This is a genomic window from Amycolatopsis sp. NBC_00438, assembly GCF_036026695.1.
Taxonomy (GTDB): domain Bacteria; phylum Actinomycetota; class Actinomycetes; order Mycobacteriales; family Pseudonocardiaceae; genus Amycolatopsis.
Map to the genome: position 1 here is coordinate 10,067,851 of NZ_CP107923.1, position 55,877 is coordinate 10,123,727.

53 protein-coding genes and 1 pseudogene (1 of these 54 running past the window's edge) are annotated in these 55,877 nt (G+C 72.2%); 25 read left to right on the forward strand and 29 right to left on the reverse strand.

From position 1 onward, the window contains the following. The first annotated feature begins 73 nt into the window (after positions 1-73). A complete protein-coding gene (locus OG494_RS46630; RefSeq protein WP_328450001.1) occupies positions 74-655 on the forward strand; it encodes a YdeI/OmpD-associated family protein in 582 nt (193 codons plus the stop codon). 10 nt (positions 656-665) lie between these two features. Beyond that, complete coding sequence (locus OG494_RS46635; RefSeq protein ID WP_328450003.1) at positions 666-2,030, forward strand: pyridoxal phosphate-dependent decarboxylase family protein; 1,365 nt, start codon at positions 666-668, stop codon at positions 2,028-2,030. Between the two features lie 6 nt (positions 2,031-2,036). Here the strand turns inward: OG494_RS46635 and OG494_RS46640 are convergent, their stop codons facing one another. Beyond that, on the reverse strand, positions 2,037-2,429 hold the full coding sequence (locus OG494_RS46640) for a hypothetical protein (RefSeq protein WP_328450005.1): 393 nt from the start codon (positions 2,427-2,429) through the stop codon (positions 2,037-2,039). Positions 2,430-2,601: 172 nt separating this feature from the next. Between OG494_RS46640 and OG494_RS46645 the strand changes: the two genes are divergently transcribed. Beyond that, positions 2,602-3,813, forward strand: a complete 1,212-nt coding sequence (locus tag OG494_RS46645) for a glycoside hydrolase family 18 protein (protein ID WP_328450007.1) — start codon at positions 2,602-2,604, stop codon at positions 3,811-3,813. A 47-nt stretch (positions 3,814-3,860) separates the two neighbouring features. Here the strand turns inward: OG494_RS46645 and OG494_RS46650 are convergent, their stop codons facing one another. Continuing rightward, positions 3,861-5,000 (reverse strand): MFS transporter, encoded by a 1,140-nt coding sequence (locus OG494_RS46650; RefSeq protein ID WP_328450009.1) that lies wholly within the window; start codon positions 4,998-5,000, stop codon positions 3,861-3,863. A gap of 64 nt (positions 5,001-5,064) precedes the next feature. Here OG494_RS46650 and OG494_RS46655 point away from each other — a divergent pair, with 64 nt between their 5' ends. Beyond that, positions 5,065-5,433 carry a MerR family transcriptional regulator gene (locus tag OG494_RS46655; RefSeq protein ID WP_328450011.1) on the forward strand — a complete coding sequence of 123 codons (369 nt, stop codon included), beginning with the start codon at positions 5,065-5,067 and terminating at the stop codon, positions 5,431-5,433. Between the two features lie 66 nt (positions 5,434-5,499). Here the strand turns inward: OG494_RS46655 and OG494_RS46660 are convergent, their stop codons facing one another. Beyond that, positions 5,500-5,652 carry a hypothetical protein gene (locus OG494_RS46660; RefSeq protein WP_328450013.1) on the reverse strand — a complete coding sequence of 51 codons (153 nt, stop codon included), beginning with the start codon at positions 5,650-5,652 and terminating at the stop codon, positions 5,500-5,502. A 174-nt stretch (positions 5,653-5,826) separates the two neighbouring features. On the opposite strand from OG494_RS46660, the gene OG494_RS46665 reads away from it, so the two are divergent. Further along, a complete protein-coding gene (locus tag OG494_RS46665) occupies positions 5,827-6,006 on the forward strand; it encodes a hypothetical protein (RefSeq protein WP_328450015.1) in 180 nt (59 codons plus the stop codon). A 15-nt stretch (positions 6,007-6,021) separates the two neighbouring features. Here OG494_RS46665 and OG494_RS46670 read toward each other — a convergent pair whose 3' ends face one another. Continuing rightward, positions 6,022-6,972 carry a helix-turn-helix transcriptional regulator gene (locus OG494_RS46670; RefSeq protein WP_328450017.1) on the reverse strand — a complete coding sequence of 317 codons (951 nt, stop codon included), beginning with the start codon at positions 6,970-6,972 and terminating at the stop codon, positions 6,022-6,024. Between the two features lie 338 nt (positions 6,973-7,310). Beyond that, positions 7,311-7,736 (reverse strand): DUF5709 domain-containing protein, encoded by a 426-nt coding sequence (locus OG494_RS46675; RefSeq protein ID WP_328450019.1) that lies wholly within the window; start codon positions 7,734-7,736, stop codon positions 7,311-7,313. A 99-nt stretch (positions 7,737-7,835) separates the two neighbouring features. Here OG494_RS46675 and OG494_RS46680 point away from each other — a divergent pair, with 99 nt between their 5' ends. After that, positions 7,836-8,660 (forward strand): cyclase family protein, encoded by an 825-nt coding sequence (locus OG494_RS46680; RefSeq protein WP_328450021.1) that lies wholly within the window; start codon positions 7,836-7,838, stop codon positions 8,658-8,660. A gap of 74 nt (positions 8,661-8,734) precedes the next feature. Here OG494_RS46680 and OG494_RS46685 read toward each other — a convergent pair whose 3' ends face one another. The 7 genes from OG494_RS46685 to OG494_RS46715 all read right to left on the reverse strand — a co-directional run bounded on the left by OG494_RS46685 (position 8,735) and on the right by OG494_RS46715 (position 19,292). Next, positions 8,735-11,053: a putative bifunctional diguanylate cyclase/phosphodiesterase gene (locus OG494_RS46685; protein ID WP_328450023.1), complete on the reverse strand. Its 2,319-nt coding sequence runs from the start codon at positions 11,051-11,053 to the stop codon at positions 8,735-8,737. Positions 11,054-11,140: 87 nt separating this feature from the next. Continuing rightward, positions 11,141-11,962, reverse strand: a complete 822-nt coding sequence (locus tag OG494_RS46690) for an ABC transporter permease (protein WP_328450025.1) — start codon at positions 11,960-11,962, stop codon at positions 11,141-11,143. Then, complete coding sequence (locus tag OG494_RS46695) at positions 11,952-12,863, reverse strand: ABC transporter ATP-binding protein (RefSeq protein ID WP_328450027.1); 912 nt, start codon at positions 12,861-12,863, stop codon at positions 11,952-11,954. Before OG494_RS46695 ends, OG494_RS46690 begins: the two co-directional genes overlap by 11 nt. Beyond that, the gene (locus tag OG494_RS46700; protein ID WP_328450028.1) at positions 12,772-13,359 is read right to left on the reverse strand and encodes a hypothetical protein; all 588 of its coding nucleotides are present in this window, start codon (positions 13,357-13,359) and stop codon (positions 12,772-12,774) included. Before OG494_RS46700 ends, OG494_RS46695 begins: the two co-directional genes overlap by 92 nt. Before the next feature lie 1,251 nt (positions 13,360-14,610). Then, positions 14,611-15,807, reverse strand: coding sequence for a DUF222 domain-containing protein (locus OG494_RS46705; protein WP_442874360.1), 1,197 nt, complete (start codon positions 15,805-15,807; stop codon positions 14,611-14,613). A gap of 277 nt (positions 15,808-16,084) precedes the next feature. Continuing rightward, entirely contained in the window at positions 16,085-17,083 is a 999-nt protein-coding gene (locus OG494_RS46710; protein ID WP_328450029.1) for an SEFIR domain-containing protein, read from the reverse strand. A 31-nt stretch (positions 17,084-17,114) separates the two neighbouring features. Next, complete coding sequence (locus OG494_RS46715) at positions 17,115-19,292, reverse strand: ATP-binding protein (protein WP_328450031.1); 2,178 nt, start codon at positions 19,290-19,292, stop codon at positions 17,115-17,117. 508 nt (positions 19,293-19,800) lie between these two features. Between OG494_RS46715 and OG494_RS46720 the strand changes: the two genes are divergently transcribed. After that, entirely contained in the window at positions 19,801-20,766 is a 966-nt protein-coding gene (locus OG494_RS46720) for a hypothetical protein (RefSeq protein WP_328450033.1), read from the forward strand. On the opposite strand, the gene OG494_RS46725 is transcribed toward OG494_RS46720, so the two are convergent. Further along, positions 20,759-23,437 (reverse strand): hypothetical protein, encoded by a 2,679-nt coding sequence (locus OG494_RS46725; protein WP_328450035.1) that lies wholly within the window; start codon positions 23,435-23,437, stop codon positions 20,759-20,761. The two genes, OG494_RS46720 and OG494_RS46725, sit on opposite strands and share 8 nt — an antisense overlap. A 337-nt stretch (positions 23,438-23,774) precedes the next feature. Between OG494_RS46725 and shbA the strand changes: the two genes are divergently transcribed. Further along, positions 23,775-24,416: an RNA polymerase sigma factor ShbA gene (gene shbA / locus OG494_RS46730; RefSeq protein ID WP_442874536.1), complete on the forward strand. Its 642-nt coding sequence runs from the start codon at positions 23,775-23,777 to the stop codon at positions 24,414-24,416. Positions 24,417-24,425: 9 nt separating this feature from the next. Here the strand turns inward: shbA and OG494_RS46735 are convergent, their stop codons facing one another. Next, a complete protein-coding gene (locus OG494_RS46735; RefSeq protein ID WP_328450039.1) occupies positions 24,426-24,728 on the reverse strand; it encodes a cupin domain-containing protein in 303 nt (100 codons plus the stop codon). A 57-nt stretch (positions 24,729-24,785) separates the two neighbouring features. Then, a complete protein-coding gene (locus OG494_RS46740; protein ID WP_328450041.1) occupies positions 24,786-27,791 on the reverse strand; it encodes a BTAD domain-containing putative transcriptional regulator in 3,006 nt (1,001 codons plus the stop codon). An 89-nt stretch (positions 27,792-27,880) separates the two neighbouring features. Here OG494_RS46740 and OG494_RS46745 point away from each other — a divergent pair, with 89 nt between their 5' ends. Further along, positions 27,881-28,750: an alpha/beta fold hydrolase gene (locus tag OG494_RS46745; protein WP_328450042.1), complete on the forward strand. Its 870-nt coding sequence runs from the start codon at positions 27,881-27,883 to the stop codon at positions 28,748-28,750. A 4-nt stretch (positions 28,751-28,754) separates the two neighbouring features. Beyond that, positions 28,755-29,156, forward strand: a complete 402-nt coding sequence (locus tag OG494_RS46750) for a glyoxalase (protein ID WP_328450043.1) — start codon at positions 28,755-28,757, stop codon at positions 29,154-29,156. A gap of 77 nt (positions 29,157-29,233) precedes the next feature. On the opposite strand, the gene OG494_RS46755 is transcribed toward OG494_RS46750, so the two are convergent. Further along, the gene (locus OG494_RS46755) at positions 29,234-29,599 is read right to left on the reverse strand and encodes an RNA-binding S4 domain-containing protein (RefSeq protein WP_328450045.1); all 366 of its coding nucleotides are present in this window, start codon (positions 29,597-29,599) and stop codon (positions 29,234-29,236) included. Positions 29,600-29,806: 207 nt separating this feature from the next. On the opposite strand from OG494_RS46755, the gene OG494_RS46760 reads away from it, so the two are divergent. Continuing rightward, on the forward strand, positions 29,807-31,363 hold the full coding sequence (locus OG494_RS46760) for a GMC oxidoreductase (protein ID WP_328450047.1): 1,557 nt from the start codon (positions 29,807-29,809) through the stop codon (positions 31,361-31,363). A 54-nt stretch (positions 31,364-31,417) separates the two neighbouring features. Here OG494_RS46760 and OG494_RS46765 read toward each other — a convergent pair whose 3' ends face one another. After that, a complete protein-coding gene (locus tag OG494_RS46765) occupies positions 31,418-31,903 on the reverse strand; it encodes a carboxymuconolactone decarboxylase family protein (RefSeq protein WP_328450049.1) in 486 nt (161 codons plus the stop codon). After that, positions 31,900-32,976 carry an NAD(P)H-dependent amine dehydrogenase family protein gene (locus OG494_RS46770; RefSeq protein ID WP_328459234.1) on the reverse strand — a complete coding sequence of 359 codons (1,077 nt, stop codon included), beginning with the start codon at positions 32,974-32,976 and terminating at the stop codon, positions 31,900-31,902. The genes OG494_RS46765 and OG494_RS46770 overlap by 4 nt, the downstream gene beginning before the upstream one ends. Positions 32,977-33,106: 130 nt before the next feature. On the opposite strand from OG494_RS46770, the gene ilvD reads away from it, so the two are divergent. After that, positions 33,107-34,798, forward strand: coding sequence for a dihydroxy-acid dehydratase (gene ilvD / locus OG494_RS46775; RefSeq protein WP_328450051.1), 1,692 nt, complete (start codon positions 33,107-33,109; stop codon positions 34,796-34,798). Here ilvD and OG494_RS46780 read toward each other — a convergent pair. Next, positions 34,777-36,150 (reverse strand): class I adenylate-forming enzyme family protein, encoded by a 1,374-nt coding sequence (locus OG494_RS46780; RefSeq protein ID WP_328450053.1) that lies wholly within the window; start codon positions 36,148-36,150, stop codon positions 34,777-34,779. The genes ilvD and OG494_RS46780 overlap by 22 nt on opposite strands. 14 nt (positions 36,151-36,164) lie before the next feature. Then, the gene (locus OG494_RS46785; RefSeq protein ID WP_328450055.1) at positions 36,165-36,578 is read right to left on the reverse strand and encodes an SsgA family sporulation/cell division regulator; all 414 of its coding nucleotides are present in this window, start codon (positions 36,576-36,578) and stop codon (positions 36,165-36,167) included. A 391-nt stretch (positions 36,579-36,969) separates the two neighbouring features. Between OG494_RS46785 and sigK the strand changes: the two genes are divergently transcribed. The 3 genes from sigK (at position 36,970) to OG494_RS46800 (ending at position 39,164) form a co-directional block, all read left to right on the forward strand. Continuing rightward, positions 36,970-37,566 (forward strand): ECF RNA polymerase sigma factor SigK, encoded by a 597-nt coding sequence (gene sigK, locus OG494_RS46790; RefSeq protein ID WP_328450057.1) that lies wholly within the window; start codon positions 36,970-36,972, stop codon positions 37,564-37,566. Continuing rightward, positions 37,563-38,288, forward strand: coding sequence for an anti-sigma factor (locus OG494_RS46795; protein ID WP_328450059.1), 726 nt, complete (start codon positions 37,563-37,565; stop codon positions 38,286-38,288). The genes sigK and OG494_RS46795 overlap by 4 nt, the downstream gene beginning before the upstream one ends. A 198-nt stretch (positions 38,289-38,486) precedes the next feature. Beyond that, a complete protein-coding gene (locus OG494_RS46800; protein ID WP_328450061.1) occupies positions 38,487-39,164 on the forward strand; it encodes a fasciclin domain-containing protein in 678 nt (225 codons plus the stop codon). Between the two features lie 60 nt (positions 39,165-39,224). Here OG494_RS46800 and OG494_RS46805 read toward each other — a convergent pair whose 3' ends face one another. Beyond that, a complete protein-coding gene (locus OG494_RS46805) occupies positions 39,225-40,229 on the reverse strand; it encodes an LLM class flavin-dependent oxidoreductase (RefSeq protein WP_328450063.1) in 1,005 nt (334 codons plus the stop codon). A gap of 470 nt (positions 40,230-40,699) precedes the next feature. Here OG494_RS46805 and OG494_RS46810 point away from each other — a divergent pair. Then, a pseudogene (locus tag OG494_RS46810) lies at positions 40,700-40,885 on the forward strand (TetR/AcrR family transcriptional regulator C-terminal domain-containing protein); the annotation flags it as partial. 200 nt (positions 40,886-41,085) lie between these two features. Here OG494_RS46810 and OG494_RS46815 read toward each other — a convergent pair. Beyond that, positions 41,086-41,757 (reverse strand): TetR/AcrR family transcriptional regulator C-terminal domain-containing protein, encoded by a 672-nt coding sequence (locus OG494_RS46815; protein WP_328450065.1) that lies wholly within the window; start codon positions 41,755-41,757, stop codon positions 41,086-41,088. 98 nt (positions 41,758-41,855) lie between these two features. Between OG494_RS46815 and OG494_RS46820 the strand changes: the two genes are divergently transcribed. After that, a complete protein-coding gene (locus OG494_RS46820; RefSeq protein WP_328450067.1) occupies positions 41,856-42,827 on the forward strand; it encodes an NAD(P)-dependent alcohol dehydrogenase in 972 nt (323 codons plus the stop codon). Here OG494_RS46820 and OG494_RS48550 read toward each other — a convergent pair. Next, positions 42,814-42,990, reverse strand: a complete 177-nt coding sequence (locus OG494_RS48550; RefSeq protein WP_442874537.1) for an aldo/keto reductase — start codon at positions 42,988-42,990, stop codon at positions 42,814-42,816. The genes OG494_RS46820 and OG494_RS48550 overlap by 14 nt on opposite strands. On the opposite strand from OG494_RS48550, the gene OG494_RS46830 reads away from it, so the two are divergent. Next, positions 42,976-43,389 carry an MmyB family transcriptional regulator gene (locus OG494_RS46830; protein ID WP_442874361.1) on the forward strand — a complete coding sequence of 138 codons (414 nt, stop codon included), beginning with the start codon at positions 42,976-42,978 and terminating at the stop codon, positions 43,387-43,389. The genes OG494_RS48550 and OG494_RS46830 overlap by 15 nt on opposite strands. On the opposite strand, the gene bdeA is transcribed toward OG494_RS46830, so the two are convergent. Both bdeA and OG494_RS46840 read right to left on the reverse strand, forming a co-directional pair. Beyond that, positions 43,359-44,285 (reverse strand): bis(hydroxyethyl) terephthalate hydrolase, encoded by a 927-nt coding sequence (gene bdeA, locus OG494_RS46835; protein ID WP_328450073.1) that lies wholly within the window; start codon positions 44,283-44,285, stop codon positions 43,359-43,361. The genes OG494_RS46830 and bdeA overlap by 31 nt on opposite strands. A gap of 260 nt (positions 44,286-44,545) precedes the next feature. Next, entirely contained in the window at positions 44,546-45,133 is a 588-nt protein-coding gene (locus tag OG494_RS46840) for a QsdR family transcriptional regulator (protein WP_328450075.1), read from the reverse strand. Between the two features lie 131 nt (positions 45,134-45,264). Here OG494_RS46840 and OG494_RS46845 point away from each other — a divergent pair, with 131 nt between their 5' ends. Beyond that, entirely contained in the window at positions 45,265-45,900 is a 636-nt protein-coding gene (locus OG494_RS46845) for a DsbA family oxidoreductase (protein WP_442874362.1), read from the forward strand. Here OG494_RS46845 and OG494_RS46850 read toward each other — a convergent pair. Together OG494_RS46850 and OG494_RS46855 are read right to left on the reverse strand one after the other, a co-directional pair. Then, a complete protein-coding gene (locus OG494_RS46850; protein WP_328450077.1) occupies positions 45,897-46,082 on the reverse strand; it encodes a hypothetical protein in 186 nt (61 codons plus the stop codon). The two genes, OG494_RS46845 and OG494_RS46850, sit on opposite strands and share 4 nt — an antisense overlap. A gap of 149 nt (positions 46,083-46,231) precedes the next feature. Further along, entirely contained in the window at positions 46,232-47,218 is a 987-nt protein-coding gene (locus tag OG494_RS46855; RefSeq protein WP_328450079.1) for a LacI family DNA-binding transcriptional regulator, read from the reverse strand. A gap of 169 nt (positions 47,219-47,387) precedes the next feature. Here OG494_RS46855 and OG494_RS46860 point away from each other — a divergent pair, with 169 nt between their 5' ends. The 5 genes from OG494_RS46860 to OG494_RS46880 are packed head-to-tail and all read left to right on the forward strand — an operon-like array spanning position 47,388 to position 53,742. Then, complete coding sequence (locus OG494_RS46860) at positions 47,388-48,284, forward strand: carbohydrate ABC transporter permease (protein WP_442874363.1); 897 nt, start codon at positions 47,388-47,390, stop codon at positions 48,282-48,284. After that, positions 48,284-49,147 carry a carbohydrate ABC transporter permease gene (locus OG494_RS46865; protein WP_328450082.1) on the forward strand — a complete coding sequence of 288 codons (864 nt, stop codon included), beginning with the start codon at positions 48,284-48,286 and terminating at the stop codon, positions 49,145-49,147. The genes OG494_RS46860 and OG494_RS46865 overlap by 1 nt, the downstream gene beginning before the upstream one ends. A gap of 50 nt (positions 49,148-49,197) precedes the next feature. Further along, entirely contained in the window at positions 49,198-50,535 is a 1,338-nt protein-coding gene (locus OG494_RS46870; protein WP_328450084.1) for an ABC transporter substrate-binding protein, read from the forward strand. Next, positions 50,532-51,992 (forward strand): alpha-N-arabinofuranosidase, encoded by a 1,461-nt coding sequence (locus OG494_RS46875; protein ID WP_328450086.1) that lies wholly within the window; start codon positions 50,532-50,534, stop codon positions 51,990-51,992. Before OG494_RS46870 ends, OG494_RS46875 begins: the two co-directional genes overlap by 4 nt. After that, entirely contained in the window at positions 51,985-53,742 is a 1,758-nt protein-coding gene (locus tag OG494_RS46880) for a glycoside hydrolase family 35 protein (RefSeq protein ID WP_328450087.1), read from the forward strand. Before OG494_RS46875 ends, OG494_RS46880 begins: the two co-directional genes overlap by 8 nt. 73 nt (positions 53,743-53,815) lie before the next feature. Here the strand turns inward: OG494_RS46880 and OG494_RS46885 are convergent, their stop codons facing one another. After that, complete coding sequence (locus OG494_RS46885; RefSeq protein ID WP_328450088.1) at positions 53,816-54,778, reverse strand: sigma-70 family RNA polymerase sigma factor; 963 nt, start codon at positions 54,776-54,778, stop codon at positions 53,816-53,818. Positions 54,779-54,791: 13 nt separating this feature from the next. Continuing rightward, on the reverse strand, positions 54,792-55,529 hold the full coding sequence (locus OG494_RS46890; RefSeq protein ID WP_328450090.1) for an SDR family oxidoreductase: 738 nt from the start codon (positions 55,527-55,529) through the stop codon (positions 54,792-54,794). Positions 55,530-55,656: 127 nt separating this feature from the next. On the opposite strand from OG494_RS46890, the gene OG494_RS46895 reads away from it, so the two are divergent. Next, positions 55,657-55,877, forward strand: the beginning of a protein-coding gene (locus tag OG494_RS46895; RefSeq protein ID WP_328450092.1) for a metal-dependent hydrolase family protein. 985 nt of this gene lie beyond the right edge of the window; 221 of the gene's 1,206 nt are visible here — the first part of the coding sequence; the start codon lies at positions 55,657-55,659; its stop codon lies off the right edge, out of view.

Consider the following 55,877-nt stretch of genomic DNA (forward strand, 5'->3'; position numbering starts at 1 on the left):
CGCCGCGGGGCCCCCGATTGTTCCCCCGCGAAAGTGCTCAGAAGGTGAACACTTCACCCCCGATGATGTGGGCATGGAGACTTTGGAAGGCATCGCGGTGGTGCAGGTCACGTCGGTCGCGCAGTGGCGGGAGTGGCTCGCGTCGCGCGGCACCGCGACGTCGGTGTGGCTGGTGATCCGGCGCAAGCACAGCGGCGCGCCGGGGGTGCTGGTGCACGAGGCGATGGAGCAGGCCCTGTGTTTCGGCTGGATCGACAGCAAAGCGCTCAGGCGCGACGCGGAAAGCACGTACCTCTGCTTCACGCCGCGGAATCCGAAGAGTACGTGGAGCCGGGTGAACCGCGACCGCGTGGCCCGGCTGACCGCGGCCGGCATGATGACGCCGGCCGGGCAGGCGATGGTCGACCTCGCCCGCCGCACCGGCACGTGGGACGCGCTGGCCGAGGCGCAGGACGGCGTCGTCCCGCCGGATCTGGCGCGCGCGTTCGACCCGGTCGGGGCCGGGCACTTCGCCGCGTTCCCGCCGTCGTCCCGCCGGTTGATCCTGGAGTGGATCGCCAAGGCGAAGCGCCCGGAGACGCGGCAGCGCCGGATCGCGACGACCGCGGAGCTGGCCCGGGAAAACGTGCGGGCCGCACACCCGAAGGCCGCCTAGAGTCGGGTCCGTGGACGAGACGCGTGATCTCCTGGCCCGGGCCGCCGCGCTGGCCGCGGACTACCGCGAAAGCCTGGCCGGGCGGCCGGTGGTCCCGGCCGGCGATGCCGCCGCGGTGCGCGCGGGCTTCGGCGGACCGCTGCCGAAGGACCCGAGCCCGCCGTCCGAAGTGCTCGAACACCTCGCACGGGCCGCCGAGCCCGGGCTGATGGCCACGGCCGGGCCGCGGTTCTTCGGGTTCGTCATCGGCGGCGGACTGCCCGCCGCGACGGCCGCGGACGTCCTCGCCGCGGGCTGGGACCAGAACGCCTTCAACGCCGTGCTCTCACCCGCCGCCGCGGCCGCGGAAGACGCCGCCGGCGGCTGGCTCAAGGACCTGCTCGGCATCCCGGCCACCGCGTCCGCCGGGTTCGTGACCGGCGGGCAGGCGGCGAACACCGCCGGGCTCGCCGCCGCGCGCCACCACGTGCTCGCCGAAGCGGGCTGGGACGCCGGACACGACGGGCTCTTCGGCGCCCCGCGCGTCCGCGTGGTCGCGAGCGCCGAACGGCACGCGACGATCGACCGCGCGCTGCGGCTGCTCGGCTTCGGCACAGCCGCCGTCGACGAGGTCGCCGCCGGCCCGCAGGGCGCGATCGACGTCGCCGACCTGGAACGGGTGCTGGCCGCCGGGACCGGCCCGGTGATCGTCTGCCTGCAGGCGGGCAACGTGAACACCGGCGCGTGCGACGACCTCCGAGCCGCCCGGGAAGCCGCCGGCGACGCCTGGGTGCACGTCGACGGCGCGTTCGGCCTGTGGGCCGCGGCCAACCCGGCCACGGCGGCGCTGCTCGACGGCGTCGAGCTGGCCGACTCCTGGGCCTGCGACGGGCACAAGTGGCTCAACGTGCCCTACGACTCGGGGTTCGTCTTCTGCGCCCGGCCGGACGTGCACGCCGCGGCCTTCGCCAACCGCGCGGCCTACCTGGTCGGCGCGGGTGAGGTGGCCGGCATGGGCGACCTCACGCCGGAGTCGTCGCGGCGCGCCCGCGGGTTCGCCGTGTGGGCGGCGCTGCGCGAACTGGGCCGCGACGGCGTGGCCGAACTCGTCGACCGCTGCTGCCGCTTGGCCCGCCGGTTCGCGGTGACCCTCGCCGAGGGCGGCGCGGAGATCGCCAACGACGTCGTCCTCAACCAGGTCCTGGTGTCCTTCGGCGACGACACCCGCACCGACGCGCTGATCACGGCGATCCAGCGCGACGGCACGTGCTGGCTCGGCGGTACTACCTGGCGCGGCCGCCGGTACCTGCGGATTTCGGTGTCGAACTGGTCCACGACGGAGGATGACGTCGACCGTTCGGCGGCGGCGATCCTCCGGCTGGCCGGGCGTTCCTGAAGGGTGTCAGTGGCCTTCGCGCACCGAAAGCGGCTCCGATTTCCACGAAATCGTCTTCGCGCCGCCGGTCGGCCAGGCCGACGAGAGCCGCCGCCGCCTGCTGCCGAGCGCGCCCAGGGTGACCAGGTCGACGCCGGAACCCTGTGCCGCCAACGAGATCACCTCGGTGCCGGTCAGCGGCACGATGTCGAAGAACTGGGCGTCCTCGCCGCCGGTCCAGTCGACGAACTCGGTGAAGATCGAGGCGAACGCCTGGCCGCATTCCGGACATTCGCGCAGGGAAACGCCGAAGTGCGACTGCTGCACCAAGCGGTGGGTTTCGCGAAGCCGGGTCGTGCAGAACGCCATCGCGGTCAGGGCGTCTTTGCCGTAGCAGCGGGCGCAGCCGAACTCCGTCATGCGGGGATCTTCGCACACCGTGAATCCGGACCCGGCTGCGACACGACCGGGAAATCTGTTCGCGGCAGACCTTTCGCTCTGTCCGCAGTGGTCTGGACCTGTTAACCTCAGCCGGTCCGACCGGCCGGTTCGCCGAAGGACCCTTGACCCTGAAGGGAAAGCCGTGCTCCGCATGAGAAAACGCGCCGCGATCGCCGCTGCCGCGCTGGCCCTGTCCGTCGCGTCCGTGGCCACCCCGGCCGTCGCCGAGGCCGGCCAGTCCCACGGCAACCAGTCCCGGGACAAGGTGATGGCCTACTTCGCCGACTGGGACGTCTACGCCCGCAACTACCACGTCAAGGACATCCAGACGTCCGGTTCGGCCGCGAAGCTGACCCACATCAACTACGCCTTCGGCAACGTGACCGGCGGCGGCTGCGCGGTCGGCGACCCGTGGGCCGACCACGACATGCCCTACGACGCGTCGATGAGCGTCGACGGCCAGGCGGACACCGGCACGCTGCACGGCAGCTTCAACCAGCTCCTGGAGCTGAAGAAGCTGAACCCGAAGCTCAAGGTGATCTGGTCGTTCGGCGGCTGGACCTGGTCGGGCGGCTTCACCGAGGCGGCGAAGAACCCGGCCGCGTTCGCCGAGTCCTGCTACAACCTGGTCAACGACCCGCGCTGGGCCGGGGTCTTCGACGGCATCGACATCGACTGGGAGTACCCCAACGCCTGCGGCCTGACCTGCGACACCAGCGGGCCGAAGGCGTTCACGGGCCTGGTCAAGGCGCTGCGCGCGAAGTTCGGGCACCAGCTCGTCACGGCCGCCATCACCGCGGACGGGTCGAAGAACGGCAAGATCGACGCGAACGACTACGCCGGGGCGAGCCGCTACCTCGACTGGTACAACGTGATGACCTACGACTACTTCGTCGCCGGGGGCAGCCCGGCCGGGCCCACCGCGCCGCACTCGCCGCTGCGGTCCTACCCGGGCATCCCGACCGCCGGGTTCTACGCCGACGCGGCCATCCAGAAGCTGCGCCACCAGGGCGTGCCGTCGTCGAAGATGTTGCTGGGCCTCGGGTTCTACGGCCGCGGCTGGGACGGCGTCACGCAGAAGCAGCCGGGCGGCACGGCCACCGGCCCCGCCCCGGGCACCTACGAAGCCGGCGTCGAGGACTACAAGGTCCTCAAGACGACCTGCCCGGCCAACGGCAAGGTCGCGGGCACGGCGTACGCCAAGTGCGGCTCGCAGTGGTGGAGCTACGACACCCCCGAGACGGCCGCGGCCAAGGCGGGTTACGCGAAGTCGCAGGGCCTGGGCGGGGTGTTCGCCTGGGAGCTGTCGGGCGACACGGCCAACGCGGAACTGCTGCGGGCCATCTCGTCCGGCCGCTGCTGAAAAGCTGGAGGGCCCGGGTGGCGAAGCCGCCCGGGCCCTTCGTCCATTCACGACTGCTGCGGGAACCCGTGGCGCCGCGCGCCGAGCACCACGGCGAGCACCGGCACCAGGAGCACGAGCAGCGTCCACGGGAAGGCCGCCGGACCGGCGGTGTCGAGCAGGACCCCGCCGGTCACGCCGCCCGCGGCCATCGCGGCGTTCCACAGCGTGACGAGCATGGCCTGCGCGTTGTCCGCGGCCTCGCCACCGGCGTTGCCGGCGGCGGTCTGCAGCAGCGTCGGGACGCCGCCCCAGCCGAGGCCCCACAGCGCGACGGCGACGTAGATCAGGGCCGGACTGCCCGCCACCATGAGGACCGCGGCGACGGCGACCAGGACCGTGCTGAGGATCGTGAGCCGCCGCAGCGCGCGGTCGATCCGGGCGCCGACGATCCCGATGCCCGCCATCGACGCGACCCCGAACACCAGCAGGACGACGTCCACCGAACCGCCGAGCCCGGCGTGGCCGAGGAACGCGGCGACGTAGGTGTAGAGCACGGTGTGGGCCAGCACGAACACGAGCGTCACGACCAGGACCGGCGTCACGCCCGGCACGGTGAGCGTGCGCAGCACCGGCAGCCGGCCGCCGCGAGGCTGTCCCGGGTGGTCCGGGACGCCGGCGGCGATCCACGCCAGCAGCACGACCGCGAGCACCGACATCACGCCGAACGCCGAGCGCCAGCCGAGCAGGCCGCCGAGGAACGTCCCGGCGGGAATGCCCAGCGACAGCGCGAGCGGGATGCCCGCCATCACGATCGCGATCGCCTTGCCCTCGCGGCCCGCGGGCGCCAGGCGGCGCGCGTACCCGGCCAGCAGCGCCCAGACGACGCCCGCCGCGATCCCGGCGACGAACCGAGCCACCATCGTCAGCGCGTAGTCCGCGGACAGCGCCGTCACGGTGTTGGCGACGGCGAACCCGGCCACCCCGGTCAGCAGCAAACGTTTGCGCCGCCAGGTCGACGTCGCCGCGGCCAGCGGGATCGCGGTGAGCGCGGTGCCGAGCGCGTAGATCGTCACGGCCTGGCCGGCCGCGGACTCGCCGACGCGCAGCCCGGCGCTCATGCCGGGCAGCACGCCCGCGGGCAGGGCCTCGGTGAGCACCGTGACGAACGCGGCGGTGGTCAGGGCGAGCAGAGCGGGAGTCCTCATGCCGTTATGCTCGAACCCTCACACGGATGTGATGGTCCAGTCCGGCGGACGTGAGGTGGCGCACATGCGGATCGGCGAGCTCTCCGAGCGCACGGGCACGTCCCGGCGGCTGCTGCGGTACTACGAGGAGCAGGGCCTCATCATCGCGTCCCGCGGCGCCAACGGCTACCGCGACTACGACACCGCGACGGTCGACCGCGTGATCCAGGTCCGCGGCCTGCTGGACGCCGGCCTGCCGACCCGGATCATCAAGCAGATCCTGCCGTGCCTGGACAAACCCCGCGCCATCTACTTCCCGGACGCGACCCCGGAGATGCTGGCGACCCTGGAAGCGGAACGCGACCGCATGGCCCGCCGAGCGGAATGCCTGCTGCGCAACCGGGACGCGATTTCGGGCTACCTGGACGCGGTCCGCGAGTACAACCGCGCCTGACCCTCGCCCAGGTCCGTGAATGGCCCATCGAGGGACTTCAAGTCCCTCGATGGGCCATTCACGGCGTTACGAGGGCAGTGCCGCTTCGGCCGGGGCGGATGCCGTCGCCGGGGCCTGCACCCAGTGCAGCGTGTCGGCTTCCGGCCACCAGCCCGCCGGGTCCGGGCGGGGACGGGCGCCCTCCTCACCCCACCAGCGCGGGGGCGCCTCGTCACCCATGTCCCCGACCGTAGGAGAGCCGCGCCGGCGCGCGCACCGGGCGGGTGCGGCCACTGTCCGGTACCGGCCACCGCCGGCCGGCCGGTACCGGACAGTGGCCGAAACCGCCCCTGCCGCCGCCGTGCGGACGGCCCTAGCTTGGCCCAGGAGATCACTTCGCGGGAAAGGACGACCATGATCAAGCGAGTGCTGGCCGGCCTGCTCGCCGCGGCGGCCATCGGCACCCTGGCCGCCCTCGCCGCCCCGACGGCCGCCGCGGCGCCGGGCCACGGCGACCCGGCGGTCCGGCCGCCCGGGACCGACTGCGTCTGGATCTGGACCCACGGCCCGCCCCAGTGCCGGAAGCTGGAATAGCACCCGGGCGTGCGCTCAGCCGAGCCAGCCCAGCCGGGTCGCCGCGAACACCGCCGCGACCCGGTTGTCCGCCTGCAGTGTCTCCAGCAGCCCCTGGACGTGCCGGCGGACCGTGCGCTCGCTGACGTCCAGGTGGCGGGCGATCGCGCCGTCCGTCATGCCCGTGGCCAGCAGGTCCAGCACCTTCGCCTGGGTCGGGGTGAGGCCGTCGCGCGGGTGCCCGCCGTCCACCGCGACCGCCTGGCTCCAGACCAGCTCGAACAGCATCCTCAGCGCCGCGACGATCGTGGGGCTGCGGACGAACAGCGCGCCGTCCATGCCGCTCGGATCCAGCGGTACCAGTGCGGAATGGTGATCGGCGACGACCATCTTCATCGGCAGCTCCGGCGCCACCCGCATCGCCCACCCGGCCGCGACGCTGGCGTCGACGACTTCCTTGGCGCCGGCGAACTCCAGGGCGGCGCGCTCGTAGACGTTGCGCAGCCGCACGCCGCGTTCGGTCACCGCGTCCGGCAGGCGCATCACCGTGCCCGCGTCCGGTTTCCGCTTGAAGTGCCGCGTGGTGAAGGTCAGGAACTCTTCGCGCGCGGACAGGCACAGTTCCAGCGACAGCGAGCCGATGCGCTGCGGGTCCGTCAGCACCTCGACGCCCGGGTCGCCGCCGCTGCCGTGCGCCGCGCGGTACACCGCCTGCAGCATGTCCAGCTGCTGGCGCGCCGCGACGATCTGGCGCTGCTGCTCCACGAGCCGCTGCTGCGCGCCCAGGATCGCGTGGTCGACGGCGCGCACCGGCTCCATCGGCGCGATCACCGGGTCGTCGCGGTAGTCGCGGCGCACGAAACCCTGGTCGAACAGCTCCCGCATCTCCGGGCTCCCGGCGCGCGGGTCGTCCAGCGGCAGCGGCCCGGTGCGCACCATCGTGTCGTACAGCGCGCCCGCGCCGGGCGTCAGCAAGCCCTCGAGCATCCGTGCCCTCCTCCGGCGGGAGCGGGGCCGGGGATGGCCTGATCCGGCCGTTGACCGCTCTGCCCCCTACCCCACGCGCCGGACGGCGGAAAGGATTAGGCCGCTCATCAGGTTGGACGCGGAATTTCGCCGCCGGACCCGCGAGGGGTGGGCCCGGCGGCGGGCCGGGCTCGTGGACGCGGGGCCGGACAGGATTCGGAAAGCGTCGCGCAAGGCCCCTGCGCCACGGAGGGACCGGCACGAACCGTCGAGGGGGCGGGTCGTGTTCCCCGGCACGACGACCGCGGACCGGACCGTCGCGTCCGGCGGGGTGGCAGGGCCGCGCAGGCCCTGCCACCTCACCAGCGGCGGGACTCGTCGATCACGTGGACCGCGGCTTCCTCCGCCGAAGCCGCACCGCCGTCGACGCCCGCGTCCGACGCGTACAGCTCTTCGTCGGTGTCCGCGCCGAAACCCTCGTCCGAGGCGACCAGCCGGCCCGCGCGGACGTCGCCGACCTCGTCGTCGATCAGCTCGCCGTCGCTGTCCTCGTTGTCGCCGAGGCCGTCGTCGTCGGCGTCGTCGGCCAGGTCGGGGACCTCGCGGGCGAGCCGGCCTTCCCAGCTTTCGCCCTCCGCGGTCTCGCGCGCGGTCGTGCCCCAGTCCTCGGTGGCGCGCGAGTGCTCCGGCGGCGAATAACCTTCCGCCAGCTCGTCGCGGTCGACCAGGGTGTCTTCGGGATCCAGCACGCCGTTGTCGGCGTTGTCTTCGATGTCGTCGTCCATGGCCCCATCTTCGCCTAACTCCTTGGCCGCACCCGGTCTGGGTGATATCACCGTGCAGGCCGCCGCACGGGCGGTGTTCCGGTGAAAGGTGATTCCCCCATGCCGATGAGACGCAGGGTGCTGGCCGCGGGCCTGGCCGGGGTGTTCGGCGCCGCCGTGTCCGGGCGGACCGCGCAGGCCGCGCAACCGCCGTCGGTGCGGCTCGACCAGCTGAACCTGGTCAACCTGTCGCACGTCAACGACCCCGCGAAGACCAACGTGTTCCCCGGCGACCCGGCGTTCTCCCTGGAGACCATCGCGACCATCCCGGACGACGGCTATTACCTGCAGTTCGTTCGCGAAGGCGAGCACACCGGCACGCACTGGGGCGCGCCCGGCCACTTCAACACCGGTCAGCCCCTCGCCGACGCCATGGATCCGGCGGATCTATTCCGGCCCGCCGTCAAGATCGACATAAGAGCGAAGGCCGCGGCGAACGCGGACTACGGCGTGACGATCGACGACCTCAAGGCCTGGGAGAAGCGCCACGGCCGGATCCCCGACGACGCCGTCGTCGTGCTCTGGACCGGCTGGGACGCCAAGTGGGGCACCCCGGCCTACCCGAACACCGGCGCCGACGGCGTGCTGCACCAGCCCGGGTTCTCGATCCCCGCGGTCAAGTGGCTGATCGACACGGGACGCCTCGGCCGCCAAGGCGGCACGGGCACCGACACGTTCAGCCCGGACGTCGGCACCGACGAGACGTACACCGTGTCCAAGCTGGTCTACCAGCGCCACCGGATCAGCCTGGAGATCCTGGCGAACCTCAAGGCCCTGCCGACGACCGGCGCGTGGGTCCTGGCGGGCGGCCCGATCAACCGCAAGGGCGCGGGCTCGACGGCGACGATCTTCGGCGTGCTCCCGCCGGGCGTGCACGCGGACTGAGCCCCGGGGGTCGTGAGTGTTCAGGGCGGTTAGAACCGCCCTGAACACTCACGACGGGCCGCGGCAGACCCGGATCAGCTTGCCGAGAGCGGTGTCGCGCCGGAGAGGCGCAGCGCCGACAGCGGGGCCGGGCGGCCGAAGCGGTAGCCCTGGGCGGTGGTGCAGCCCGCCCGGATGATCAGTTCGGCCTGCTCGGCCGTCTCGATGCCTTCGGCGACCACCGCCAGGTCGAGGTCGGCGCACAGCCCGACCAGCGACCGGCACAGCGCGGCGTCGCGCTCCGGCTGGATACCCGTCGTCAGCGCGCGGTCCAGCTTGATCAGGTCGACCGGCAGGGCGTGCAGCACGGTCAGCGAGCTGTACCCGGCCCCGAAGTCGTCGAGCGCCACCCGGACGCCGAGGGCCTGCAGCCGCCGGATCGCGTCGGCGCCCTGGGCCAGGTCGGGCACCGGCACCGTCTCGGTGATCTCGACGACGAGCCGGTCCGCGGGCAACCCGTACCGGGCCAGGCTCGCGCTGACGCTCCGTTCGAGCGCGGCCGCGCCGAGCCGGCTGGCGCAGACGTTGACGTGCACGGTCAGGTCCAGCCCGGCCGCGGTGATCTCGCGGCAGGCGAGGTCCAGCACCAGCGCGTCCAGTTCGGCGCCGAGGCCGGCGCCTTCGACCGCGCGGACGAACGTCTCGGGCGACACGGCCGTGCCGTCCGGGGTGGTCCAGCGGGCCAGCGCTTCGACGGCCACCGGCGTCTCGTCGCCGAGCCGCACGATCGGCTGGAACACCAGCTCGAAGCCCTCCGGGATGCCGCCGGCCGCGCGGCGCAGCGCCGACGGGAAGTCCGGCGGGCCGTCGTGGGACGGCCGGTAGACCACGGTCGTGTCCTTGCCCAGCCGCTTGCCCGCGTACATCGACGTGTCCGCGCGGCCCAGCAGCACGTCGGAGGTGACCAGCGGCTCGGCCGGGTCCGGCACGACCAGCCCCATGCTCGCCCGGACCGGGACGAGCGTGCCGTGCACCGCGAACGGCCGCCGCAGCGCGCCGCGGATCCGGTCCGCGACCGCCTGCGGCGCGTCGACCTCCCCTTCGAGCAGGATCGCGAACTCGTCACCGCCCAGGCGCGCGACGGTGTCGGTCGAGCGCACGCAGCCCAGCAGCCGCTGCGCGACGGCGTGCAGCAGCAGGTCGCCGCCCGCGTGCCCGAAGCGGTCGTTGACCTCCTTGAAGTCGTCCAGGTCGACGAAGATCAGCACGAGCGGGTGACGGGCGTCGGCGCCTTCGGCGACCGCCGAGTCCAGCCGGTCGCCGAACAGCGCGCGGTTGGCCAGCCCGGTGAGCGGGTCGTGGAAGGCCTGGTGCGTCAGCTGCTGCTGGCCTTCGTACACCCGCCGCAGCAGCAACCGGTTGTCCAGCACGGAAAGCAGCTGCCGGGCGAGCACGAGGAACACCACGAGCACCCCGACGAACACCTCGACGCCGTCCGGCCCGGCCCCGCCGATCAGCTGCACGGTGATCAGCAGCGCCACCGCGGTGACCGGGATGTAGGGCAGCGCCAGCTGCCACCAGTCGACCCCGCCGGGCTGGGCCGCGTCGTCGCGCCGCCGGGTGTTCGGCGTCACCAGCAGCGCGAACGCGATGAACATCGGACCGAGCACGAACCCCGCGTCGGCCCACGGCTTCATGCTCTCCGCGCCGATGCTGACGAGGTAGGCGAACACGCTGTCGGAGCAGGCGAGCGCGACGATCCCGACGGCCAGCAGCAGCAGGTTCGCGCGGTAGGGCCGGTCCACCCGGTCGAACACCACCAGCAGCACCGCGACGACCACGATGACCAGGTCCGACAGGGGATAGGCGATGGCCACGGCCCACGAGCCCGCGTCCGGCGCGGTGGCCCGGACCAGCTGCCCGAGCGCCGCGGTCCAGGTCAGGATGAACAGCGAACCGGTGACGACCAGGCCGTCGAGCACCACCGCGATGCCGAAGTGCGCGGTCCACTGCGCGGGTTGCCAGCGCTCGCGGTCCGGCCGGATCCGCGCCCGCGCCAGGGTGAACAGCGCGGCGAGCGCGAGGACCGGGAAGCTCAGGTAGCCGACGTCGGCCAGCGACGGCGACGGCAGCCCCCGGCCGTCGACCAGCTGGAACCAGGACCAGACGCACTGCCCGAGCGACCAGCCGGCCATGCCGAGCGCGATCAGCAGCCGCCACCAGCGCTGGTGGCCGCCGAAGCGGCGGGCGACCAGGCAGCCGCAGACGACCGCGGCGACGCCGGCGCTCAGCTGCATGGCGTCGTCGATCCACAGCGCGAAAGTGTCACCCCAGAACGCGAACCCGTTGACGACGATCAGCGCCGCCGTGACGACGACGAGCAGGATCGCCACTGGGTACCGCCGCACTGTCATGGCACCTCACGTGGTCACGCCCGGTCCGCCGGACTGAGAAACACTACACCGGACGGACGCGGGAACCGGCTCACCGCACCGGCACCATCAGGCGATGTCACGCCGGTGCAGCAGCCACCCGCCGAGCCCGGCGAAGACGACCAGATACCCGGCGAGCACGGCGGTGGCCTGCCCGGAACCGACGATCCGCTCGACCCCGGGGGCGCTCGCCCCGAACGAGGCCACGAGCGCGCCGGCGTTCGGCCCGGGCAGCACCTTCTGCAGGTCGGCGACCCAGGTCAGCAGCGGCGCGGCGACCGACGCGAGGAGGTTCTGCACGGCCAGCAGCCACACCAGGCCCAGCCCGATCGGCAGCGCGACCGAACGCAGGCCGACGGCCAGCAGCACACCGAGCGCGCCCCACGTGGTCGTCACCAGCCAGCCGGCGCCGAGGCCCAGCAGGACGTCGGACCCGCTCGGCCAGACCAGCGCCTGGCCCTGCAGCGACGCGACGAGCGCGCTCGCGCCCGCGTCCGCCGCGAACAGCGCGAGCACCGTGGCCAGCGCCGCCACCGTGACGACGACCAGCTTCGCGCCGAAGACGGTGACCCGCGAAGGGTTCTGCACCAGCACCGTCTTCCACGTGCCGAAGCCGTATTCGCTGCCCGCGACGAGCACGCCGAAGATCAGCGCGAGCGCGCCGACGAAGATCGGCAGGCCGCCGAGGGCGCTGCTGACGAACGCGTCCGGCAGCATCGCGCTCAGCCCGCGTCCGGCGCCGGGCCCGCCGGACGCCGGGACGCCGTCCAGGCCCGCGTAGGGGACGGCGTAACCGAAGGTCAGCGTCAGCACGACGGCGACGGCCAGCAGCAGCCAGCTCGCGGGCCGCCGCGTCTGCTTCAGGAGTTCGGCTCGGATGTCACGCAGCATCGGGGGTACCTCCGGTCGGGGCTCCGGTCAGGGCGAGGAACGTCTGTTCCAGGTCGGGTTCGCGCCAGCGCAGCTCGGTGACGTCGAGGCCGGCGCCGACGAGCGCCGCGTTGATCCGCCCGGCCTCACCGGGGTCGACGTCCAGTTCGAGCGCGGCGCCGTCGGCGTGGACGCGGTCCGCGCCGAGCAGCCGGCCGAGGTGCGCACGGGCCTGGTCGAGCGGCCCGGCGACGACCCGCAGCGCACCACCGGCCCGCAGGTCGGTCACGGACGTCTCGGCGACGAGCCGGCCGTGGTCGAGCACGCCGACGCGGTCGCAGATCTGCTCGGCCTCGGCCAGCAGGTGGCTCGACAGCAGCACGGTGCAGCCGTCCGCGGCGAGCTTGCGCAGCGTCACGCGCATGTCGGCCATCCCGGCCGGATCGAGGCCGTTGGTCGGCTCGTCCAGCACCACGAGTTCGGGCTCCTTCAGCAACGCGGCCGCGAGGCCGAGCCGCTGCTTCATGCCGAGCGAGTAGGTCGCGTACTTGTCCTTGGCCCGATCGGCGAGGGTGACGACGTCGAGCACGGCGTCGACGCGGCCGCGGGAGACACGGGCGTGGTCGGCGAGGACCCGCAGGTTCGCCCGGCCGGAAAGGTACGGGTAGAAGGCGGGCCCTTCGATGAGCGCGCCGACCCGCGCGAGACTGGCCGGACCCGGTTCGTCACCGAAGAGCCGGACGTCGCCGGAAGTCGGCCGGATCAGGCCGAGCAGCATCCGCAGCGTCGTCGTCTTGCCGGCGCCGTTGGGGCCGAGGAAGCCGTACACCTCACCGGCGCGCACCGACAGGTTCAGCTCCGCCACCGCGGCGGCCGGTCCGTAGCGTTTGGTCAGGGCGATCGTTTCGACGGGCAGGTTCACGGGTCTCCTTCCGGACGCGGCCCCACGGCTTGAAGACCGAGAGGACGCTGGCGAACAACAGCAGGCCGGGTGCGACGATCACGGGGTAGAGCAGGCCGGCCGGATCACCCTGCGGGGGCACACCGGCGGCGAGCTGCCGGCCGTATCCGGCGGCGTCGTACAACCCCGGCCGCAGCGCGAAGAGGATCAGCAGGACCATCACGACGTTCACGGCCAGCTTCACGGCCACCCACCAGTAGCGGACAAGGCCGTACTTCGTGCCGAGGCCGAGCACGACGCCGGTCCCGAGCGTGAGGACCGCGGCGATCAGCATCGGCCAGATCGCGAACAGCTCCAGCGCTCCCAGGCTCGTGGCGACGACCGCGGGGTCGTCCGAGACGAGCGCGGTGGCGACGAGCACGCCGAGGACCGCATCGATCCCGATCCACGCGCCCCCCGAGACGATGTGGGCCACCAGGTACCCCTTGCGGGCCCGGGCGCCGAGTCGGCTGGTCATGGTGCCCTCCTTCGTGCTGCCCTCATCCTCGGGACCCGGGCCGCCGCGGTCGTCCGCCGAGGAACGGCACTTGCGCCTACGGCAGAGCGCGTACTCGGGCAGCGGCCGTACGCGCGGAGGTACGTGGAGCTGTGGTTCGACCGGCGATCACTGGGCCACTTCACCGATGCCCGGCGGCGCTCGTGGGCGAGGCCCGGCTGGTGCCGGGCGTGGTCGACGCGCACACGCGTTCCGCACCTGCTTCCGGGACAGCTGCACCAGCAGGTCGACGCTGATCCGCCGGGCCTCCCGGGCGAGCCACCCTCGTGGTCCGGCAGAGCCCCGCGTGCCCGGCACGCGGACCTATGACTGGTGCGGCACGGCCGGTTCTCCGACGGCGGGTCCGCCGTGCGGACCACGACGAGCTGTCGGCAGCGCGACAGGCCGCGAGCACCAGCGGGATCGAGCGCCGGCTCCTGGCCCGCTGGGACGCGGAAACCGGCGGCTACTTCGATTCCACCGCAACAACATGACCCGGGCATCGCCCACCGGAACTTCGTGGTGACGTTGAACCTCATGGGGGACTACAAGGGCGGCGAGCTTCGCGTCGCGGAGTTCGGCCGCGCACTTACCAAGCCCCTGTAGGTGGCGCGTTTTCGTACTCATTGCGACCAGAGGCGACGTCCGTCGCCTCTGGTCGCCGCTACAGCAGGCTCCCATTCCTCCACGACGAAGCGCCGGGAGAATCCGCCGGCGGAACCTCCGTTTCGTCGAACGGTGACCAGCGCCGGTCGTGCCCGAGCAGCGGGCGGCAACGTCCAGATCCGCAACAGGAGGCGCAGGTCCGGACCCGCGACGGGAGGCAACGGGTCCAGACCCGCGACGGGAGGCAACAGGCCAGACCCGCGACGGGAGGCAACGGGTCCAGACCCGCGACGGGAGGCAACAGGCCAGACCCGCGACGGGAGGCAACGGGTCCAGACCCGCGACGGGAGGCAACAGGCCAGACCCGCGACGGGAGGCAACGGGTCCAGACCCGCGACGGGAGGCAACAGGCCAGACCCGCGACAGGAGGCAACGGGTCCAGACCCGCAACCAGTGGCTACGGGCCTGCCCTTCTCGTTCAGGCGCCGCCATGACGGAGGCCTCGGCCTCCTCGTTCAGGCGCCGCCGCGACGGAGGTCCGGCCTCCTCGTTCAGGCCGCCGGTGGCGGCGGCCCCGGCCTCCTCATTCAGACCACGCTGGTGGCCGCGCAAGCCTGCCCCTCCCGGTCAGGCTGCTGCTGGTAGTGGCTTGTGGACGTTGTTGCGTCGGGGTTGTCGACGCCGGTCCATGAACAACGGCGGGATGAACTCCGGCAACCCATCCGCAGCCACCCGGACCTGCCAACTCGAACTATGCACCAACCGATGGTGATACCCACACAACAACACCAGGTTCCCCAGACTCGTCGGACCACCCTCGGCCCAGTGCCGAATATGGTGCCCCTGACAATGCCGCGGAGGACGATGGCAACCCGGGAACGCACAACCCCGGTCACGTAAATACAGAGCCCGGCGGAGACCCGCGGTGATCAAACGACGCAACCGCCCCAGATCCAGCGGCTCACTTTTGCTACCCAGGACCGCGGGGATGACACCGCTGTCACACGCGTGGACCCGGGCGTCCGCGGCCGAGATGTCACCGGTGTCGCCCAGCCGGGCCGTGCCCGCACCGGTCGTCAACGCCTCCAGGGGCATTGTGACCAGGACGTGGGCTCGTTCACCGGCCTGCAGTGGTAGGTCCGGTGAGTTCAGGGCCAGGTCGATCGCGTCGGAGAACGCGTCACCGTACCGTTCCTGCGGGGAACGCAGGTCCTCGGCTGTGCGGCGTTCCGCCAGGGAATCCAGCAGGGCATGGGCGCGGGTGCCGGTCTCGTCGTCGAACCTTCCGCGCAGCTCCCACACACCGGTCCTTTTACGCCGCAGCGACAACTCACGCTCGGGTACCGAGGGTGTGGTGTCGTCCGGAGGTGGGCCGTCCGGGTTGAGGTAACCCAGCAGATGCGCACCCAAAGCCGCTACCTGTCTTCGGCCCGCGGTCCGGGACAGCAGCACCATCTCCCGTTCGGCATCCCCACGATGCTCATCCGGGATCTGGCGCAGAGTCTCCAGGATCGTGTCGATCATCGGGTTGCTCAACCGGCCATCCCGAGCCGCCTCAGCCGTGGCCGGGGCTGTTTCTGGGGCCGAGTTCAACGCCCGGGCCCGCCGCAGCAACTTTCCCGCAGCATCCGCGGAAATATCGGCCAGGTCTTCCAACAGCCGCCCCACGGAACGGTATCCGAACAAAGCCTCCACACCGCGGGTTTCGATCTCGACCAGCACCGCACCCAGTTCCGCTTCCGCGCAACGGATCCGGGTCACCAGCTCACCGACACGGTCGGCCAGTGCCACCGCGTCGGCTTGCCACATCCGGTCGTCGTCCACACCACAGACACTAACCCAGTATCGAACACCTGTTCATCACACGATCAGGCGAAAGGATGATCACTGCCCGTGAGTCGGCCGGCGTTGGCCCAGCTGGTGCTTCGCGGTGCCGGCACGACGAAGGTGACAACCGCCGCGACGAGCCGACGAGCAGGGGTACGTGCACCGCGGCCGGTGCGGCGGTGACGAGGAACAGCCGCAGGGCGCCCGAAACCAGCCACATCCTCGGGTACATGATCGGCGGATACCCGTGGCCGCCGATGCCGATGCTGCTCGATCAGGTGGTCAGGGACGGGTTGCCCCAGCCCAGTTCCGGGAGGCCGTTCGACAGGCCGCCCGCGATCCGGGCGCCGGCCAGCAGGGGTGACCCGATCGTGTCGGGCCGGTAGGCGACGAGCCGCAGCCTGAGGACTTCGGAGACGTCCACGTCGAACTGCGCCGGCGCGCCGAGCCGTACGGTGACCGACGGCTGGGGGACGCCGTCGAGGAACACCTCGAAGTGGCCCGTCTGGCCGGCGTCCGCCGCGTCGTCGAGGACGCCTGCCGCGGACTCGAACTTCCGGTACTTCCGGCCCAGGTCGTACTCGACGACGCCGCGGGGTTCGCCGCAGAACATCGAGCAGCGGTAGGTGATGCTGTGGCCGTGGTGGGTGCCGTCGATGCTCGCGGCGGCGAGCCGGACGTCCGGTCCTTTCGAGACGGGCGTCAGTTCCGTGGTCAGCAGCAGTTTCCGGCGCCTCGGGGCCGGCGTGTACCCGCCGCCGGCGAACACCGCGGGATCTTCGTCCGGCCGGGGGTGTTCCGGCCGGCGCGCGATCGCCCGCACCAGGCTCTGGACGCCGCTGTCGCCGACCTGGAACTGCCGGACCACGAAGCGGGTCGTCGAATACGGGTTGAGGAACTGCGGGATCTCGTCGATCGCGCGGCCGGGGAGCACGATCGGCAGGATCCGCGCCGTGTACTCGTCGATGTCGGCGGTCACCTGGTCGCGCAGGACCGCGCCCTCGAACTGCGCGCCGCGGCCGACGTGCGGCGACTCCTCGCCGTCGGTGCGCCGCCGGTACATCGGGGACGCGATGGCGAGCGTGTAGTCGGCCGCCTTCAGCTGCCGCAGGGCCCACCTGGACCAGTCGACGCGGGCGCCGTCGGCCCACTGGTCCAGGTGCACCTCGAGGCCGATGTGCCGGTGGAGGAACTCGGCGAACCGGCGCACGAGCGTCTTGTGGTCCTCGTCGTCGTGCGAGTACGACACGAAGACCCGGGGGCGGGTCGGCATGACACCGGAGTCGGCGCGTCCGGAGCCGCCGTTACGCCGGCCGGGCCCGGGTTTCGCCGACGACGACCGGGTCGAGGCCGGGGTGGCTCTCGTCCGCCCGCGCCCAGTAGCCCGCCGCCTCCGACGCCGCGCCGCGGGCGAACGCGACGTTGCCCAGGCCCGTGTACGCCCGGGCCGCTTCGTGGTCGCTCTCGCACGCCTCCGCCCGGGCCGCCGCTTCGCGGTAGGCCGCCGCGGCGAGGTCGTGTTCGCCGGTGTGGAACCGGGCCCAGCCCAGGCAGTTGAGCGCCAGCACGGCGTCGAGCTCCAGGCCGAGCTCGTCGAACACGGTCAGCGTGCCCGCCGCGACGTCCGCCGCCGCCGCGGCCTCGCCGAGCGCGACGCGCACCAGCGCGATGCCGCGTTCGGTGATGGCGGCGTTGCGGCGGCTGCCGGTCTGCTCGTAGAACGCCAGCGCCGTCCCGAAATCGCGCAACGCGGACCGGTAGTCGCCGCGGTAGTGGTCGGCCCAGGCGTGGTGCGCGAGCGCGGTGGCTTCGCCGTGGCGGTCGCCGATCGCGCGGTACTCCCGGAGCGCTTCGCGGTAGCACTCGGACGCGCCGTCGAGGTCGCCCCGGTCGACCAGGGCGATCCCGAGGTTCGCCGTCGTGGTCGCCAGCGCCCACCGGTCGCCCGCCGCTTCGGCCGCCGCGCGGGCCCAGCGGTGCGTCACGATCCACTCGTCCCACAGCTTCGCCAGGAAGAAGTACCCGCGCAGGAAGAACGCCAGCTGCCAGCACCGCTCGTGCTCGCCGAGCTCGCCCGCCCGGCGGCACAGGGCGACGAGGTTCGGCCACTCGGCGCGGAACCACGCGACGGCTTCCGCGGGCACCGGCTCGGGCAGGCCGCCGGGGTAGGTGACCACCGGCCGGTAGCGCTGCGGGGCCAGCAGCCGGTCGGCCCGTTCGGCGTCCCGCACGGCGAACGCCGCGAGCTGGCGGAAGGCCGCCTGCCGCTCTTCGGGTTCGAGGGCGGCTTCGCCGGTCTCGACGGCGAACGCGCGGAGCAGGTCGTGGAAGCCGTACCGGTCGGCGGCGGGCTGGGTGATCAGGTACGCGTCGTGCAGCCGGTCGAGCAGCCGGTCGGTCTCCCGCGGCGCGAGCCCGGCCAGCGCGCTCGCCGCGCGGACGTCGAGATCGCCGCCGGGGTGCAGCGAGAGCAGGCCGAACAACCGGCCTTCGGCGTCGCTGAGCTGACGCGCCGACAGCCGGAAGGCCGCGGACAGGCTGCGCTCGCCGTCGTCGAGCTCGCCGAGCCGGTCGGCCTCGACGGCCAGCCGGCGGTCCAGCTCGGCCACGTCCCATGCCGGGTGGGCCCGCAGCCGGGCCGCGGCGATCCGGACGGCGAGGGGGAGCCGGCCGCAGCGTTCGGCGACGCGGGCCGCGTCGGCGGCGGCCGCCCCGGTGAGCGCGGCGAAGAGCTCGGCCGCGGTGCCGGCGGGCAGGACGTCGAGCGAGACGTGCCGGGCCTCGTCGAGCGCGCTCAGCCGCGACCGGCTGGTCACCAGCACCCGGCACTTCGGCTCGGCGGGCAGCAACGGCCGCACCTGCGCCGCGTCGGCCGCGTTGTCCAGCACCAGCAGGAGACTGCGCCCGCGCAGCCGGGTGCGGTAGAACGCGGCCCGGTCGTCCGGGTCGGCCGGGATCCGTTCGGCGGGCACGCCGAGCACCCGCAGCAGCCGGTCGTGCAGGGCCGCCGGGTCGACCGGGGCCTCGCTGTGCCCGCGGAGGTCGACGAACACGCAGCCGTCGGCGAACACCGCTTCGAGCCGGTGGGCGCAGCGGACGGCCAGCGCCGTCTTGCCGACCCCGCCCATCCCGGAGATCACGCAGACGCCGTTTTCGGTTTCCAGCGCGTCGCGCACCGCCCGCAGTTCGTCGGCGCGGCCGGTGAAGTCGCCGGTCGCGGGCGGCAGCCCGGACGGCTGGACGTCGGGGCGGGTGCGCCGTCGCGTGGGTTCGTGGGGGAGCAGGGCGGTGAGGGTCCCGGCCGCGCGCAGTTCGGCGTCGCACAGCGTGGCCAGTGCCGGATTCGGTGTGGTCAGCCCCGTTTCCACTTTGCTCAGGTAGCCCTTGCTGTAGTGGATCCGGTCCGCGAGACCGGCCAGGGAGAGCCCGGCCGCTCGGCGCAAGCGGCGCAGTTCCGCGCCGAACGTCGCTCGTTCGTTCATCAGTACGCACCCCCGTCGCAGGAGCATTATGACCGTGCTCGATCGTCGTCGGGCGGACTGGCTGGACCCGCCTACCCCTGGCCGGCCACCGTGCGCACAGCTCGTTCGTCACGCATGGGCTCAGCCTCAAATGAAGACGGCTGTCAGGAGGGCGACGTCGGCCCGATCGAGTGGGTCTGCTTGGTCGCCGCATGCGGCGACCACGGAGCCGACTCGGCCAAGTAGCTGTGAAATCGAACCGGCAACAGGTATTTCGACTCCTTCGATAGCGGGTGTACGGGGTGGCACCTGGCGCGGGAGCACCCCTGGTCCTCGGTTTGCCGCGGAATCGCCTCGTCAAGAAATGCGGCCGCGCGGAACGGCCCGGCAAGGAGTTTCCCGTTTCCTGCAACGAGAGGAAAGGAAACCGCGGGATAACGATCCGTATGCCGTGGCGTGATCGACTGGACAGCGGCCGCGGGGCTGACGAGTATTGACGACCGTGCGCGGAACGGCGAGGGGAGGAACGGTGGTCCTCAAAGCGGCGGAGGTGGTCGGCGAGCTGAAGATTCTCCGGAAGGGGAGGGGAATTTTCACCACACCGCTCGGGGAACGGGTCGGGCCGGCGCTGCGCGCGATATGCGGCATTGTGGAAGATGACGACCAGGCCGAGGTGCGGCGTAAACTGTCCGGCCGATTGTTGCCCCTGGTCGGGGCGCTGCCGGAGGACCTGAAGATCGTCCTGCTCGCCGCGTTCGCCCTGCACGAGAGCGCCCGGAAGCCCTTCTACCAGGAGCGGGTCCGCTGGGCGGCGAGCACCTTGCAGCGCGACGACCGCACGGTCCGCCGTCGCATCGACGAAGGCATCGAACAGATCGCGGCAATGGCGGTCAAGCGGCCCGAGCCGGATCCCGGACCGCGGTATCCGAGCCGCAGTTGGCACACCGAAGAACTGCGGGTCGCGCTGACGTTGGGCGACCCGGCGGTGGAGGCGTTCGAATTCCGGCGGGTGGTCGCGGACGCCGACGAAATCACCGAGCTGGATCTGGCCTTGACGCTGAGCGCGACCGCGAAGACGGGTGAATCCGTGCACGAGTCGGATCTGGAGGTGGACGTCTTCCACGGCGGTGTGCTGACGAGCCGGGTGATGGAGTCGAGCGACCGGATCGGGCTGGCGTTGCGGTTGCCGGAACCGTTGCGGCGCGGGGAGCAGCACGAAATCGCGTTGCGGTTCCGGGCGAGCATCCGGGAACCGCACTACGTGTGCGTGCCGCGTCATCCGTGCGATCTGTTCGATCTGCACGTCAAGTTCGGCGACCGGGTGCCGGAGCACATCGTGCTCGTGGAAAAGGCGTTCCAGGAGGACGCGCGCGACCCGACCCGGCGCGGGCCGGAGCTCACCGCCGACGACTCCGGCGAGGTGCACGTCCGGTTCCGGCACCTCGCCCCCGGCTTCGCCTACGGGATCCGCTGGCAGCCCGCCGGCGTCAACTGACCCCGGCCCGGCCGGGCCAGATCAGCCGTTCGACGGTGAACAGCGCGGACACGAACGGCTGCGGCAGCCGCACGACCTGCCGCGCGGCCTGGGCTTTCGCCGCCAGTTCGGTGCTGACGCCGAGCGCGTCGACGACGTCCAGCGCGGCGGCGTCGACCAGCTCGGTCGCCCGCCCGCGGGGGCCGCGGCCGCTCAGGGCGAGCGCGATCCCGAGGTCGAGACGGCTTTCGATGGTCTCCGGGTGGGTCCGGCCGAGCAGGCGGATCTGTGGCTCGAGAATGTCCTCCAGCAGCTCGGCCTGGCGGCCGAACTCGCGCAGCTGGGCGTGCGCCAGGCCCATTCCGTGCCGCAGCCGGTACCGCAGCCGGTGGTCCCCGCCCAGCACCCGCAGCACCACGCGCTCGGTCGCGGACAACACCGCCAGCGCGCGTTTCGGCTGGCCCAGGGCCAGCAACGCGCGGTCGGCGTGCATCGCGGCCGTCAAGGTCAGCGGGCTTTCGGAGCCGTAGCGCCGCGCGTAGCTCTCCTCGAGCTCGCGCAGTTCGGCCGCCGAGCGCTCCCAGTCGGCCGGCGCGGCCCGCAGGCCGGCCAGGTCGAGCGCGAGTATCGCGTCGGCGCGGACCAGCTCCGCCTCGTCGCAGCGGGGGTGCCGGTCCCGGCCCGTCGCGTGGCAGGCCGCGACGACTTCGCCGGCGACCTCCCGCGCCCGGCGCGGCTGCCCGGACAGCAGCAGGCTCCGCGCGTATTCGAGCCGCGCCGGCTCGGCGGCACCCGGCGGGGCGTCCCGCAGCTCGGCGAGGATCGGTTCGAGGAGCGCGACGGCTTCCCGCGGCCGGCCGCGCAGCCGGTGGGTGAGAGCCGTGGCGACGGCGGCCCGGTAGCGCTCTTCGCCGGCTTCAGGCAGCCGGTCGCCGGCGTGGTGCCAGAACGTCCGGTCGGCTTCGGCGTAGTCGCCCTGGCAGTCCAGGGCCTGCGCGGCGGTCAGGCCGGCCGCGTACTGCTCGGCTTCGCCGCCGGCCAGCACGAGCGCCTCACGCGCGTGCCCGACGGCCTCCGCGTACAGGCCACAGGCGATTTCGACGCGGGCCGCGCGGGTGTGGTCCGCGGACGTCGCTTCGCCGGTCGAGAGGAGCACAGCGTGGATCTCGCCGGCCGTCGTCGGATCCGCCTGGGCAAGGTGGGCCGCCGCGACCGGGCGCAGCAGCCGGACCCGGTGCGCCGGCGCGATTTCGGCGACGGCGCGGGCGTGCTGGAGCAGGAAGTCACGCCGTCCCCGGTCGCCGGCCAGCCACGCGAGCAGGACTTCGGCGGCGCGGGCCGGCAGGTCACCGGGGTCGAGCCCGGTGCGGGCGACGTCGAGGGTGAGGCTCTGGAACTGCAGGTCGCCGTCCACTTTGGTGGCGAGCCCGCGGGTGAGGACGGCCGCGTCGTCGAGCTCTCCGAGCACTTCGGCGGCGAACTTCCGGGGCACCGGGACGGGCGCGAGTACCGCGGCCAGCCGGACCAGGTCCCGGGCCGCGGCGCCGAGGCCGGCGAGCAGGTCCCGGACGGCCTGCGGCGCGGTGTCCGGCAGCGCGTCCAGCACTTCGGCGGTGAGCGGCCGGGAGGTGAAAGCCGTGGCGCGCAAGGTGATCGGGTGCCCGTCGCAGCGGTCGGCGAACCGCAGCACGGCCGCGCGTTCGACGTCGCCCAAGGGCGCCCGGAACAGCCGCACGCTCTCCTCGCCGGTGAAGCCGGTGAGGTCCACCGTCGCCGCGTCCCACCGGCCGGACCGGCTGGTGACCAGGGTGCGGACGTGCTCGCCCGGCAGCACGAGCCGGTCGAGGATCGCGGGCGACGTCCCGGCCGGGACGTCGTCGACGAGCACCAGCACCTTCTCGCGGGCCGCGTCGATCCGGTCGGCGAGCAGCGCGCGCAGGCGGCCGAGGTCCAGCCCGGACACGTCGGTGCCGAGCCGGTCCGCGGCGGCGCGCGCGAGGGTGAGGGGGAACTGCGCGAGGAAGTCGTCCGGGTCGAGGTGACCGAACGGGCCGAGCCGGACCAGCCCGCCGGGGAAAGCGCCGGCGAACAGATGCGCGTACTGCTCGGCCAGGGTCGTCTTGCCGATGCCCGGCAGGCCGCGCAGGACCACGACCGGCCGCGGATCGGCGGTGGCGCCGGGGAAAAAGGCGCTGTGGACGGCCCAGAGCGCGGGGTAGCGGCCGATCAGCCGGCTCGGTCGTCCCGCGGACGCGCCGAGGGGGACGTCCGTCGCGGCGATCTTCGCGCGGACTTCGGCGACGAGGTTTGCCGAGGTCACCGCGAACTTCGCGTCCGCGAGTCCGGCCGGCGCGAGGTGCGCGGTGCCGGGTTCGGGGTTGAGCAGCAGGACGCGGTCCGCCGGGTCGCCGTGGCGCCCGGCGGCGGCCAGCGCGGCCGTCAGCTGCCATTGGCACGCGTAGTCGGCCGGCAGATCTCGCGAATAGCGGGCGAGCATCACGCGGGAACCGGCGAGATTGTCAGCAGTCTTGTCGAAATCGTCGAATGGAGCGGGCCGGAATACCCGCAGCCCGTCGGCGCGGAGCGTTTCTTCGATGTGTTCGGTCGCCGGGTCGGCTCGCGCGGAACACAGGAAGACGTCGAACCGGTCCGTCACGGGGTGACCGGGCGGGCCGGGATCGGGATCCGTCATCGGGGCACACTCTCCGGTGGCGTTCAATGGGTGATCATCGGTGGAGGTCCTGGGCGTCGGCGGCGGTCACGGGCGAAGCATCGGCGCGCGGTGCGATTTCGCTACCGATTCCCGCGTCCTGGCGATTACTGTCAAGAATTTGACCAGCCGGGTGGAGCCGACCGCCGGGTATGCCGAGTGGGCCGTTCATCGTTAACGGACAATATGTGGACAAGAACCACGACCCTGCAACGTTGCTGGTCAGCGCCTCGATAATCGGATAGCGGAACAGAAAACGAGTTCCCGCGGTGAAGGTATTTCCGGGTGGCCGGAACGAGGAGGGAACCCCATGGAGACCATGGCGTTGGACACGGTTCCGGCCGAAGAGGTCGACGGCTACACCGTGCTGAAGGAGCTGCCGCGGCCGGAGGGCCGGCTGACCAAGGAGGACCTCGACCCGGTGGTCGCGGCGGCGCGCACCGGAGACCCGGCGGCGATCCAGGCGCTGCTGCGGCTGATCAAGCCGACGGTCGCCCGCTACTGCCGTGCCCGGATCGGCGGCCGCGACCTGTCGTACCTCTCGGCCGACGACGTCGCGCAGGAGGTCCTGCTCGCGGTGCTGAAGGTGCTGCCGGGCTACCAGGACCGCGGCGGCTCGTTCCTGTACCTGGTGCGGGCGATCGCGGCGAACAAGGTCGCCGACGCGTTCCGGTCGGTAGCGCGCGACCGCTCGAAGCCGGTGTCGGAGCTGCCGGACCGGCCGCTGGGCGGCAACGAGCCGGAGAACCACGTGCTGGAGCTGGACCTCGGCGCCCGGCTGGGCCGGCTGATGGCGACGCTGCCGCCGCTGCACCAGGCGATCCTGTCGCTGCGGATCGTCGTCGGCCTGTCGGCGAACGAGACGGCGGAATCGCTGGGCATTTCGGCGGGCAACGTCCGCATCACGCAGTACCGCGCCCTCCAGAAGCTGCGCGGCATGATCAGCGAAGACGAGGTCTAGTCTCCCCGGTCACTCCAGGTACTCCGTGATGAAGTGGTCGCTTTCGTGGATGTGCACGGCCTCGTAGACGCCGGGGCCGAGCACGGCGAACTTGTGCGGCGTGCCGGCCGGGACGACGAGCACGTCCCCGGCGCCACCGTCCCGCTCCTCGTCGCCGATGGTGAACCGGGCCCGCCCCCGGAGGATGACGAAGGTTTCGGCGTAGGGGTGCCGGTGCAGCCGCGGCCCGGAGCCCACGACGTCGGTGCTTTCGCGGATGACGGAGATCCCGGACCCGACATCGCGTCCCTCGAAGTTCTCGCTGTCGCTCACCCGATCCAGGGTAGGCGCGTGGCCCACGCCGCGTTGCGGGTTTTCGCGCGGCCGGCGTCAGGTGCGGGGTTCGACGTCGGCGATCCAGTGGGGTGCGTGGCAGCGCCGGGCCAGGTGCAGGGCCTGGCGGTAGTGCGAGGTGGCGGGGCGGCCCAAGGCCGTCGCGAGTTCGCCCAGGTAGAAGGCCACGGGGCGGAGTGTCAGCAGACCGCTGCCCGCGCCGGCCAGTTCGGCCTCCGCGGGGAGGAGCGCGTCGTAGAGCCGGGTCATGGCGGGGACGTCGCCGGCGTCGATGGCGGTGACGGCCCGGAGGCTCAGGCGGGCCTCGTACAGGAGGCCGTGCGGGGCGTCGCCGGTGTAGTCCACTGTGGACTCGCCGCGCTGGACGCGGTGGCACAGCAGGGCGAAGGCGAGGATGCCGTCCTCCAGGCCGGTCATGCCCGTGCCCGGGAGACGGGCGGCCGCCGCGCGGAACAGCGCCTCCGCCGCCGGGTCGTCCGTGATGCTCGCCCGCAGCGCGCGGTACCACTGCGTGAACACGCCGACCAGCGGCAGGTCGTGGTCCTCGGCCAGCCGGTCGGCCGCGGCGGCGTGGGTGTCGGCGGCGGGCAGGTCGGCCAGCGCGGAAAACGCCTGGACCAGCACCAAGTGGCCCAGCACCGCGAACGTCACCAGGCCGTGCGAGGACGCGACGTCGACCAGCTCACGGCCGATGCGCGCCCGCTCCGGGGCCAGGCCGGCCCGGTCGAAGGCCTGCATGAACCGCGCGTTGAGCGCGAACGCGAGCAGCCCGGGATCGGCCAGTTCGCGCGCCAGGGCTTCGGCCTCGAAGGCCGCCTCGCGGCCGCGGTCGCCGCCGGTGGTGCGCAGCTCCAGCGCGAGCGTCGCCAGCAGCCGCGCCCGCTCGGCGCGCCGCTCCGGCGGCAGCGCGACCAGGGTCTTCTCGACGACGGTGGCGATCCGCGCGGCCAGCTCCGGGTCGTCGTTGGCCGTCCACACGGCCGGGACGTCGAACGCGCCCAGCACGGACGCGATCAGCACCGGGTCGCCGAGGGATTCCGCCAGCGTCACCGCCTCCGCGCGGTGCTCGCGGGCTTCCGCCAGCGAACCCGTGACGGCCAGCGCCCGCACCAGCCCCATGATCAGGTCCAGCCGCTCGCGGACGTCGTCGCCGGCACGCTCGAGCGCGGCCTGCCACAGCCGCGCCGCCTCGTGCGGGGCCACCCGGCGCTCGGCGCGTTCCGCCGCCAGCCGCGCGTACCGGACGGCGGCCGGGCTTTCGGCGAGCAGGAAGTGGTGGGCCAGCGCGTCGACGTCGTCCGGCCGCAACCGTTCCAGCGCCTCGCCGGTCCCGGCGTGCCAGCGGGCGCGGCGCGTGGGCGAAAGATCGTGGTACAGCGTGTCCCGCACCAGATCGTGCGCGAACCGGACCCGTCCCGGCCCGGGCTCGACCAGGAACCCGGCCCGGGCCGCCGCTTCGACGTCGTCGAGGACGTCGGTGCCGGCCAGCGTGCCGAGCAGGCCGAGGTCGACGTCGCGGCCGAGCACCGCCGCGCGGCGCAGCAGCTCTTGCGTGGCGGCGGGCAGCCGGGAAAGGCGGTGGCGGACGACGTCCCGGACCCCGGGCGGGACGACGGCGTCCGAGTCGGTGTCGAACAGCCGCGCGAGCTCCCGCACGAAGAACGGGTTGCCGCCGCTGCGCCGGTGGATCGCCGCGGTGGCGGGCGCGGGGACGTCGTGGCCGAGCGTCGCGCGGACGAGGTCACCCGCTTCGGCCGCGGACAGCCCGCCGAGGTAGACGCGGGTGGGTTCGGCGCGGGCGACGCGGCCGAGGAAGTCCGCCAGGGTGGCGGGCAGGTCGGTGCTGCGGTGCGTGCCGACGACGAGCACGTGCCGCACGGACGGATCGGCGACGACCGAGGCCAGCAGGGTGAGGGTTTCCGCGCCGGCCCACTGGAGGTCGTCGAACACGAGCAGGAGCGGGGACGTGCGGCCGAGCGCGGCGAGGTGGGCGGCGACGGCCCGGTGCCGGTGGAAGCGCGCGGCGACGGGATCGCCGCCCGGCTCGGGGTCCAGCGACACGGCCTCGCCCAGGACGCGGGTCCACGGCCACACCGCCGGCAGGCCCTCGTCGTCCGGGCTGGCGCCCCACGCCGTGGTCCAGCCGCGGCCGGCCAGCTGCGCCGAGAACGCTTCCGCCAGCGCGGTTTTCCCCGCGCCCGCCTCGCCGGAGATCAAGGCCAGGCGCAGCCGGCCGCCGCGCGCCGTGGCCGCCTCCGACGCCAACCGGGCCAGTTCGTCCGCGCGCCCCACCAGGTGCGGGGCCGGCACCGGCGCCGCGAGCGGGGCGTGCGCCAGGATGTCGGCCTCCGCCTGGCGCAACCCGGGGCCCGGGTCGACACCCAGCTCGGCGACCAGCACCTGCCGCGCCCGTCGCAGCGCCCCCAGCGCGTCACCCTGGCGGCCGGCCCGGTAGAGGGCCAACGCGAGCAGCCGCCAGCCGTCCTCGCGCAACGGCCACGCCTCGACGTGCGCCTCCAGGTCCGGGACCGCCTCGGCCGCCCGGCCCAGCTCCAGCAGCGCCGACGCCCGCCGCTCGATCGCCAGCAGCCGCAGCTCGTCGAGGCGGTTGATCTCGCCGCGGGCCCAGGGCTCGTCGGCGAACTCCGCGTACGCGGGGCCGCGCCAGAGGCCGAGCGCTTCGTCCACTTGGGACAGTGTCGCTCCCGGCGTGGTCACCGCGGCTTCGAAACTCCAGGCGTCGACGGACTCCGCGCGCACCGCGTAACCGGGTCCCGAGGTGATCAGCAAACCGGCCGGTGTTCGTGGCGGGCGGTCGGGTTCCAGGGCCCGGCGCAACGCGGACACGAACGTCTGGAGCGCGCCGACCGCGCCGCCGGGCGGGTCCAGCCAGAGGTCGTCGACCAGGACGTCCACCGGCACGACGCGGCCGCGCGCGATCAGCAGCCGTGCCAGGACCGCCCGGTGCCGGGGGCCCTTGAGCGCCAACGGGCCCCGCTCGCCCTCGGCCACCAGCGGACCGAGCACGCCGAACCAGACCATGCACGCACTGTAACGCGCTCAGCCGGCGCTGACCCGGCGCTGATCGGGCTGACGCAGGCTCAACGGGCAACCACCGCGAAAGGACGTCCATGCAGATCCCCGGGTTCGACTACCAGCGCGTCACCGTCGGTGACGACATCGCCCTCAACGTCGCCGTCGGCGGCTCCGGCGCCCCGATCGTGCTGTTGCACGGCTTCCCGCAGACCCACCTGATGTGGCGGCACGTCGCCGCCGACCTCGCCGCCGATCACACGGTCCTCGTCCCCGACCTGCGTGGTTACGGCGCCAGCGACAAGCCGGCCGACACCGGCGAGACGTACTCGAAGCGCACGATGGCCGCCGACGTCGTGGCCGTGGCCCGCGCGTTCGGGCACGAGCGGTTCGCCCTCGCCGGGCACGACCGCGGCGCGCTGGTCGCCATCCGGGCCGGTCTCGACCACCCCGGCGCCGTCTCCCACCTGGCGATCCTCGACGTGCTGCCGACCCTCGACATGTGGGACGTGCTGCACGGCGTGAGCGCGGCGGTCGGCTTCCACCTCTACCTGATGGCGCAGCCGCCGGGCCTGCCCGAGACGCTCATCGGCGGCGCGCCCGACGCGTTCTTCGGGTACTTCCTCGACGCCTGGACGCAGCGCCCGGACGCGATCCCGGCCGACGTCCGCGCCGAATACCTGCGGGCCTGCCGCGAAGCCGTGCCGTCGATCGTGGCCGACTACCGGGCGACCGCGACGGTGGACGTCGAGCACGACACGGCGTCGCGGGCGGCCGGCGACCGGCTCGGCATGCCGGTCACCGTGCTGCAGCAGGACTGGGGCGCCGCGCTCGGCTACGACGCGACGGCGCTGTGGCACCCCTGGGCGGCCGACCTGCGCCACCGCACGGTGTCGTCCGGGCACTTCATGGCCGAGGAGGCGCCCGCCGACGTCGTGAAGGAACTGCGGGAGCTGGTGGCACGCTGAGGGCATGACCTTCGGCGTGCACCACGTCCAGCTGGCCATCGAGCCGGGCAGCGAGGACCGCTGCCGCGCGTTCTACGTCGGCGTGCTCGGGCTGACCGAGATCCCGAAGCCGCCGGAACTGGCCGCCCGCGGCGGGCTGTGGGTGCAGGCCGGCGGGGTGCGGGACGGCGGGGTGCGGGACGGCGGGCTGGAACTCCACCTCGGCGTCGAGACGGACTTCCGGCCCGCCCGCAAGGCGCACCCGGGCATCCTCGCCGACGACCTCGACGCGGTGGCGTCCCGGCTCGAGGCGCACGGCAGCCCGGTCGAATGGGACGACGGCTTCCCGGGCCACCGCCGGTTCTACACCCGCGACTGCCTCGGCAACCGCCTGGAGTTCCTGACACCGGTCCCGCCCGCCACCTGATCCCCAGTCCGTGAATGGCCCATTGAGGGACTTCAAGTCCCTCGATGGGCCATTCACGGCTTTCGGCGGCGGTGCGGCTAGAGATCCGGCGAGCGGAACGCGTCCAGCACGCGGCGCTCCCTTTTGGTCGGTCGGCCCGCGCCGCGATCGCGGCGGGCGACCGGGATCGCGGACTCCGGGGGCGGCTTGGGCGTCCGGTCCAGGAAGCACGTCGCCGCGTCCGGGGCGCCCACGCGTTTCTGGATCACCCGTACCACGTCGAGGATCCTGGTCGTTCCGCCGACGCGCACGCGGACTTCGTCGCCCGGTACCACGGTCGTCGCGGGCTTCGCGGGTTTGTCGTTGACACGCACGTGCCCGCCCCGGCACGCGGCGGCGGCGTCCGGGCGGGTCTTCATCAGCCGGACCGCCCACAGCCAGCGGTCCACACGGGTCGACTCCACAGTCGTCCATCATGGCCCATTCGCGCCAATACTGCGCCGTGCCTGGAGGTTACTCGCGGGTATATGTCGACTTGTCTGTACCAGTGAGCTATAACGTGTTCTAAATACCTCAACGGTGAGGAACATCACATGAGCGACGAAGCCATGGGGAGAACGAACTCTGGCGGGCTTTCCCGACGTCTCTTCATTGCAGGAACAGGTTCTATCTTGGCCGGGGCCGCGCTCGCCGGCCGAGCCGCCGGTGCGACGCCGAGAGCGGCCGGCCCCATCCCCGACGGGGCCCGGGTGCCGGCGCTGGTGATCGGTTCCGGTTACGGCGGTCAGGTCACCGCGCTGCGGCTCGCGCAGGCGGGAGTCGACGTCCAGCTCGTCGAAATGGGTATGGCCTGGGACACCCCCGGCTCCGACGGCAAGATCTTCGCCAACACGACCACGCCCGACCAGCGCTCGTTCTGGCTGCGCACCCGCACGAAGCAGCCGCTGTCCAACTTCCTCGGTTTCCCGATCGACAAGGACATCCCGAAGTACACCGGCATCCTCGACGCCGAGGAGTTCAGCGGCATCACCGTGTACCAGGGCCGCGGGGTCGGCGGCGGGTCGCTCGTCAACGGCGGCATGGCCGTCACGCCGAAGCGTGAGAACTTCGGCGCGATCCTCCCGACCGTCAGCGCCGACGAGATGTACAACACCTACTACCCGCGCGCCAACGCCGGTCTCGGCGTCGGGCTCATCGACCCGGCCTGGTTCGACACCGCCGAGTGCTACCAGTACGCGCGGGTCGGCCGGAAGCAGGCGCAGCGGTCCGGGTTCCCGTACGTCTTCGTCCCGGACGTGTACGACTGGAACTACATGAAGCAGGAGCAGGCCAACACGGTGCCGCGCTCCGCGCTGGCCGGGGAAATCCTGTACGGCAACAACTACGGCAAGAAGTCGCTGCAGAAGACCTACCTGCCGCAGATCCAGGCGACCGGCCGCGTCACCATCTCGCCGCTGCACCGGGTGGCGAAGGTGACGCCCGCGTCCGGCGGCGGTTACACCGTCACGATCGAGCAGCTCAACACCACGGGTGACGTGTCGGCGACCAAGGTCGTGACCGCGGCCAAGGTGTTCTTCGCCGCGGGCAGCGTCGGCACGAGCAAGCTGCTGGTGAAGCTCAAGGCCACCGGCGCCCTGCCGAACCTCAACGGCGAGGTCGGCAAGAACTGGGGTGACAACGGGAACGTGATGGTCGGGCGGGCCAACCAGATCTGGGACCCGACCGGCAGCCTCCAGTCGTCGATCCCCTGCGGTGGCATCGACAACTGGGCGGCCGGCGGTGCGTTCGCGGAGGTCGCGCCGCTGCCGACCGGGATCGAGACGTGGGCGTCGTTCTACCTGTCCATCACGAAGAACCCGAACCGCGCGCAGTTCAGCTGGAACCCGTCGACCCAGAAGGTCGACCTGAACTGGCAGACGGCGTGGAAGCAGCCGGGCATCGACATGGCGAAGACCATCTTCGACAAGATCAACTCGAAGGAGGGGACGATCTACCGGACCGACCTCTTCGGCATCTACAAGATCTGGGGTGACCATCTGACCTACCACCCGCTCGGGGGCGCGGTGCTCGGCAAGGCGACCGACAACTACGGCAGGCTCGCCGGGTACCAGGGCCTGTACGCGATCGACGGTTCCCTGATCCCCGGCAACACGAGCGTCAACCCGTTCGTCACCATCACGGCGCTGGCCGAACGGAACATCGAGAAGATCATCGCCACGGACTTCTAGGGTCTGCCGCGGCTCGTCGTGAGTGTTTAGGGCGGTTCTAACCGCCCTAAACACTCACGAGCGGTGGGACGGGAGGACGCAGGCGACGTCGAGACCCAGGACGTGGTTGAGCCGCCCGAAGGCCAGCCACGAACCGAGGCTCATGCTCAGCTCGACGACCTCCTTCTGGCTGTAGTGCTCGGCCATCCGCTTCCAGAACTCGTCGTCGATGCTGTGGTGGTCGAGCGCGTACCGCTCGGCGTACTCGGCCGCGAGTCGCGTGCGCTCGTCGAAGCGGTCGGTCGTGCGCCAGTCGAGCACGGCGTCCGCGAACTCCTCTTCGACCTTGACGCCGTCGCGTTCGGTGCGCCAGTCGAGGCAGAAGACGCAGCCGTTGATCTGCGCGATCCGCAGCCGCGCGGCCTCGAACTCCCGCAGCCCCAACGTGGTGTGCGAATAGACCGCCAGTGAGAACTTCGAGGCGGCCACCCCGATACCGGGCACCATTTCGCCCCACACGTAGCCGATCGGGTCCTTGCCCTCGGGGATGTCGATGTTCACGAGCGCCTCCTTCCGAGCTTGCCGGCTGCCGGGCGCAGCGGGACGTCGAGTGCGTCGTAGAGGCCGGGTTTCGCGTCGGCCAGCCAGTCGATCGCGCCGACGAGGCGGCCGACCGCGGTGGCGTTGCCGCCCGCGGACCGGTTTTCGCCTTCGTCGCTCGCTTCGATGCTGACCTCGATCCGCGGCCGGCCTTCGATGATCACGCGGTGGGCGCCGTCGCCGCTGGGCGGCGTCGGCCAGTCCGGCGCGCACGCCGGGTGGATGCGGGTGACGTGCTCGATGACGATCCGCGGTTCGCCGTCGACGATGCCCTGGACCTCGAACCGCACCGCGCCCTGGGTGCCCTTCTCGAACTCGCCCATCGTCCGGGTGGACACGGTTTCCTCGAGGGGACGCCGGTCCAGCGTCTCGCGCAGCTCGTCGACCTCGACGCCGAGGCCGCGCGCGATCAGCCGGACCTGCCCGCCCCACACCATCGACGGCACGCCGGTCATCAGCATCGGCGGGTCGTAGTCCATCGGCTGGCCCATGCCGACCAGGTACCGCACGGAGTCGGGCTGCTCGTAGGTCGAGTAGTCGAAGATCTCCTGGCAGCGGATGACGTCGACGTCGGTGCCGAGCCCGCTGATCAGCAGCGGCAGCACGTCGTTGCCCCAGCCGGGGTCGACGCCGGAGACGAACAGCGAGCCGCCGCCCTCGGTGATCGCCGCCAGGACCGGGTCCCGCAGCTCCGGCGGCGCGTTGCGCTGGTCGTAGAGCGGGTAGAGCGCCGGCGTCACGACGATCGCGCCCGCGCCGACCGCGCGCACGATGTCGGCCAGCGCGTCGTCGAACCGGACGTCGCCCGAAGCGGCGTACACGACCGCGCGCGGGCTCGCCGCCAGCACGGCCTCGACGTCGTCGGTGGCGGTGACACCCAGGTCGCCGACGCCGGCGAGGGCGCCCGCGTCCTTGCCGACCTTGTCCGGGTTGTGCACCAGCACGGCCGTGAGCTTCAACGCGGGATGGGCCTCGACGGCCCGGATTGCGGCCCGGCCGACGTTGCCCGTGCCCCACACGACTGTGTTGATCAAAGCGCCGGCGATCATTCGCCCGAGTTTTCGCCGATTCGCTTGGGTCCGGGAAGGGAATCGTTCCGGTGAGCGGACCGCACGGACGCGGGTAGCATCCAGTGCGTCCGAACGTCGTATCGGAAGGCGCACCATGACGATCGACCCGAAACCCCGCAGCCGCACCGTGACCGACGGGATCGAGGCAGCGCCCGCCCGCGGCATGCTCCGGGCCGTCGGGATGGGCGACGACGACTGGCGCAAGCCGATCATCGGCGTCGCCAGCTCGTGGAACGAGATCACCCCGTGCAACCTGTCCCTCGACCGCCTGGCCCAGGCGTCCAAGGAGGGCGTGCACGCGGCCGGCGGCTACCCGCTGCAGTTCGGCACGATCTCGGTGTCGGACGGCATTTCCATGGGCCACGACGGGATGCACTTCTCGCTGGTCTCCCGCGAGGTCATCGCGGACTCGATCGAGACGGTGATGCAGGCCGAGCGGCTCGACGGCTCGATCCTGCTGGCCGGCTGCGACAAGTCGCTGCCCGGGATGCTGATGGCCGCCGCGCGCCTCGACCTGGCGTCGGTGTTCCTCTACGCCGGCTCGATCGCGCCCGGCTGGGTGAAGCTGACCGACGGAACCGAGAAGGACGTCACGCTGATCGACGCCTTCGAAGCCGTCGGCGCGTGCCGGGCGGGGCGGCTCAAGACCGCCGACCTGGACCGCATCGAACGCGCCATCTGCCCCGGTGAGGGCGCCTGCGGCGGGATGTACACGGCGAACACGATGGCGTCGGCGGCCGAGGCGATGGGGATGAGCATGCCGGGGTCGGCCGCGCCGCCGTCCGCGGACCGCCGCCGTGACAACTACGCGCACCTGTCCGGCGAGGCCGTGGTCGGGCTGCTCGAAAAGGGCATCACCGCGCGCGACATCCTCACCCGCGAGGCGTTCGAGAACGCCATCACCGTCGTCATGGCCCTCGGCGGCTCGACCAACGCCGTGCTGCACCTGCTGGCCATCGCGCACGAGGCGAAGGTCGCGCTCGACCTCGACGACTTCAACCGCGTCGGCGACCGCGTCCCGCACCTGGGCGACCTGAAGCCGTTCGGCAAGTACGTCATGAACGACATCGACCGCCACGGCGGCATCCCGGTGCTGATGAAGGCGCTGCTCGACGAGGGCCTGATCCACGGCGACGCGCTCACCGTCACCGGTAAGACCGTGGCCGAAAACCTGGCCGAGCTCGACCCCGAGCCGATCGACGGCGAGGTCCTGCGCAAGCTGGACAACCCGCTGCACCCGACCGGCGGCATCACCATCCTGCGCGGCTCGCTCGCTCCCGAAGGTGCCGTCGTGAAGTCCGCGGGCTTCGACACCTCGAACTTCGAAGGCCCGGCGCGGGTGTTCGAGCGCGAGCAGGAGGCGATGGCCGCGCTGAACGAGGGGCACATCGAGGCCGGTGACGTCGTGGTCATCCGCTACGAAGGCCCAAAGGGCGGGCCGGGGATGCGCGAGATGCTCGCGATCACCGCGGCGATCAAGGGCGCCGGGCTCGGCAAGGACGTCCTGCTGCTGACCGACGGCCGGTTCTCCGGCGGCACCACCGGCCTGTGCATCGGCCACGTCGCGCCCGAAGCCGTCGACGGCGGGCCGATCGCCTTCGTCCGCACCGGCGACCGGATCGCCGTCGACATCAAGGCCCGCAGCATCGACCTGCTGGTCGACGCGGCCGAGCTGGCCCGCCGTCGCGAGGGCTGGGAGCCGCTGCCGAACAAGTTCCCGGAAGGGGTGCTCGGGAAGTACGCGAAGCTGGTCCGGTCGTCGTCCTACGGCGCCGTCACGACCTGAGCGAGGGCGCGCTTGTCGACCTTGCCGACTTCGGTGAGCGGCAGCGCGTCGGTGAAGGACACGCTCGCCGGGACGTAGTGCTCCTGGCCGAACGCGCTTCTCGCGTGTTCTTTCAGGTCGGCTTCGGTCACTTCGCCGGACGCGACGACGACGGCGTGCAGCACCTGGCCGTCCACGGTGTGCCTGCCGAAGACGGCCGCCGCGCGGACCGCCGGGTGCGTCGCGAGGGCGTGTTCGACGACGGTCGAGGGCACCTTCGTGCCGTGCTCACCGACCACGACGACGTCGTCCACGCGGTCGAGCAGGTAGAGGTAGCCCTCGTCGTCGAAGCGGCCGAGGTCGCCGGTGCGCAGCCAGCCGGCGCCGACGTCCGGGCCGCCGAGGTAACCGTCCATCATGGACAGTCCGCGCACCTCGACCTCGCCGTCGGTGAGCCGCGCTTCCATGCCGGGCACGATCCGGCCGACCGAGCCGAGCCGTTCCGGGTGGTCGACGAGTTCGGCGGCGGAGATGCTCGCGATCATCGGGGCCTCGGTGAGGCCGTACCCCTGGCCGACGACCGGGCCGAAGACGTCGAGCGCCTGCGCGAGCCGGTGCGGCGGCAGCGGCGCGGCGCCGAGGGAAAGGGACCGGACGCTGCTGACGTCGGTCTTCTCGAGCGCGGGGTGGTCGAGCACCGCGGCCAGCCGGGGTGGCGTCAGGGAGAGCGTGTCGATCCGGTGCTCCTGGATCGCGGCCAGGACGGCGCCTGCGTCGAAGCCGTCCTGGAGCACCAGGGTGTCGCGGCGCAGGAGCGTGCCGAGCACGGTGGCGTGGCCGGTCATGTGCGTCATCGGCGCGACGAGCAGCGTGCGGCCGGGGCCGTCCGGCGACGGCGCGAAGATGTAGGCCATGCCGTCGTAGATGCCGCTGTGGCGGATGAGCTTGGGGGTGCCGGTGGTGCCACCGGTGGGGAAGAGGACACGGACGGCGTTGGGCAGCCGGAGGTCCTGGGGCTCACCGTCGAGGTCGTCGAGGGTGCGGACGTCGCCCCCGGGCCACTCGTGCGGCCGGTCGGTGACGACGGTGGTGACGGCCGCCGCGGCGGCCGCGGCCAGCCGATCCTGGCGGGGCGCCGACGCGGCGACCAGCAGCACGGTCGCGCCGCGCAGGAGCGCCGCGAGCTGCACCAGCAGGGTCTCGGGCCGGTTCCGGACGTCCACGGCCACGACATCGACCTCGCCCAGGCCGCCGTGCAGCCGGCGCAGGCGGTCGCGGGCCTGGTGGTAGGTCGTGACGCCGTCCTGGCGGAACAGGACGCGGTCGCCGCCGTCGTCGAGGGCGGCCAGGACGGTCGTCAGGAAGAAGCTCACCCGCGGGACGGTACTCAGTCCTGGTAGGTCAGCTTCTCGAGTTCGGTCTCGAAGTCGAACCAGTCGCTCTCGCTGCCGGCGGGGATGACCTCGTAGGTCGTGTCGAGGAAGGCGGCGATCTCCTTCGCGGGTGCCTCGAGCACCGCGGCGCCGTCCGGGGAGGTCAGCTCCACGGTGACCAGCTCCGGGTTGCCCGCGGGGCCGATGCGCACGTCACCGTCGCCGCAGCGGGCGAGCAGGCCGTCGGCGAGCAGGTCGCGCCCGAACAGCCACCGGACGGCGTTCGCCCCGGCGTGGAGCACAACGGCGACCGCGTACGGGTCGCGGGTGTCGTACTCGAGCTCGGCCGGCACCGGCTTCGGCTCCGCCCCGAAGGTGCGGAGGGCGAAGTCGACGCTGGCGCTGGTCAGGCTGTGCGGCTCGGCCATGGGGTGGCCCCTCACGTCTCGTCGGTTCTGTCGATCTTGCTCTTGGGATAACCCATAGTGAGGTTAGTGCCTTCTCAATACGAAAGCGTTTCACTCCATAGGGGGACCAAGAAGTGCGAAAGGTCACCGTGAGCGCGGAAAAAAGGGCAAACACCCACACTCGAATGTGAAGGATTCGCCGCGGTTTTCACAAAGCGGCCGGACCGGGCCGAGTCCGCGACACCAGGTCTTCGGAGCCGCCGACCCGCCGGATGGGTCCGGTCGCCGAACTTGCCCCGCCCGGGTGGGACACGCCACCTCATCGCCGCGCAGACCAGTCCGCCGCGCCCGCCGGCCGCGAATCCTCCGCAGATGCCGGAGGGCGTGGTGGGTGACGTGGAGGTTACCGGGGATGGGTGAGCGTGGGCGGCTGCGGCTGCATACGGACGAGGCTCCGGTGACCGTGGCCAGTGCCGAAGAGCTGCTGCAGCGGGTCGGGGCCGGGGACGAGGGCGCTTTCTCGTCGCTCTACGACCTCATCGCCGGTCCGGTGCTGGGACTGGCGATGCGCGTGCTGCGCAACCACGCCCAGGCCGAAGAAGTGGCGCAGGAGGTTCTGGTGGAGGTGTGGCGCAAGGCCACGAGGTTCGTCCCGGAGCGCGGCAGCGCGCTGTCGTGGGTGCTGATGATCGCCCACCGCCGGGCCGTCGACCGCGTGCGCTCCCACCAGGCCGTGCTCGACCGCGAGGACAAGGTCGGCCGGATGGACGTGCAACGGCCGTTCGACGAGGTCACCGAGTCCACCATGGCCAGCCTGGACCAGGAGCGGGTGCGCCAGTGCCTGTCCGCGCTGACCGAACTGCAGCGCGAGTCCATCGTGCTGGCCTACTACAACGGCTACACCTACCCGGAAGTGGCCGAAGTGCTGAAGGTGGCACCGGGCACCGTCAAGACCCGGATCCGGGACGGGCTCATCCGGCTGCGCGACTGCTTGGGGGTGGAACGATGACCGCCGAACTGCACACGCTGACCGGCGCCTACGCGCTCGACGCGGTGTCCGATGTGGAGCGTGCCGAATTCGAACGGCACCTCGGGGAGTGCGCTGCCTGCCGCCAGGAGGTCGAGGAGCTGCGGGCGACCGGTTCGCGGCTCGCCGTCGCCGTGGCGGTCGATCCGCCGGCCGAACTGCGGGCCCGGGTGCTGGCCGAGGTGACCCGCACCCGTCAGCTGCCGCCCAAGGTGACCGCCATCGGCGCGGCCGGCCACGGGCGCCGGACCTGGCAGGTGCGCACCGCGCTGTTCGGCGCCGCCGCGGCGGCCGTGGTGGCGGTCGCGTTCGGCGTGCACACCGCCTCCAGTGACCGGCAGCTCGACGCCGCCCAGCAGGAACAGGCGTCGCTCAATTCGGTGCTGACCGCGCCGGACGCCTCGACGGTCAAGGGTTCCGGCCTGAGCGGCGCGACGCTCGTGGTGTCGCGCGGCCAGGGCAAGGCCGTCCTGCTCGCCTCCGGGTTCCCGGCGCTCGACGCGGGCCACGCCTACCAGGTGTGGTTCACCGGCGCCGACGGCACGCGGTCGGCGGGGCTGATGCAACCCGAGTCGCCGCACCAGATGCGCCCGATGCTCGCCGCGATCCCGCCGGGCACCGACCACATCGGCATCACCGTCGAGCCCGCGGGCGGTTCCGCCGGCCCGACGACGGCGGCCGTCAGCACGATTTCCCTGACCTGATCACCGGCGGGAACACCGATCCCGAAGCGCCGACGAACGCGACTCGCGGATCGGCCTTCCTCATGCACCGCAAGGCTTTCACCGCATGGTGAGCCGCGTCACCCGATCGGACCCAATCCGTTTTCCGGGTAGTCCCGAATGACTCACAACAAACAGTTCCGAGTGAACTGTCCAAGCCGCATAATGGAGTGATTTTTCGTGCGTAACCTTCGTATCGCCGGTATCGGTCTGACGGCGGCCGCCGCGCTCACCCTGACCGCGTGCAGCGGCAGCGACACCGCGTCGTCGGCCAGCTCCAGCGCCCCGGCCCCGGCCCCGTCGTCTTCGATGGCCGCGCCGTCCTCCAGCGCCGACTCGGGCGCCTCGAACGGCATGACCACCAACGCCGACGTCTTCGGCCCCGCCTGCTCGCAGCTGCCGCAGGGTTCGGCGCCGGGTTCGCTGGACTCGATGGGCCCGCAGCCCGTCGCCTCCGCCGCCTCGACCAACCCGCTGCTGACCAAGCTCGTCGCCGCGGTCAAGGCCACCAACCTGGTCGACACGCTCAACAGCGCCCCGGCCATCACCGTGTTCGCGCCGGCCGACCCGGCCTTCGCGGCGCTGGGTGACGCCAAGTTCAACGAGCTGGCGGGCAAGCCGGCCGAGCTGTCGCCGATCCTGCAGTACCACGTCGTCGGCAAGCGTTACGACGCCAAGGGCCTCGCCTCGGCCGGCACGCTCGACTCGCTCAACGCCGCCGGTGGGCCGCTGAAGATCGAAGGCACCGGTGACAACATGACCGTCAACGGAGCGAAGATCCTCTGTGGCAACATCCCCACCAAGAACGCCACCGTCTTCGTGATCGACAAGGTGCTGACCCCGGGCACCAACAAGTAATTCGCGGCACACTGTCCACAGTGGCCTCCGTCGGGGAGGCCACTGTGGACTTTCCGCGTCTCAGGGGTGGCGGCCCAGCTCCGGGCCGAGCTTCGTCGCGATGTCGGTGAGGATCTGGACGTAGTCCTCGTGCTCGAAGGTGAACGGCAGCGCGAAGGCGACCTCGTCGATCTCCCGGAACGCGGCGTGGGCGTGCAGCCGGTCGGCGATCTCCGCGGAGGTGCCGACGAAGTCGGGGGAGAACAGCATCCGCGCCGGGCCCTGCGGGGACTCGGTGCGCGGCAGCCGGTTCGCCGCGAAGGCCTCGTACTTGGCGCGCTGCTCCGGCGTGGCGCTGTCGGTCGGGACGACGACGAGTCCCTGCGAGACCCGCGCCTGCTCGCCGTCGGGGTGGGCGGCGCGGAAGGTCCGGATGTGGGACAGCTGGATCTCGGCGAAGTCGTCCGCCTCTTCGGCTTTGACCACGCTGCTGGTCAGGAAGTTCATCCGGTGCCGGCCCGCCCACTCGGCCGAGCGCAGGCTCGCGCCGCCGTACCAGAGGCGGTCGCCGAGCCCGGGCGCCTGCGGCTGGACGCGGTCGGAGAACACCTCGAACCCCTCGGTGCCGCTGAACCCGGTGGCCGGTTCACCGCGCACGAAACCGAGTAGCCGCTGGACGCGTTCGTAGCCGAAGTCTTCGGCGTCCGCGGTGTCCGGGTAGAGCGCCTGCTTGACGTCGTCCCAGCGCATCGGCGGCCCGACGCTCAGGCCCGGTTCGAGCCGCCCGCCCGAGAGCAGGTCGACCGTGGCGAGGTCTTCGGCGAGCCGCAGCGGGTTCTCCCAGCCCAGCGGGATCACGGCGGTGCCGAGGTGGATCCGGCTGGTGCGCTGGGACGCCGCGGCCAGCACCGCGACCGGCGAGGAGATGCCGTACTGCAGGTGACGGTGGCGCACCCAGGCGCTGTCGAAGCCGAGCTGTTCGCCGAGCTCGATGATCTCGAGGGTCGATTCGTGGCCGCGGCGCGGGTCGGCCGCGTCGAACAGGCCGATGGTCAGGAAGCCGAGCTTCCGCAGGGGTCGCGACACCGGTGTTCCTCCACGATCCGGGACGGGTTGCCGCTCTCGATTCTGCCCCTCGGGCGCCGTCGTCCCACCTGGTGAGCGGGCTCGGCGGCGACTCGAACTTAGTGCCACCGCGGTGTACTGGCACGTCGAGAGCGAGGACAACCTGGTCCGCCTCGCGGGCGACGAGATCTGGGCGGAAATCGACCTGCCCGACGTCGGCACGCTCGGCCGGCGCGACGCGGCCGGGCCGCACACGATGATGACCCGCCACCCGTGGCTGGTGCAGGCCCTGGCCGGCCACCTGATGTACGGCCCGGGCAAGGCCCGCTTCGACGATTGCACCCCGGCGATCCACGAGCGGGCCGGCTTCGGCGGAGCGGAGGCCGACCGCGCGGCCGCGGCGGTGTTCACGTTCGTCCTGGGCAACACGGTGGGCGCGGCGGCGACGGTCTCCCTGACCCGCCGCCTGCGCCGCGACGGCGGCGACCCGGAGGAAGCTGCGCGCGGCGATGACCCAGCCCGCGGCGATCGCGGGCGGGTTCCCGAGGCTCCGGGCCCGGCTGGAGCAGCCGGAGGCGAGCGAGTACGCGGGCGCGCCGGAGCGAAGCTTCGAGTTCGGCTTGGCGGCCCTGCTGGACGGACTGCAGGCTCGGCTCGCGACGGTGCAAGGGGCGTAAGAGGTTTGTCGTTCATTCGGCATGCGGTGGACGCGGGATCGCTCGGCGGCCACCGGGACATGCCGTTTCCCCGATCGGCCTCCTGGCGAATGCGAAGCCGGGCACGGACATCGCGCGGATCACCGGCGAAGCCGTGGAGATCTTCCCGCTGCACCTCGCCTGACTGCCGAGGGCAGCGTCGGACTTGGAGGGCCGGTGACTCAGGCCTGTTCGCGGAGGCGGTCCAAGCCGTCGAGGACGAGGTCCAGGCCGAACTCGAACTCCGCCTGGTCGTCGCACCAGCCGAGCGTCGAGTCCGGGTCGTCGTGGGCTATCCCGCTCAGCATGCTCACCAGGTGGGGTAGCTGGTCGGCCAGGTCCGCGGGGATGTCGCCGCCGCCGCTTTCGGCCGGGTCGAACAGCTCCTGGTTGAAGCCGAGCGCGCGGCTGCCCAGGGCGTGCAGCGAGTGGTGGACCAGGTCGTAGGAGAAGCCGCCTTGGCGCATCAGGCCGACCAGGGCGTCGTAGTAGCGCAGGACCGCCAGGCTCGTCGACGAGCGCGTCTCGAACAGCGCCGGCGCCCAGCGGTGGCGGAGGAACACCTCGCGCGCCGCCAGGATTCGCCGGCGCACCGCGGTTTTCCAGTCGGGCGCGGCGATGTCGGCGACGGCTTCGTTGATCTCCTGGGCCACCGCGTCGACGATGCCGTCGAGCACGTCTTCCTTCTTGGCCACGTGGTAGTAGAGCGACATCGCCTCGGCGCCCAGCTCCTCCGCGAGCCGGCGCATCGTGAGCGCGCGCAGGCCGTGTTCGTCCGCGAGCCCGACCGCCGCGCGCAGCACGCGCTCACGGCTCAGCGGGGTCCGCGGTGCGGGGACGGCGTCGGTGGCCACCCGCAAGATCGTACAAGGTAAGGCTGGCGATCATCCGCCTTGCGGCGTACGGTCACCTTACAACGTACGACTTACGTTGTAAGAGCCAGGGAGACGCCATGAAAGCGCTGGTCCTGCACGCGTACGGCCCGCCCGGGCAGCTGACCTTCGAGGACGTGGCCGACCCGGTGCCCGCCGCGGGCGAGGTGCTCGTGCGGGTGCTCGCGACCTCCGTGAACCCGTACGACTGGCACTACATGCGCGGCGAGCCGCGGGTCGCGCGCCTGATGCCCGGTGGGCCGCGACGGCCGCACGCGGTGATCCTCGGCTGCGACGTGGCGGGCCGGGTCGAGGCGGTGGGTGCGAGCGTGACGGCGTTCCGGCCCGGCGACGACGTCTACGCGCTGCTGCCGCACGGGGCTTACGCCGAGTACGTCACCGTTCCCGAAGACCTGCTCGCCCCGAAACCCGCCACTCTGAGCCACGAGCAGGCGGCGGCGATGCCGATGGCGGCCGTCACCGCACTGGTCGCCCTGCGCGGGGTGGAACGCGGGCACCGCGTCCTGGTCAACGGCGCGTCCGGTGGGGTCGGCACCTTCGCCGTCCAGCTGGCCAAGGCGCTCGGCGCGCAGGTCGACGCCGTCTGCGGCGCGGCCGGCGCCGACCTCGCCCGCGCGCTCGGCGCGACCGAGGTGACCGACTACCGCGAAGACGACTTCACCCGCAGCGGCCGCACCTACGACGTTCTCCTGGACATCGCGGGCAGCCGATCGCTCCCGGCCTGCCGACGGCTGCTGACCCGGACGGGCCGGTTCGTCGCCGTCGGCGGCCCGGCCGGGCGCTGGGTGCAGCCCGCCGGCCACGTGTTCGGCGCGCTGGCCGCCGGGCCCTTCACCGGACGGAAAGTCGTGCTCGCGGACGCGGTGGCCTGCCGCGACAAGAAGGCGGTCCTGGGCCGGCTGGCCGGGTACGCCGAGTCCGGCGCCCTCACGCCGGTGATCGACCGGAGCTACCCGTTCGCCGACCTCCGCGAGGCGATCGCCTACCAGGAAGCGGGGCATGCCAAGGGAAAAGTCGTCATAACCCGGTGATCGCGGCGATCTCTCCGTGGCTCAGGACCAGGTCCTGCGCGGCCAGGTTCTCCCGCACGTGCGCGATCGACGTCGTCCCCGGGATCGGCAGGACGGCGGGGGAGCGGCCGAGCAGCCAGGCCAGCGCGACCTGGGAGACGGACGCGCCGTGCCGGGCCGCGATGGGCTCGAGGACTTGCCGCGTGCCGCGCGCGAGTGCGTCGAGGTGCTGCGGATGGAGGCGGGCCGGGACCCCGCCGACCCGGCACTGGCGGGCCTGGTCGGCGAGCTGGTGCTCAAGGACGCGGACTTCCGGGCGTGGTGGAGCAGCCACCAGGTGCGCGGGCCGCGGGAGCTGACCAAGACCTACGTGCACCCGGTGGCGGGCGCGGTCACGCTCGACGTCCAGCAGTTCTCGGTGGAGACACACCCGGGCCGGCGGCTGGTGGCCTACACCGCCGAGCCCGGGTCCGGCTCCGAATCCGCGTTGCGGTTCCTGCTGCAGTGGGCCGCCGAGCCCGCGCCGCGCCGAGCGCGGGCCCGGCGGACCGATCAGCCGGCGTGCGGGCAGTTGCCCCGGTAGTCGGAGATCGTCGTGCTGGTGCCCGGGATCGGGCACAGGAACTGCTCGTAGCGCGTGTCGTCGTCGATGAACCGCTTGAGCCAGGACAGCGTGTACTTCGCGATCGTCGTGTTCGACGAGTTCGGCGCGAAGTGGCTGGCGCCACGCAGTTCCAGGTACGCCTTGTCCAAGGAGGACGGCAGGCTCGTGTAGAACGGGATCGAGTGCGACGCCACCGGGGCGACGGTGTCCGCCTGGGCCCCGACGACCAGCGTCGGCACCCGCACGGTCGACCAGCTCTTCGTCAGGTTCCAGCCGGTCAGCGGGATGGCCGCCTGCAGGGACGGCCGCGAGCGCGCCGCCTCCAGCGTGCCGCCGCCGCCCATCGAGTGCCCGACGACGCCGAGCCGGCTGCTGTCGATCCGCGACCGCACCGAGCTCTGCTGGGTCAGGTAGTCCAAAGAGGACAGCAGCTGCCTGCCCCGGCTGTCGGGCTGGTCGCTCGTGGTCAGCGTGTCGATGGTGAACACCACGAACCCCTGCGACGCGAGCCGCGGGCCCAGCCAGGAGATGCTCGACTGGGTGGCCGTGAAGCCGGGGGCGATCGAGATCGCGCCGAACGTGCCGGCGGTCGTGCTGGTCGGGTAGTAGATGGTGCCGCCGCCGAAGCCGGACACGGCCAGCCGGGACACCGTGGTGGTGCTGGTCGCGAAGCTGCCGCGGCTGGCTTCGATGCTGGACGTGGTCGGTGCCGGACCCCGTTCGTAGGGGTTCGCGGCGGCCGGCGCCGGCGCGACGACACCGGTGGTCAGCGCCAGCGCGGCCGCCACGACACCGGCGGTCTTGCTGCGCCAGCCGAGGCGGCGGGTTTTCTCACCCGAGCCAGACGACGTCGGCGGGCTGGTGAGTACGGACATGGATCGCTCTCTTTCCCCGGGCAGGCGAAAGCGCGCCCGGATACTGACGGGCAGATCGATGGAACCGTTGCACGGCAAGGGAACGCATGCCGCGTGCGAGGGGGCGGAGGTGGTCGCTCCCGTCGCCCAATGAAACACTTAGGCGAAATGTTCCACAACGGCCGAACGGGTGAGGGATTGTCCGGTTGTTGGTGAATGAGCGCCGGACCGAGCGCTCGAGGGCGTCCTGGCCGACGCGGGCACCGGGTACAGGCGCCTGGCTAGCGCTCCAGGGCGCCTTGGACGAGCTTGTCGAGCAGCGTCGTCGCGACGGCCAGGTCGACCGAGCGCGCGGCCAGGACGTCGGAGTAGAGGAACGACTCGCCCAGGCGGACCACGGCGAACGCCAGGTCGGGCAGCGGGACCAGCGGGGTCAGCCCGGCGGCCTCGGCGTCGGCGCGGAACAGCTCGACGTGCGCGTCGACCAGGGCGGGCTGGACGCCGCCGCGCGGGTCGGTCAGCACCCGCAGCGCGACCGTCGACTCGGTGTCGAACAGCTTGCGCATGCCCGCGTTGCCGGCCACCTCGCGGCGGTACTCCTCCATCACCCAGAGGCAGCGCAGCCGCCCGTCCGGGCCGCGGACGTCGTCGCCGTGCTTCGTGTGCCAGCGCTCCAGCGCCTGCCGCCAGGTCCGGTCGGAGAGCAGCAGCAGCCCGGCGCCCATCAGGTCGTCCCGGTTGCCGACGCGGCGGAAGAACGTCGTGCGCGAGATCCCCAGCTCGGCCGCCATCCGGCCGAGGTCGAGGCGGGTGCCGGCGAACAGCAGCCGGGCCGCGTGCCGGACGATGTCGTCGGTCGAGACAGTCACCGGGCGCAGCCTAGTACCGCCCGGGATCCCGCTGGCGCGCAGGGAATTCCCCGCAGGTCGCCGACGGTTACGTTGAAGTGCGTGCCGCCCCGTGGTTACCGTGGTGGCAGTTCCCGATCAAGGAGTGCGTCGTGCGCGTCGACATCTGGTCCGATCTCGTCTGCCCGTGGTGTTACCTCGGCAAGCGCCGGTTCGAGCAGGCCGTGGCCGAGCTCGGCGTGGACGTCGAGGTGGTGCACCACTCGTTCCAGCTCGACCCGTCGTTCCCGCGCGGGACGTCCCGGCCGACCCGCGAGATCCTCTCGGAGAAGTACGGCCGGACGCTCGAGGAGGCCGACGAGATGGAAGCGCAGATGGAACAGCGCGCCGCGGCCGACGGGCTCGAGTACCACCTCGACGGGGTCCACATGGGAAACACCGTCGACGGGCACCGCCTGGTCCACCTCGCCGCCGACCGCGGCCTGGCCGACGAGGTCGTCGACCGCTTCTACCGCGCGCACTTCACCGAACGGCGGTCGCTGTTCGACCGCGACTCGCTGGTCGAACTGGCCGCCGAAGCCGGGCTGGACGCCGAGGAGGCCCGCGCCGTGCTCGCGTCCGACACCTACGAAGCCGAAGTCGAGGCGGACGGCGAGCAGGCGCGGGCCCTCGGCGCGACCGGGGTGCCGTTCTTCGTGATCGACAGCCGGTTCGGCGTCGCCGGCGCGCAGACACCCGAGGTGTTCACCCAGGTGCTGCGCCGGGCGCTGGAGCCCGCGGCGGGCTAGCGGCGACGGCGGCTCCGGCTGAAGCGCGACCGGTCGGTGGCGACCCCGGCCAGGTGCAGCGCGACGCACAGCAGGCCGGCGGTGGTCAGGGTGCTCGTGGTGATGACCGGGCCGAGGCTGAACCCGGCGAGCTCCATGATCAGGGCGAGCCCGAAGAGCACTGCGGCGACGATGGCGAGCATGACGTCCTCGTTTCCTTGGGTAGGACCGAATGGTCCCCACCACTACGGCATTTGCGGTACCGGACAACGGATTCGCCGTCCGGCTGGTGGCCAGTAGTTCCCCTTGGGCCCCGCGATGAAACGAGCTGCCGCCGTCTGCGTAAAACCGGCTATTCCGGCGGCGGTGCCGTGCTGGCGCGGACGACCAGTTCGGTCGGGACGGTCACCGGCGCGCCCGCTTCGACGTCGGCCGCGATCTCGGCGAGCAGGGCGGCCACCGCGTGCCGGCCGACCGCCTCGAACGACTGGCGGATCGTGGTGAGCGGGGGCCAGAAGTGGGCGGACTCGTCCATGTCGTCGAAGCCGACGACGCTCACTTCGCCCGGCACGCTCCGGCCGGCCTCGTGCAACGCGCGCAGCAAGCCGAGCGCCATCTGGTCGTTCGCCGCGAACACCGCGGTCACGGCCGGGTCCGTGGCGAGCACCTGGCCGGCGCGATAACCCGACTCGGGGGACCAGTCGCCGGTGAGCACCGGCGGCACCTCGCGGCCGGCACCCTCCAATGTGGCCTGCCACGACTTCCGGCGCCGCTCGGCCGCGTAGGACTGCGGCGGGCCCGCGATGTGCCGGACCGTGCGGTGCCCGAGGTCGAGCAGGTGCCGGGTCGCCGTCGCCGCGCCGTCGGCCTGGTCGGTGTCGACGACGGGGTAGTCGTACCGCGCGCTCGAGTCGATCACCACCACCGGCAGGCCGTGCGGCAGCTCGATCTCGCTCTGGTCGAGCTGGTGCTGCTCGATGAGGATGACGACGCCGTCGACCGCCTGCTCGTTCAGCTTGCTGAACGCCCCGGTGACCTCACCCTGCGTCGGGCGCGTCACCGGCATCAGGATGATCGAGAACCCCTCGGCGACGACCGCCGCCGCGATGGCGTCGAGCGTGCGGCTGTTCCCGAACGTCGGCAGCGCCGAGATGATCACGCCGATACTGCGGAACGTCCCGTTGCGCAGCGCGCGGGCCGCACTGTTGGGCCGGTAGCCGATGCGGCGCATCGCGGCCAGGACCCGTTCGCGGGTGGCGTCGTCGACGTTCGCCCGGCCGTTCGCCACCCGGGAGACCGTCTGGCCCGAGACGCCCGCCTCGCGGGCCACGTCCGCCATCGACGGTCCACGGCGAGCGGATGCAGCCGGCACGGGTGGCTCCTTGATGTCCTGGACATGTTTACGTCAACACGGTACCTTCCGGTCGTCCATGTTAACGTAAACATCAGCACGAACCGCCGGAGGGACGATGACGTCCACAGTGGCTCCCATGGCTTCCATGGCCCCCATGGCTTCAGCGGCCCCACCGGCCCGCCGGCCACGGCGGCAGTGGCGTGGCTGGCTCTTCGTCGCCCCGTTCATGGTCGTCTTCGCGCTGACGTTCCTGGCGCCGATCATCTACGCGTTCGGCCTCAGCCTCTTCCGCGACCAGGCCTTCTTCGGCGGGACGACGTTCGTCGGCGCCGCGAACTACGCCGACGTCCTCGCCGACGCGAAGTTCTGGGACTCCTTCCTGCGGGTGCTGCTCTTCCTCGCCGTCCAGGTGCCGGTGATGCTGCTGCTCGCGCTCGTCGCCGCGCTGGCGATCGACAGCGCCCGGCTGCACGCGGCCGGGTTCTTCCGGATCGTGATCTTCCTGCCCTACGCCGTGCCCGCGGTGGTCGCCGCGCTGATGTGGGGCTTCATCTACGGCGACCACTTCGGACTGGCGGCGGACCTGAACCACCTGCTCGGCCGCGACGTCGTGAAACCGTTGTCGGAAAACTGGATGCTCGCCTCGATCGGCAACGTCGTCACCTGGGAGTTCGTGGGCTACAACATGCTCATCTTCTACTCCGCGCTGAAGGTGATCCCGAAGGAGCTGTTCGAGGCGGCGGCGATCGACGGCGCGGGCGCGTTCCGCACCATCTCGAGCATCAAGCTCCCGGCGCTGCGGGGCGCGATCGTGATCGCCACGATCTTCTCGATCATCGGCAGCTTCCAGCTGTTCAATGAGCCGAACATCATGCGCACGCTGGCGCCCAACGTGATCGGCACGTTCTACACGCCGAACATGTACGCCTATAACCTCTCCTTCGGCGGCCAGCAGTACAACTACTCCGCCACGGTCGCGATCGTGATGGGCGCGATCACCGCCGTCATCGCCTACGTCGTGCAGCTGCGCGGCGCCCGGAAGGGGATGTGATGACGGCAGTCTCCGTGACGCGCCCCCGCCGGTCCCGGGTGCTCACCACGGTCATGGCGCTGTACCTGCTCTACACCCTGGTCCCGCTGGTGTGGCTGGTGATCAACGCGACCAAGACGCAGGCCGCGCTGTTCAGCAGCTCGGGGCTGTCGTTCGGCGGCCCGTTCGCGCTGTTCGACAACATCGGCCAGACCTTCACCTACGACGACGGGATCTTCCTGCGCTGGCTGGGGAACACGCTGCTCTACGTCGGGGTCGGCGCCGGCGGCGCGACGGTCCTCGCCACCGCGGCCGGGTACGGGATGGCCAAGTACCGCTTCCCCGGCCGCAAGGCGGTCTTCGCCGTCGTGCTCGGCGCGGTGGCCGTGCCCGGGACGGCGCTCGCCGTGCCGACGTTCCTGATGTTCAGCAAGCTCGGGCTGACGAACACCCCGCTGGCCATCATCATCCCGTCGCTGATCAGCCCGTTCGGCCTCTACCTGATCTGGGTGTACGCCACCGAAGCCATTCCCGACGAGCTGATGGAGGCGGCGCGGATCGACGGCGCGGGCGAGCTCCGGATCTTCTTCACCGTGACGCTGCGCCAGCTGGTCCCCGGCGTGGTGACCGTCGCGCTGTTCACCATGGTGTCCACCTGGAACAACTACTTCCTGCCCCTGATCATGCTGAGCGAGCCGAAGTGGTACCCGCTGACCGTCGGGCTGAACCAGTGGAGCGCGCAGGCCTCCGGCGCCGGCGCGCGGCCGGTGTTCAACCTGGTGCTCACCGGTTCGCTGCTCACGATCATCCCGCTCGTCGTCGCTTTCCTGCTCCTGCAACGCTTCTGGCAGTCCGGTCTCAGTGCGGGCAGTGTCAAGCAATGAGCGTGTCAAGCAACAAGCACAGCCGTCACACCGTCGTGAAGGGACACCCGATGTCACGCATCCGCACTCGCGCCAAGGCGTTCGGCGCCGTCGCACTGGCCGCCCTGCTGGCCGTGGGCTGCTCGTCCGGAAGCTCCTCCGGGCCGGCCGGCGCCACCGGCACCCAGGACTCCGTCGACGCCGCGCTGAAGGCCGGCGGGGAGATCACCTACTGGAGCTGGACGCCGTCGGCCAAGGACCAGGTCGCCGCGTTCCAGAAGGAGTTTCCCAACGTCAAGGTCAATTACGTCAATGCCGGCACGAACAAGGACGAGTACACCAAGCTGCAGAACGCGATCAAGGCCGGCTCCGGCGCGCCGGACGTCGCGCAGGTCGAGTACTACGCGTTGCCGCAGTTCGCGCTGACCGACTCGCTCGCCGACCTCGGCCAGTTCGGCTTCCAAGCGTTCGAAAAGGACTACAGCGCGTCGACGTGGGCGCAGGTGAAGAACAACAACGGGCTGTACGGCCTGCCGCAGGACTCCGGCCCGATGGCGTTGTTCTACAACAAGGAGGTCTTCGACAAGTTCGCCATCGCCGTGCCGAAGACCTGGGAGGAGTACGTCGCCGCGGCCAAGAAGCTGCACGCGGCGGACCCGACGAAGTACATCACCTCCGACACCGGCGACCCCGGCTTCGCGCTCAGCATGATCTGGCAGGCGGGCGGGCACCCGTTCACCGCGGACGGCCGGAACGTGAAGATCAACCTGGCGGACGCGGGCTCGAAGAAGTGGACCGCGCTGTGGAACCAGCTGGTCGAGGGCAAGCAGCTCGCCCCGGTCAAGGAGTGGTCCGACGACTGGTTCCGCGCGCTGGGTGACGGCACCATCGCCACCCTGGTCACCGGTGCCTGGATGCCCGGCAACTTCAAGTCCTCGGTGCCCGGCGGCGCCGGGAAGTGGGCGGTGGCGCCGATGCCGACCTACGACGGGCAGCCGGTCACCGCGGAGAACGGCGGCAGCACGCAGTCGGTGCTCAAGCAGAGCAAGAACCCGGCGCTGGCCGCGGCGTTCGTGCGCTGGCTCAACCACGGCAACGGCGTCAAGCCGTTCATCGAAAGCGGTGGCTTCCCGGCCACCACGGCCGACCTGAGCTCACCCGCGTTCGTCGACGAGGCCGTGCCGTACTTCGGCGGGCAGAAGGTCAACCAGGTGCTGACGCAGGCGTCGAAGGACGTCGCGAAAGGCTGGACGTACCTGCCGTACCAGACCTACGCCAACAGCGTCTTCACCGACACCGTCGGGCAGGCCTACCTCAACGGCACCAGCCTCGACGCCGGGCTGGCCGCGTGGCAGAGGGCGCTGGTCGACTACGGCAACCAGCAGGGCTTCACGGTCACCGCGGGATGAGCGTCCGGATCGAAGGTGACGTGAACGAGGCCGTCGGCCCGGTCCCGCGCCGCCTTTTCGGCTCGTTCGTCGAGCACCTGGGCCGGGCCGTGTACACCGGGATCCACGAACCGGGACACTCCACTTCGGACAGTCGTGGGTTTCGCGGTGACGTGCTGGAGCTGGTCCGGGAACTGGGCCCGACGGTGGTGCGCTACCCCGGCGGCAATTTCGTCTCGGCGTACCGCTGGGAGGACGGCGTCGGGCCCGACCGGCCGGTCCGGCTCGACCCCGCCTGGCACAGCGTGGAGTCCAACCGGTTCGGGCTGCACGAGTTCGCCGCGTGGGCGCAGGCCGCGGACGTCGAGGTGATGTACGCGGTCAACCTCGGCACCCGCGGCGTCCAGGAAGCCGCCGACGTCCTCGAGTACTGCAACCACCCCGGCGGCACCGAACTGAGCGAGCGGCGGCGCGCGAACGGCGCCGACCGCCCGTTCGGCTTCCGGTTGTGGTGCCTGGGCAACGAGATGGACGGGCCGTGGCAGATCGGGCACAAGACGGCCGGCGAGTACGGCCGGCTGGCCGCGGAGACCGCCCGGGTGATGCGGATGATCGACCCGGACGTCGAACTGGTCGTCGCCGGGAGCTCGCACGCGGAGATGCCGACGTTCGGCGAGTGGGAGCGCACGGTGCTGCGGCACACGGCCGGGCTCGTCGACCACATCTCGCTGCACGCCTACTACCAGGAGATCGACGGCGACACCGACAGTTACCTCGCGAGCGCGTCGGCACTGGACGCCTACATCCGGACGACGGCAGGGATCATCGACGAGGTGGGGGCCCGCGTCGGGATCAGCGTCGACGAGTGGAACGTCTGGGACCTGCGCCGCTGGAACGAGACCGAGCAGCCCGAGCTCGTCGCCGGAGGCTGGCCGGAGCACCCGCGGCTGCTGGAGGAGACGTACGACCTCACCGACGCGGTGGTCGTCGGCTCGCTGCTGAGCTCGTTGCTGCGCAACGTCGACCGCGTCACGATGGCCAACCAGGCGCAGCTGGTGAACGCGATCGCGCCGATCCGCACCGAGCCCGGCGGCGCGGCCTGGCGGCAGCCGACGTTCCACCCGTTCCGGCTGGTCTCCTCGCTGGCCCGGGGTGTCAGTCTCCGGCTGGGTGCCGAAGGAGAGCGGATCCGGACCGCGCGGCACGGTGAGGTCGATCTCGTCGACGTCGCCGCGACAGTGGACGGGTCCGCGGGTGCGGTGTTCCTCACCAACCGCGCCCCGGCGTCGGGCACCGACGTCGAGATCCGGCTCCGCGGCGGGCGGTTCGCCCTGTCCGCCGCCGAAACCCTCGACGCGGCGGGACCGGTGCCGCTGCCCGGTGCCACCGCGACGTCCGACGAGAAGGGAACCGTCATCACCGCGACGCTGCCACCCCGGTCCTGGAGTGTGCTCCACCTGGCGGGCCCGGATGCCTGAGTTCGTCATCGGCGAGACCGATTTCCTGCTCGACGGCCGGCCGTTCCGGATTATTTCCGGTTCCCTGCACTACTTCCGGGTGCACCCGGACCTGTGGGCCGACCGGATCGACAAGGCACGGCGGATGGGGCTCAACACCATCGAGACGTACGTGCCGTGGAACGCGCACGCGCCCGAGCCCGGCACCTTCGACCTCACCGGCGGCCTCGATCTGGACCGGTTCCTGCGCTTGATCGCCGACGCCGGGATGTACGCGATCGTCCGGCCCGGTCCGTACATCTGCGCGGAGTGGGACAACGGCGGGCTGCCGGCGTGGCTGTTCCGGGACCCGGAGGTGGGGGTCCGCCGGTTCGAGCCGCGGTACCTCGCCGCCGTGCGCGAGTACCTGACGCGCGTGCTCGAAGTGGTTGTGCCGCACCAGATCGACCGTGGCGGGCCGGTGCTGCTGGTCCAGGTCGAGAACGAGTACGGCGCGTTCGGCGACGACAAGCGGTACCTGAAGGCGCTGGCCGAGTACACGCGCGCGGCCGGGGTGGTGGTACCACTGACCACAGTGGACCAGCCGGACATGCTCGAAGCCGGTGGCCTCGACGGGCTGCACCGGACGGCGTCGTTCGGTTCCGGCGCGGCGGCGCGGCTCGCGACCCTGCGCGCGCACCAGCCGGCCGGGCCGCTGATGTGCGCCGAGTTCTGGAACGGCTGGTTCGACGACTGGGGCACCCACCACCACACGACCTCCGCCGCGGACGCCGCGGCCGAACTGGACACGCTGCTCGCCGCCGGCGCGTCGGTCAACCTGTACATGTTCCACGGCGGCACCAGCTTCGGGCTCACCAGCGGCGCCAACGACAAGGGCGTCTACCGGCCGATCGTGACGTCCTACGACTACGACGCGCCGCTGGACGAAGCCGGCGACCCGACACCGAAGTACCACGCGTTCCGGGACGTGATCGCCCGCTACCACGAGGTTCCGGACACGCCGCCGCCCCCGGCGCGGCCCGCGCCGACGCCGTCCGCGGTGCTGGGTGACCCGGTGTTCCTGCTCGAAGCCCCGCAGCGCTGGGGCCCGTGGCGGTCCTTCGAAGAGCTGCCGGTGTTCGACGAGCTGTCCCCGATGCCGCGGCTGGCGCTGCTGCGGACCTGGGTCGACGGGCCGGGCGTGCTGGTGTTCGGCGAGGTCCGCGACCGCGCGACGGTGTTCGTGGACGGCGTCCGCGTCGGCACGCTGCTGCGGGAGCACCACGAGCGCGCGCTGCCGCTGCCGGGCGGCCGGGGCGAGCTGCTGGTGCTGGTCGAGGACGAGGGCCGCGTCGACTACGGCCCGCGGATCGGCGAACCGAAGGGCATCATCGGCGGCGCCTCGGTGGACGGCTCGCCGTTGCTGGGCTGGGAAGTACTGCCGCTCGACCTGGCCGCACTGCCTTCCGCGCCTTCCGCGCCTTCCGCGCCTTCCGTCCCGGCGCCGGTGGCGGGCCCGGTGGCCGGCCCGGTGCTGCTGCGCGCGTCCGTCGACGTCCCCGCGTCGGCCGACTTGTTCCTGGACACGGGCGAGTGGGGCAAGGGCATGGCGTGGTTCAACGGCTTCCCGCTGGGCCGCTACTGGCGGCGCGGACCGCAGCGGACGCTGTACGTGCCGCGCCCGGTCGTCCGGGCCGGGGCCAACGAACTCACCGTGCTCGAACTGGACACCCTGCTGGACCGGGCGGCGAGGTTCGTGCCGCGGCCGCTGCTGGGGCACACCGAAGCCTGAGGGTTGGCGGCGCATTCCCGCTGGGGGCGAAGGGTCCGGTGCCGGTTCGGCCCGGGGCAGTCACGAGCCGCGGTCACGCGTCGGGCACCGCGGGCCGGCTGTCCCGGGCCGGTGCCCGGCCGAACGCCGGGACCAGTGCCGGGTCGTTGAACGCCGTGATCCGCGCGATCCGGTCGCCGGCGAGTGTCAGCACCTGGACGCCGTGGGGCTCGAAGCCGCTCTCGGTCCGGGCGTACTCCACCAGCGCCGGCTGGCCGTTGGCGCGCGTCGGGACCAGGTGCCAGCGGCCCTCGCGCAGCACGCGGCTCGCGAGGAACCCGACGACCGCGTCCCGGCCGGTGAACCACGTCGGGATCGGGGGCATCTCCAGCTCGACGTCGGCCCGCAGCAGCTTCACCAGCGCGCCCGGGTCGGCGCGGACGAACGCGTCGACGTAGCTGTCGAGCAGCGTCCGGCGGGCGGGTTCACCGGGCTCGGCGAGGTCGTCTTCGGCCAGGGCCGCTTCGGCGAGCCGGGTGCGGGCGCGGCGCAGCGCGCTGTCGACGGCGTCGGTCGTCGTGTCGAGCATGCCGGCGACGTCGGCGGCCGGGAACGCCAGCACGTCGCGCAGGGTCAGCACGGCGCGCTGCCGGGCGGGCAGCAGCTGCAGCGCGGCGATGAACGCCAGCCGCACCCCGGCCCGGCCCGCGGTGATCGCCGCCGGGTCGAGCAGCGCGTCCGGCACCGGCTGCAGCCACGGCACCGACGGTTCCGCGTCCGCGACGGGCACCCGGTGGTCGTCGGCCGGCGCGCCCAGGCCCGACGGCAGCGGCCGCCGGGCCCGGGTCGCCAACGCCGTCAGGCAGGCCGTGGTCGCGATCTTGTACAGCCACCGCCGCACCGAGGAGCGGCCTTCGAACCGGCCGAACCCGCGCCACGCCCGCAGGTAGGTCTCCTGCACGAGGTCCTCGGCGTCGTGGATCGAGCCGAGCAGGCGGTAGCAGTGCGCGAGCAGCTCCGGCCGGAACGGCTCGGTCTCCGCGGCGAAGTCGGTCATGGTCCCGTCCACGTTAGAGCGCGCGCAGCCCGGAACCGTCGACCTGGTACTCGGCGGCGCTTCCGGCGTCCGAAGCGACGTCGAGGACGGCCTTGGCGACCTGCTCCGGCGTCAGGACCGGCTGCAGGCCCTCGATGAAGGCGTCGCGGCCGACGCCGGCACGCGCGGCGTAGCCGGTGACGCCCGCCGCGCCGACGCCCGCGGTGGGCGTCAGCTGCGGCAGCAACGTGACGAACCGCAGGCCCAGCGCGGCGCGGTCCGACTCGCCGGCGGCGTACCCGCGCAGGTACCGGACCGCGGCCTTCGCGCTGGCGTACCCGCCGCTGAGCGGCGACCCGCCGAGGGTGGCCCCGCTCGACATCGACACGACGACCCCGCCGGGCGCGAGGGGTTCCCGCAGCGCGGCCCGCGTCCAGGCGAAGGCGTGCCGGGTGTCGACGTGCCAGTTGCGGCTGAAGGTCTCCCACGTCTGTTCGTGGATCGGCGCCATGGGCGGCACGGCGCCGGCGTTGAGCACGAGCAGCGCCGGCCGGTGCTCGTGGAGGACGTCTTGCGCGAGCGTGTCCTCGGTCGCGTCGGCGGCGACGGGCACGAAGCGCTCGCCGAGCTCGTCCCGGGCCGCTTCGAGGTCGGCTTCGCTGCGCGCGATGCCGACGACGGTGTAGCCGTCGGCGACGAGCGCGGCGGCGATCGCGCGTCCGAAGCCGCGGCCGGCTCCGGTGACGACGGCGGTCTGGCTGGAGTGGGACATCGGGCCCTCCGGGTGGTGGTGCGGTGCGGTCCGGATCAAGACCGCCGGGAGCGCCGGAAACCGTCGTGACGACGACGTGAGCTGGGTCACAGTTGAATCCGGAGCGGCGGCCCGATCCAATGGCGTGGTGACCTCCTCGCTGCTCCTGCGCAACGCCCGCCTGCTCGATCCGGCGACGGGGGAGTACACCGAGGGTGACCTGCGGTGCGCCGACGGCCGGATCGCCGAGGCCGGGCCGGGGCCGGCCGCCGCCGACGTGCGGACGCTCGACCTGCGCGGCGCCGTCGTGCTGCCCGGGCTGATCGATGCGCACGTGCACGTCACCGCGTCGACCGCGGACCTCGGCTC

Coding starts and splice junctions, on each gene's coding strand:
- OG494_RS46855 (WP_328450079.1), bottom strand. CDS start 47,218: ATGGCGGACGTGGCCCGCGAGGCGGGCGTCTCGGGCCAGACGGTCTCC.
- OG494_RS46745 (WP_328450042.1), top strand. CDS start 27,881: ATGCAGATCCCCGGGTTCGACTACCAGCGCGTCACCGTCGGTGACGAC.
- OG494_RS46710 (WP_328450029.1), bottom strand. CDS start 17,083: ATGCCGACCCGCCCCCGGGTCTTCGTGTCGTACTCGCACGACGACGAG.
- sigK (WP_328450057.1), top strand. CDS start 36,970: ATGGGTGAGCGTGGGCGGCTGCGGCTGCATACGGACGAGGCTCCGGTG.
- OG494_RS46865 (WP_328450082.1), top strand. CDS start 48,284: ATGACGGCAGTCTCCGTGACGCGCCCCCGCCGGTCCCGGGTGCTCACC.
- OG494_RS46645 (WP_328450007.1), top strand. CDS start 2,602: ATGAGAAAACGCGCCGCGATCGCCGCTGCCGCGCTGGCCCTGTCCGTC.
- OG494_RS46785 (WP_328450055.1), bottom strand. CDS start 36,578: ATGGCCGAGCCGCACAGCCTGACCAGCGCCAGCGTCGACTTCGCCCTC.
- OG494_RS46885 (WP_328450088.1), bottom strand. CDS start 54,778: ATGACCGACTTCGCCGCGGAGACCGAGCCGTTCCGGCCGGAGCTGCTC.
- OG494_RS46690 (WP_328450025.1), bottom strand. CDS start 11,962: ATGCTGCGTGACATCCGAGCCGAACTCCTGAAGCAGACGCGGCGGCCC.
- OG494_RS46665 (WP_328450015.1), top strand. CDS start 5,827: ATGATCAAGCGAGTGCTGGCCGGCCTGCTCGCCGCGGCGGCCATCGGC.
- OG494_RS46685 (WP_328450023.1), bottom strand. CDS start 11,053: ATGACAGTGCGGCGGTACCCAGTGGCGATCCTGCTCGTCGTCGTCACG.
- OG494_RS46725 (WP_328450035.1), bottom strand. CDS start 23,437: ATGACGGATCCCGATCCCGGCCCGCCCGGTCACCCCGTGACGGACCGG.
- OG494_RS46675 (WP_328450019.1), bottom strand. CDS start 7,736: ATGGACGACGACATCGAAGACAACGCCGACAACGGCGTGCTGGATCCC.
- OG494_RS46860 (WP_442874363.1), top strand. CDS start 47,388: ATGGCTTCAGCGGCCCCACCGGCCCGCCGGCCACGGCGGCAGTGGCGT.
- shbA (WP_442874536.1), top strand. CDS start 23,775: ATGGCGTTGGACACGGTTCCGGCCGAAGAGGTCGACGGCTACACCGTG.
- ilvD (WP_328450051.1), top strand. CDS start 33,107: ATGACGATCGACCCGAAACCCCGCAGCCGCACCGTGACCGACGGGATC.
- OG494_RS46670 (WP_328450017.1), bottom strand. CDS start 6,972: ATGCTCGAGGGCTTGCTGACGCCCGGCGCGGGCGCGCTGTACGACACG.
- OG494_RS46820 (WP_328450067.1), top strand. CDS start 41,856: ATGAAAGCGCTGGTCCTGCACGCGTACGGCCCGCCCGGGCAGCTGACC.
- OG494_RS46680 (WP_328450021.1), top strand. CDS start 7,836: ATGCCGATGAGACGCAGGGTGCTGGCCGCGGGCCTGGCCGGGGTGTTC.
- OG494_RS46890 (WP_328450090.1), bottom strand. CDS start 55,529: ATGTCCCACTCCAGCCAGACCGCCGTCGTCACCGGAGCCGGCCGCGGC.
- OG494_RS46750 (WP_328450043.1), top strand. CDS start 28,755: ATGACCTTCGGCGTGCACCACGTCCAGCTGGCCATCGAGCCGGGCAGC.
- OG494_RS46875 (WP_328450086.1), top strand. CDS start 50,532: ATGAGCGTCCGGATCGAAGGTGACGTGAACGAGGCCGTCGGCCCGGTC.
- OG494_RS46650 (WP_328450009.1), bottom strand. CDS start 5,000: ATGAGGACTCCCGCTCTGCTCGCCCTGACCACCGCCGCGTTCGTCACG.
- OG494_RS46715 (WP_328450031.1), bottom strand. CDS start 19,292: ATGAACGAACGAGCGACGTTCGGCGCGGAACTGCGCCGCTTGCGCCGA.
- OG494_RS46740 (WP_328450041.1), bottom strand. CDS start 27,791: ATGGTCTGGTTCGGCGTGCTCGGTCCGCTGGTGGCCGAGGGCGAGCGG.
- OG494_RS46655 (WP_328450011.1), top strand. CDS start 5,065: ATGCGGATCGGCGAGCTCTCCGAGCGCACGGGCACGTCCCGGCGGCTG.
- bdeA (WP_328450073.1), bottom strand. CDS start 44,285: ATGTCCGTACTCACCAGCCCGCCGACGTCGTCTGGCTCGGGTGAGAAA.
- OG494_RS46795 (WP_328450059.1), top strand. CDS start 37,563: ATGACCGCCGAACTGCACACGCTGACCGGCGCCTACGCGCTCGACGCG.
- OG494_RS46630 (WP_328450001.1), top strand. CDS start 74: ATGGAGACTTTGGAAGGCATCGCGGTGGTGCAGGTCACGTCGGTCGCG.
- OG494_RS46880 (WP_328450087.1), top strand. CDS start 51,985: ATGCCTGAGTTCGTCATCGGCGAGACCGATTTCCTGCTCGACGGCCGG.
- OG494_RS46640 (WP_328450005.1), bottom strand. CDS start 2,429: ATGACGGAGTTCGGCTGCGCCCGCTGCTACGGCAAAGACGCCCTGACC.
- OG494_RS46700 (WP_328450028.1), bottom strand. CDS start 13,359: ATGACCAGCCGACTCGGCGCCCGGGCCCGCAAGGGGTACCTGGTGGCC.
- OG494_RS46870 (WP_328450084.1), top strand. CDS start 49,198: ATGTCACGCATCCGCACTCGCGCCAAGGCGTTCGGCGCCGTCGCACTG.
- OG494_RS46660 (WP_328450013.1), bottom strand. CDS start 5,652: ATGGGTGACGAGGCGCCCCCGCGCTGGTGGGGTGAGGAGGGCGCCCGT.
- OG494_RS46850 (WP_328450077.1), bottom strand. CDS start 46,082: ATGCTCGCCATCGTCGCCGCAGTGCTCTTCGGGCTCGCCCTGATCATG.